The organism is Promicromonospora iranensis (genome assembly GCF_028994805.1).
GTDB lineage: Bacteria > Actinomycetota > Actinomycetes > Actinomycetales > Cellulomonadaceae > Promicromonospora > Promicromonospora iranensis.
On sequence record NZ_JAJQQP010000004.1, the window covers coordinates 227,077 to 284,366 of the forward strand.

The window sequence follows — 57,290 nt, forward strand, 5'->3', positions numbered from 1 at the left end:
GCGGAGCACGCGCTCCCACAGGGTGTCGGTGACCTCGTGGATCGCCGACATGTCGTCCATGATCCCGGCGACGTTGGCCAGCGCGTCCACCCGGTCGCCCGCGGCGAGGACCATGCGCTCGACGTCGGCCTGGTCGGAGATGTCGCCGGCGACGGGGACGACCTCGGCTCCGGCCGGCAGGTCGGTGAGCGTGGCGGCGAGCTCCCCGAGCTTCTCCTCGGAGATGTCCGCGGCGACGACCCGACCGCCCTCGCGGGCGACCCGGGACGCGACGGCACGGCCGATGCCCGAGGCCGCACCCGTGACGATCACGGTCTGGCCCGTGAAGCGGCCGGGAGTGATCTGCTCGACCCAGCCGGTCGGCTGCTCGTCCTCGGCGTCCGCCTGAGCGGCCTCGTCGGGTGCCGCCTCCCGGTAGGCGGCGATCAGGCCGTCGAGCGCCGCGGCCGGGAACTTGCCGCCGGACAGCGCCACCAGCTGCTCCAGCGGCAGGCTGCGGGCGGGGGCGAGCGAGTCGGGGGTCGCGCCGCCCTGGGCGAGGAAGCCGGCGAGGATCTGGCCGCCGACAGGGTGGTCGAGCCACTCGCCGACGGTGGAGTGAACGGTCAGTGCCATGGTGTGCTCCTAGGACGGGGTAGATACCGGACAACACTGTCCGGTATCTAGGATAGGCCCATGACCGGCGTGTTGCGCGATCCCCGACGTGGTGACGTCCCGCGCGTCCCCGCGCGCCGCGAGGGAGCGCCCAACCTCGGTCCGCGGGCCGCGGCGGGCAATCGCGCCGCGCTGCTGGCCGCGGCTCGGGAGGTCTTCGGGTCCGACGGGACCGGCGCACCGCTGAGCGCCGTCGCCAAGCGCGCGGGCGTCGGGCAGGGCAGCCTCTACCGGCACTTCCCGGAACGGGTTGACCTCGTGGTGGCGGTCTTCGAGGAGCAGGTGGTCGCCGTCGAGGAGCTCGCGCAGGCCCCCGGCGTCGGGCTGCCGGAGCTGCTCGGGCTGGTCACGCGGCACGCGGTCGACTCGGTGGGGTTCGTGGACCTGGTCAGGTCGGGCGTGCCGGACGGGCGGCTGTCCGGCCTGGCGGAGCGGGTTGCCGGCGCCCTGGGAACCCGGCTGCCGGACGCGACGGCGAGCGGCGCCGTCCCGCCGGGAACGACGCCGGACGACCTGCTGCTCGCCGTCTCGATGGTGGTCGGCGGGCTGTCCGGGGTGGGTGCGGCCGACCGGACGAGCAGAGCCACGCGGGCCTGGGAGCTGCTGGGGATCGAGGTGCGGATCCCGGACGCGCCGGCCTGATCCGGTCGTGCGCGTCCGCTAGTCGGGCGTGACCGCGCGGCGGACCGCCTCGCGCAGGAACTCCCGTCGGCGCCGGTGCTCCGCCGGTGCCTCGCCGGAGTGTGCCGCGTACACGTTGCTGACCGGTGACCAGGCCATCGACATGGCGATCACCATGGCCATCACGTCAAACGGATCACCGGCAACGACCGTGCCCGCCGCCTGCGCCGACGCGATGGCGGCCAGCTTCTCGGCGTCCTGGCGTTCCGGGTCGGCGACCAGGTGGCCCTCGGGCCTCCGCTCCAGCCGCGACCACGTTGCCAGCCGGACGATGTCGGGGTGCGCCAGGTACTCGTCGTAGAGCCGCACCGCCCAGCCTGGCAGGTCGTCCGCGTCGATCGTCGCGAGGTCGATGATCTGGCGGAACGACGCGGCCAGGACCGCGTCGAACAGCTCGTCCTTGGTGCCGAAGTAGCCGTACAGCTGGGCCTTGTTCGTGCGGGCGGCACTGGTGATGCGCTCGATCCGGGCTCCCGAGAAGCCGTACTGGGCGAACTCGGCGGTCGCGGCCTCCAGGATCCGGTGCCACGTCGCCGCACCGCGAGCGGTGAGGGGCTTCCTGTCTGCCACGTGCCGACCCTACCGCCCGGCTCGACGCTTGCTCTGCCCGGCGGGGATGCCGTACCGTCGAAACAGACCGAACAGTTTGTTTATTTTGAGGAGCGTTCCATGCGCGGCACCATCGGGTACGGGGCAGTGCGCCCCGACGAGGAGCTCTCGCTCCGGACCATCGAGCGCCGAGACCTGCGACCGGACGACATTGCCGTCCGTGTCACCTACTGCGGGGTCTGCTTCAGCGACCTCGTGGCGCTGCGCGGGCTGCCGGCCCACGGTGCGGACCAGCCGCTGGTCCCGGGCCACGAGTTCGTCGGCGAGGTGCTGGCCACGGGCGCCGAGGTCACTCGATTCCAGGTCGGTGACCAGGTGGCGGTCGGCAACATCGTCGACTCGTGCGGAGTCTGCGCGATGTGCAGAGCGGGCCAGGAGAACTTCTGCGCGGAGTTCCCGACGCTCACCTATGGTGGCCGCGACCGGCGCGACGGCACACCGACGCTCGGCGGGTACTCCGGTGAGTACGTGGTCCGGGAGAGCTTTGCCTACCACCGCCCGGACAACCTCGATGCGGCCGCCGTCGCGCCGCTGCTGTGTGCGGGCGTGACGGTCTGGGAGCCACTGCGCCGCTGGGGCGCCGGGCCGGGCATGACCGTCGGTGTGGCCGGCCTCGGTGGCCTCGGGCATCTCGCCGTACGTCTCGCCAAGGCGCTCGGTGCTCGGGTCGTGGTGCTCACGCGGACCACGGAGAAGGCGGCAGACGCCCGGGCGCTCGGGGCGGACGACGTCGTCGTCACGACCGACGAGCAGAGCCTCGCACGCGCGGTGAACAGCATCGACCTGCTGATCGACACCATCTCCGCTCCGCACGACCTCGGTCGGCTGCTGCGCCTCGTCGCGCTCGACGGGACCCTGTGCTCCCTGGGTTACCTGGGCCCGGTCTCGCTCGAGACGATGGACCTGCTCATCGGGCGCAAGAGCCTGGCATCGGCAGGGAGCGGTGGGCGGCCGCGCACGCAGGAGCTCCTCGATTTCTGCGGCGAGCACGGCATCACCGCCGACGTCGAGGTACTGCCGGCCGCGCAGGTCGCCACGGCGATGCGCAGGCTCGACGCGAACGACGTGCGATACCGGTTCGTCCTGGACCTCTCGGATCTCTCGCACCTCTCGGACCTGCCGACGGCCTGAGATCTAGGCGCTCTCCTCGAGCGCGCCGGTACGCCGGAACGCGCTCGGGCTCACGCCGCGGACCCGTTTGAACGCCGCGCTGAAGGCGAACGCGTCGGAGTAGCCCACCACCCGGGCGACCTCGGCGATCGTCGCCGTCTCCCGCTCGGTCAGCAGGTCGGCGGCAAGCGTCATGCGCCAGTGCGTGAGGTAGGTCAGCGGCGGTTCGCCGACCAGGTCGGCGAACCGCTTGGCCAGGGTGGACCGTGACACCCCTGTGCGGCGGGCCAGCGTGGCGACCGACCAGGGGGCCGCCGGCTCGGCGTGCAGCAGGCGCAGGGCGTCACCGACCACCGGGTCCCGCTGGGCGGCGTACCAGGCAGGGGCGTCGCCGCCGGCCCGGTCGAAGTACTCGCGCAGCGTGCAGACCAGCATCCAGTCCAGCAGCCGGTCGAGCACCACCTGCTGGCCCGGGGCGTCGATGGCGACCTCGGTCGCGAGGTGTTCCAGGACGGCGTCGCCGGCGCCCCCCGCGCCCACGCTCAGCACGACCGGCAGGGCGTCGAGCAGCCGGCGGCTGATCTCACCGTCCACGGGATAGGCGCCGACGATCAGCGTCGTCGTGCCGTCGCCGCAGTCGGTCCAGCCGCGCCGGTACCGCGTGCCACCCTCCTCGGGTGTCGTGCAGTGCTCGCCGCACGCGACCGGTTCGGCGGCGGTACCGACCTCGTCGACGAACAGGAACGGGGCGGGGCCCCGCACGACGACGGTCTCGCCGGCCGCGAGCCGTACCGGTGCCCGGCCCTCCGGCACGATCCAGCCGCCCCCACCGAGGGCCGTGCACAGGGTCAGCGGCGCGCCGTCCACGAAGTCCAGCGCCCACGGCGGGGACAGGGTCGAGCTGCCGAACAACGAGCCGTGCGCCCGCATCCCGCGAAAAAGGTCACTGAGCGCGTCCATGCTCAGAGATTAGACGATCACACAGGCAATCTGGCTTCCTGCCTATGGATCCGTCCGGGCCGGTCCCGTTGAATCGCTGTCATGAGCAACGACACCACCCTCGTCCTCGGCGCGACCGGCAAGACCGGCCGACGGGTCGCCGCACGCCTGCGGCTGCACGGCGCGCCCGTGCGCACCGCCTCGCGATCCAGCAGCACCCGGTTCGACTGGGCGGACCCGGACGGCTGGGACCCGGTGCTGCGGGACGTCACCACCGTCTACGTGGTCCCGCCTCCCGTGCCCGGCCCGGTCCACGAGCTCGTGCGGCGTGCCGAGGCCGCGGGCGTGCGACGCCTGGTGCTCCTGTCCGGGCACGGCATCGACACCTGGGGCGACTCCACGTTCGGCCAGGACATGCGCTCGGCCGAGGACGCCGTGCGCGGCTCGGCACTGGAGTGGACGGTGCTGCGGGCGTCGAACTTCAACCAGAACTTCGACGAGGACCTCTTCCACGCCCCGCTGCTCGCCGGCGAGCTGGTCCTCCCGGCCGGGGCGGTCCCGGAGGCGTTCATCGACCTGGAGGACGTCGCCGACGTCGCCGTCGCCGTACTGACCGAACCCGGCCGGCATGCCGGGCGGACCTACGAGCTGACCGGGCCGCGCGCACTGACCTTCGCCGAGGCGACCGAGCTGATCGCCCGGGCGTCCGGACGGCCGATCGCCTACCGGCAGGTGTCTCCGGCCGAGTACGGCGCCGCGCTGGTGGCGGAGGGCTGGGGCGAGGACGACGCCCGCAACGTCGCCGACATGTTCGTGCTGATGGAGCGCGGGCTGATCAGCGAGACGACGGACGGCGTCAGGTCCGTGCTGGGGCGCGAGTCCCGACCCTTCGAGGACTACGTCGTCCGGGCCGCGGCAGCCGGAGCCTGGCGACCCTGACCCCCGTGCCTGACCCCCGTACCTGACCCCCTACCGCCACCACCTGAAAGGCCCCCGATGCCGCACACCGACAGCCTGACCGCCGAGGACCTCGAGTTCCTCGCCCGCCCTCTGCACGGGTTCCTGTCCGTCGCGGGCGGGACGCAGCCACCTCAGCCCCGGCCCCTGTGGTTCGAGGCCACCGCGGAGGGCACCGTCCAGTTCTTCACCGAGCCGGGGTCCCTGAAGATGCGGCGCCTGGCCCGCGACCCGCGCGCCTCGCTGGTCGTCGCCGCACCCGTGGGCGAGCGCGAACGCTGGATCTCCGTCGCGGGCCGCACCACCGTGGAGACCGACGGGGTGTCCGACCTGGCCTCCCGGCTCGCGGCACGTTACTGGGACCTCGACGACCCGGCCCGGGCCAGGAGCCTCGCGGCGATCCTGGGCAGCGAGCTGACCCGCGTCGTCATCCACCCGGAGACGGTGTACCGCTACGGGTACTGATACGGGTGCCGACGTCCGGATAGACTGCGCGTGGCCGTGACTGGCGAGGGTGGGTCACCACCGGGGAGCGGCCGAGCGACCCGTGATGCGCGCCGCCCGCCTGGGTGCCAGGGTTTTCCGCGAAGCTACCTCCGAGGAGAACCGCCATGTCCGGCGCCCCGTCCACACCTGAAGTCCAGCTCACCGACGACTCGCAGCGCCCCGTGCGGCGCGCCCTGCTGAGCGTCTACGACAAGACCGGCCTGATCGAGCTCGCCACGGCGCTCCATGGCGCCGGGGTCGAGCTGGTCTCCACCGGATCCACCGCGTCGCGGATCGCCGACGCCGGCATCCCCGTCACCCCCGTCGAGGACCTCACCGAGTTCCCGGAGTGCCTCGAGGGCCGGGTCAAGACCCTGCACCCGCGGGTGCACGCCGGCATCCTGGCCGACACCCGCAAGCCGGACCACCTGTCCCAGCTCGCGGAGCTCGAGATCCAGCCGTTCGAGCTGGTCGTCGTGAACCTCTACCCGTTCGCGGCCACCGTCGCGTCGGGCGCCGAGCCGGACGCCGTCGTCGAGCAGATCGACATCGGCGGCCCGTCCATGGTCCGCGCCGCGGCGAAGAACCACCCGTCGGTCGCCGTCGTCGTCGACCCGGAGGCCTACTCCGCCGTCGCGGACGCCGTCCGCGCAGGCGGGTTCACCTACGCGCAGCGCAAGGCCCTCGCCGCCGAGGCGTTCGTGCACACCGCGACGTACGACGTCGCCGTTGCCTCGTGGATGAGCAGCGTCGTGTCGCCCACGGACGAGGTGACGGTCGACGGCGAGCCGCAGCGCTCCGGCTTCCCGGCCTGGGTCGGCGGCACCTGGGACCGGTCGGACGTGCTCCGCTACGGCGAGAACCCGCACCAGCGCGCCGCCCTGTACACGCGCGGCGACGGGGCCACGGGCCTGGCCCAGGCCGAGCAGCTGCACGGCAAGGCCATGAGCTACAACAACTACGTCGATGCCGACGCCGCATGGCGGGCCGCCTGGGACCACGAGGGACCCGCCGTGGCGATCATCAAGCACGCCAACCCGTGCGGCATCGCCGTCGGTGCCGACATCGCCGAGGCGCACGCCAGGGCCCACGCGACCGACCCGGTCAGCGCGTACGGCGGCGTGATCGCGGCCAACGGCGTTGTCACGGCGGCCGCGGCCCAGCAGATCGCCCCGGTGTTCACCGAGGTCGTCGTGGCTCCGGGCTTCGAGCCGGAGGCGCTCGAGATCCTGCGGGCCAAGAAGAACATCCGGCTGCTGGTCGTCCCGGAGGCGCCGTCCGCCGCCGTCGAGACCCGGCCGATCTCGGGCGGGCTGCTCATGCAGGCGACCGACCGGTTCCAGGCCGACGGCGACGCTCCGGAGAACTGGACCCTGGCCGCCGGTGAGGCGGCATCACCCGAGGTCCTCGCCGACCTCGCCTTCGCGTGGAAGGCCGTGCGGGCCGCCAAGTCGAACGCGATCCTCCTGGCCAAGGACGGCGCGGCGGTCGGCATCGGCATGGGCCAGGTGAACCGGGTGGACTCGTGCCGGCTCTCGGTCGAGCGCGCCAACACCCTGGCCGACGGCGCCGAGCGGGCGCGGGGGGCCGTCGCGGCGTCGGACGCCTTCTTCCCGTTCGCGGACGGCCTGCAGGTGCTGCTCGACGCCGGCGTGACCGCCGTCGTGCAGCCGGGCGGCTCGATCCGCGACGACGAGGTGATCAAGGCGGCCGAGGCGGCCGGCATCACGATGTACCTCACGGGCACCCGCCACTTCGCCCACTGAGGGCCACCCACCGCCGTCGTCCTCGCGCCGTCCCGCGCCGTCCCGCGCGGTAGCCGCCCCACTTCGAGGCCTAAGTTTCTCCGTTCTGAAACGGTTCAGAACGGAGAAACTTAGACCTCAAAGCGAGTGGCCGAGCGCGGCAGGCAGCGTGCCGAGGACAGCTGGCCGGCCGTGGTCGGCATAGCCTCCAGCGCGCCAGCCGGCCTGGTGCAGCAGCGTGGACAGCGTCATGATCATGCGGGAGCGGAGATCCTTGGCGGTGAAGCGAAGGAGCCTCGAGCCGCCGGCCGACACCAGCGAGTTCTGCCTGTTCCGGTCGCGGTAGACGGCCTGGGGCGCTCTGTGCACCTCGGCCCCGTCGATCTCGACAAGGAGCCAGCTTCCGTCCGGAAGGCGCCAGGCGAGGTCGATCCGGCCGAGGAAGGTGCCGTTCGCGTCCCGGACGACAAGCTGGAGGGTGTCCGGCGGGATCCCGGCATCGAGGCAGGCCAGCCGTGCCACGGACTCGAGCGGCGACTCCGCACGGCCGTCCGCCAGCTGCCACCAGGGATGTGTCGCCTCGACGTCCCGGTGTCCGCGGGCGAGCTCGTGCGCGCGGGCAAGGTCGTCGGCGGTGGCCTTCCGGGTGTGCAGCAGGTCGTCCATCACGGCGACCGCGTCGTCCCGCCGCATCTGTACGACGCCCAGCGCGAGTGCGTGCGTGACGGTCGCGATCCGGAACGTGCCGCCGAACGTCGCCGTGACCGTCGTCCCGATCTTGCGGAAGACGATCCCGTCCCGCGGCGGCCGCCACTTTCCGTCCGGGGCGACCACCTCGGGCCGAAGGGTGCGCGGAAGGCCCTTGGCCTCGTGCAGCGCCAGAGCGCAGACGCCGATCGCCGTCGAGCCCGGGCCGCCCGCGAGGAGACCGAGCCACGCGGGCCGTCGTCGGAGGTGATCCAGGACGTCCGCACGAGACCTCTGCTCGGGAGGAACCAGGTCCGTGTCGAAAACACCCTGCGTGACCCGGGTCAGCCGGCACTGGTGAACCAGCCGGTACCGCCACGATGCGTCCACGCCGATCGCGTCGAGCTGGGCGGCGGAGACCAGTCCTTCCTGCCCGGAGGCGATGACGTCCAGCTGCGCGGGCAGAGGCTTGAGCAGTCGCATGGCCCCATATCAACATGCAACCCATCCCAAAAGCGGTCGACCGCCGCCAACCCTGTGGATAACCGGCGACGCCGTTTGTTTTCGAGGTCTAAGTTTCTCCGCTCTGAATCGCTTCAGAGCGGAGAAACGTAGACCTCGAAAATGGTGGGGGTACGTCGGTCAGACGAGCGCGTCCTTGAGCTTGATCGACGGGTCCAGGGCGCGGTCCAGGTCCAGCGTCAGCGGCACGCCCCGGTTCATCAGCTTGCGCACCTGCCCCACCTCACGGGGCGAGTCGACCAGCAGCACCGCCCGGGCGGTCACGATCCGGTGGCCGTCCGCGGTGCGTCGGGGGTGCCGGTCCAGCGCGTTCTCCAGGTAGAGCGCGGCCCAGCCGCCCGACGCCGCGGGGTCGCCGCGCAGCACCACCTCGTCGAACGGGGACGGCGCGCCGAACAGCGCGAGGTCGTGCCCCAGCTGCTGCGAGAAGACGTACGGCGCGTGCGTGGGTATCGGCGGGAGCCCGAGCCGCGCGCGGACGTGCTCCGGCTCGGCGGCACGCTCGTCGAGACCGAGCAGGGCCCGGACGGTGACGTCGGGGTCGTGCAGGGCCGCCGACCAGTGCCCGCCGGGGACCGGCCCGAACACCGGGTGCTCCCGCGTCGCGATGTCGCCCACCGCCCAGACGCGGCGCAGCGCGTCGAGGTGCAGCCCGCCCGCCGGGTCGGTGGGGGACCGCAGGCCCATGAACCGGCCCGCGCGGTTGACCCGCAGCCCGCCGCTCGCCTCGCGCGGCAAGGAGCCGGCCAGCCAGCCGGACGCCGGCCGCGCGCCGACGGCGGCCAGGACCAGGTCGGCCTCGAGCACCCGCCCGTCGGCCAGCGTCACGCGTGCGCCGTCCTGAGCGTCGTCGTGCAGCCCGGGCAGCACCTGGTCGACGGTGACGCCCGTGACCAGGGTGACCCCGGCGGCGTCGTACCAGGGCGCGAGCAGGTCGCCCACGCGCCGGCCGAGCTGCCGCTCCAGGGGCACCGGGCCCGCCTCGACGACCGTGACCCGTGCGCCGGCGCCCGCGGCGACGCCCGCGACCTCGGCTCCGATCCAGCCGGCACCCACCACCACGAGCCGCATACCCGGGACCAGCGCCGCACGCAGCCGCTCCGCGTCCGCTGCCGTGTGCAGGGTGACTGCGGCGTCCCAGCCCGCCGGTCGCACCGGCTCGCTGCCGAGGGCGAGCACCACGGCGTCGGCCACCACGTCGTCGCCGGACGCGGTCCGCACCACCACGCGCTCCCGGTCCACCTCGAGGCGGACCGCGGGGTCGGCGAGCCGGAGGTCGTCGGTGAGCGCAGTGAGATCGATGCCGAGGTCGTCGGCGAGCCAGACCGGCTCGGTGCGCTTGAGCAGCTCCTTGGACAGCGGCGGGCGGTCGTAGGGCGGCAGGCCCTCCGCGCCGAGCAGCGTCACGCGCCCGTCGAAACCGTGCTTGCGCAACGCCACGGCGGTTTGCGCACCGGCCAGTCCCGCACCCACGATGACGACGCTGCTGAGGACCTGTGCTGAAGGCGTGGGCATGGATCTCACGGTAGCTCGCAGGCCGCCAACCTGGGAACGCGCTGGTATTCAGGTTGCAAGCCGGTCACGGCTCTGCAGAATCGCGACGTTTCGGTTGTACCCTCGTGCCGTGGATCTCAGTGAGACGCGGACTGCCTCCGGCGCAGCGGGCGGCGCTACGACGCTCCTCGAGCCGGTCACCGCCGGAACGGCTACGCTCGAACACACCGGAGAGGCACGTCTGACCACGGCCACCACGACGACCAGCCAGGAGCTCGACCGCAGTGAGACGTTCAGCGGCGAGGCCTCCGACATGACATCCGAGCCGCAACGGAGCAACCTCGCGATCTGGTTGGTGCTGCTCGGTGTCGCCCTGTCGGTGCTGCTCGGCATGACTGCCGGGGCACGCGCGGGGGCGATCGGCATCGGCGTGGTCCTCGTGGTCTGCGCGATCTTCCGCGCCGTGCTGGACAGCCCGGTCGGGCTCGTCATCCGCACGCGGACCGTCGACATCGTGCTGTACGGCGCGACGGCTGTGCTGATCGGCGTCCTCGCCGTGGCGACACCCAGCATCTGACGCCGCCCGTACCCGGGCCGGTACCGGACGTCGGCCGCCGTCCGGGGTGACGGCCGACGTGTCAGTGCTCCGCGCGCTCGAGTCAGCGCTCCGCGCCCTTGAGCGAACCCGTGAGCGGCTTCTCCGACTCGACGACGCACAGGATGCGCCGGTCGCCCTCTCCCCAGCTCTGCTCCGACGGCGCGATCGGCCAGTACAGCAGCTCCGACCTGGCCCACCGCATGCCGACGAACTTGGTGAACTCCGGGTAGCAGTACGCGTCCGCGGCGTCCCACAGTGCTTGCTGCGTGGGCGCCTGCCCGTTCTTCGCGAGGCTGTCCGGTGCCGTCGTCTCGGCGTAGACCTCGCCGCCGTGCGCGGTGGTGCAGGGCACCACCGGTATCCGGTACAGCGTGGTCTGGCCCGACGTCGCTGAGGTGTCGAAGCAGTCGCCCACCGCCAGGTCGGGGATCTCCGCCCCGGCGGTGGCCGTCGTGTCCGACGTCGGGGTCTCCTCGCCGGACGGCTCCGTCTCGTCGCCGGATCCGGGCGGCGGGAGCTGTTGGGGGTCGTTCGCGGGATCCCCCGCGTACGGATCCTCCGCGTACGGATCCTCCGCGTACGGGTCCGAGGCGTAGGGATCGGGGTCGTAGGGATCCCCGGCCGAGGAGGGGTCGCCACTCGGGATCGCCGGCGACGTGGGCGCGGCGATCTCGGCGCCGTCGTCGGGCAGGGTGATGCCGAGCGGGCCCGCCAGGGCCGGCGGGACGAACGACCGGGCCGCGGACACGAACCCCTGCGGGAGCGACGACGCGTAGGTGGGTGCGGCCACCACGCCCACCGCCAGCCCGACGATGCCGACGACGCCGAGGGTGACGGCACCCAGGGCGAAGTCGAGGGCGCGGACGGAGGACTTCTTCGCGCGGCGGGTGTTCCCCGTGCCGTTGGCCTCGGCGGTCCGCATCGAGAGCACGAGCGCGGGGATCGCGAGCGGCCAGAAGAGCAGGAACGCGGCCACCACCCAGCCCAGGCGGGTCGGGTACGGCCCCTCGGGCTGCTCGTCGGGGTCGTCGGGGTCGCCTGCGCTCGTCGGCTGCTCGACGACGGCGGAGGCGGGGTCCGCGGGGTCCGCGGGGTTCGGTCCCTCCGCGTCGTCGGCGTCGTCCGCGCCGTCCGCGCCGTCCGCGCCGTCCGCGTCGTCGGCGGGGGCCGCGTCACCCGTGGGACCTGCGTCCTCGACGGGGTCCGCGGCGTCATCTGCCGCGCCGGATGCCGTGGCTCCTGCGCCGGCCGTCGCCTCGTCTGACTTCTTCTCGCCCGCGTCGCCTGCTACGCCGTCTGCTGTGTCGGCCGTCCCGGGATCCGTAGCCGGTTCCGGCTCGTCACCGGGTGTCTGTCTCGTGTCGGCCATGATCCGGGATCGTAGCGTCGGGAAGCGGCGCCCCGGCACCCAGCGGCTGATCGACGCACGGTCTACGCGAACGTGACACAGCGCCCGCACGACACCGGGGCCGCATCTTCCGGACGGAAGATGCGGCCCCGGCGTGGTGCAGGTGCTGCGGTGGATCAGGCCTTGTCGTCGGCCTTCTTCTCGGGCTCGGGCGTGGCCGTCACGTCGGCCTCGGCCTCGGGCGAGGTCTCCACGGCCACGACCTCGGTCTCCTCGACCACGACGAGCTCCTCCTCGTCGTCCTCGTCGAGGTCGAGCTCGTCGGCCTCCTCGAGCTCGCTCGAGGCGAACGCGCGGTAGAAGAGAGCGGCCAGGGCGGCACCGACGAGCGGGGCGACCCAGAACAGCCAGAGCTGGCCCCACTCGTTCGCGAAGAGCGCGGCAGCGGTGGAGCGGGCCGGGTTCATGCCGGAGTTCGTGATGAACCACGAGATCATGGTCAGCGCCGCGATGGCGCTACCGACGGCGGCCGGGCCGTAACCGATGACCGAGCGGCGCCGGTCGTAGGCGCCCAGGTACACGCCCACGAGCACCGCGGAGATGATGACCTCGACCAGGAGCGCCGGGAACCAGTCGAACTGGGCCCCGCCCTGCGTCTGCAGGTAGAGCGGGGAGTTCTCCCCGAAGCCGTTCACGGCGGAGCCGAAGACGGACGGGATGTTCACGATCTCGGGGTTCTGACCCTTGAGCAGGTCGACGAGCGCCGTGGGGAAGGTCGCGAAGAGCACCCCGGCGGCGAGGATGGCGCCGACGAGCTGCGCACCCCAGTAGACGAACATGTCGCGCACCGAGATGCGGCCACCGAGCCAGGCGCCCAGCGAGATCGCCGGGTTGAAGTGCGCGCCCGAGACGCGACCGACCGCAGCGGCACCCGCGATGTAGGCGAAGGCACCGCCGAGCGCGACGCCGAGCCCGCCGACAGAGTTCAGCGGGCTGTAGACGAGCACTCCCACGATCACGAGCGTCAGCAGGAAGGTGCCGAAGGTCTCGGCGAGCAGGCGGGAGAGCAGGCTCGGAGACCGCTCCTCGACCTCGGTGACGCCGCGGGTCGCGGCGAGGTCCTGGGACATGAAGACAAATCCTTTCAGTGGCACACCCATACGGTGCGCGTCATGGCGGAGTGCGTGCGATGTCGCGCACATCCTGCCATTACCTGGCTGGGCAAAACCTGGATGGACGCAGGTATTTTCTTCACCGTACGTCCGCTGACCTCGACGGTGCCGTCCGAGACCGGAATCGGACGGTTGCGAGCGCGGCGCGCGGATGTCGCGTGGGGGCTGGGCGAGGCGGGCCGGTCGATGCAAGAGTGGGTCCATGACTGAACCCGTGAATGTCACCGTCACCGGAGCCGCTGGCCAGATCGGGTACGCGCTCCTCTTCCGCATAGCCGCGGGCGAGATGCTCGGCGCGGACACGCCAGTACGGCTCCGCCTGCTCGAGATCCCCCAGGCCGTCGCCGCCGCCGAAGGCACGGCGATGGAGCTCGACGACTGCGCCTTCCCGACCCTGGCCGGCGTCGAGATCTTCGACGACCCGGTCAAGGCCTTCGACGGGGTCAACGTGGCGCTCCTCGTCGGCGCCCGCCCGCGCGGTGCGGGCATGGAGCGCGCTGACCTCCTGGAGGCCAACGGCGGCATCTTCGGACCGCAGGGCCGCGCCATCAACGAGGGTGCCGCCTCCGACGTCCGGGTGCTCGTGGTCGGAAACCCCGCGAACACCAACGCGCTGATCGCGGCGACGAACGCGCCGGACGTGCCGGCCACCCGGTTCACCGCGATGACCCGTCTGGACCACAACCGCGCGCTCTCGCAGGTCGCTGCCAAGTCGGGGACCCCCGTCGCGGACATCAAGAAGCTCACGATCTGGGGCAACCACTCCGCCTCGCAGTACCCCGACCTGTTCCACGCGGAGGTCGGCGGCCGCCCCGGCGCCGAGATCGCCGCGGACAGGACCTGGCTCACCGACGACTTCATCCCGACGGTGGCCAAGCGGGGCGCGGCGATCATCCAGGCGCGCGGGGCCTCGTCGGCGGCGTCGGCGGCGAACGCGGCGATCGCGCACGTCCGCGACTGGACGCTCGGCACGCCCGAGGGCGACTGGACGTCGGCAGGCCTGTGGTCCTCGGGCGAGTACGGCGTCCCCGAGGGGCTCGTCTCCTCGTTCCCCGTGACCTCGGACGGCACCGGTGAGTGGAAGGTCGTCGAAGGCCTGGAGATCGACGAGTTCTCCCGCACCCGGATCGACGCGAGCGTCGCCGAGCTGACCGAGGAGCGTGACGCCGTCCGCTCCCTGGGCCTCATCTGAGCCGCACCCTGACGTGTCGGACGCTCGCACCACCGGAGCGTCCGGCACGTCGGGCGTGAGGTGCGTCTCGCGATTCCGGAGGGTGCGGGGGACTCAGGTATCTTGATATCGAGAGATCGGCACATTCCAACACCCGGGGAGTCAGCCATACCCATGTCCAAGATCATCTATACCCACACGGACGAGGCCCCGCTTCTGGCGACCTACTCGTTCCTGCCGATCGTCTCGGCGTACGCGGCAAAGGCCGGTGTGGACGTCGAGACCCGCGACATCTCGCTCGCCGGCCGGATCATCGCGCAGTTCCCCGAGCGGCTCACGGACGAGCAGCGCCAGGCGGACGCGCTCGCCGAGCTCGGTGAGATGGCGCACGACCCGTCCGCGAACATCATCAAGCTGCCCAACATCTCGGCGTCGCTGCCGCAGCTGAAGGCCGCCATCGCCGAGCTCCAGAGCCTCGGCTACGACCTGCCGGACTTCCCGGAGAACGCCCGGACCGACGCCGAGAAGGACGCGCGCGAGCGGTACGGCCGCGTCATGGGCTCCGCCGTCAACCCGGTGCTGCGCCAGGGCAACTCCGACCGCCGCGCGCCGGCGTCGGTCAAGAACTACGCGAAGGCGCACCCGCACCGCATGGGTGCGTGGACGCCCGAGTCGAGGACGAACGTCGCGACCATGGGCCACGACGACTTCTTCTCCAACGAGAAGTCGGTGGTCATGGAGGCCGACGACACCCTGCGCATCGAGCACGTCGCCGCTGACGGCACCGTGACCGTGCTCAAGGAGTCGCTGCCCGTCCTCGCCGGCGAGGTGGTGGACGCCACGTTCATCGACGGCGCCGCGCTGGACGGGTTCCTCCTCGAGTCGATCGAGCGGGCCAAGGCCGAGGGCGTGCTGTTCTCCGTGCACCTCAAGGCGACGATGATGAAGGTCTCCGACCCGATCATCTTCGGCCACGTCGTGCGGGCGTTCTTCAAGCCGGTCTTCGAGAAGTACGGGTCGGACCTCGCGGCGGCGGGGCTGTCGGCCAACGATGGCCTGGCCGGCATCTTCACCGGGCTCCAGGCTCTCCCGAACGGTGCCGAGATCCGCGCCGCGTTCGACGCCGCGCTGGCCGACGGCCCGAAGATGGCCATGGTGAACTCCGACAAGGGCATCACCAACCTGCACGTGCCGTCCGACGTCATCGTCGACGCCTCGATGCCGGCCATGATCCGCATCGGCGGCCACATGTGGGGCCCCGACGGCGAGGAGGCCGACACCCTCGCGGTGATCCCCGACTCGTCCTACGCCGGCATCTACCAGACCGTCATCGATGACTGCCGCGCCAACGGCGCCTTCGACCCGGCCACGATGGGCTCCGTCCCGAACGTGGGCCTCATGGCGCAGGCCGCCGAGGAGTACGGCTCGCACGACAAGACGTTCGAGATCGCCGCCGACGGCACGGTCCGCATCGTCAACGGAGCGGGCGACGTCGTCATGGAGCACGCGGTCCACGCGGGCGACGTCTGGCGCGCCTGCCAGACCAAGGACGCCCCGATCCGCGACTGGATCAAGCTGGCCGTCACCCGGGCTCGCGCCGCGGACACGCCCGCGGTGTTCTGGCTCAACTCGCGCCGTGCGCACGACGCCAACCTGATCAAGAAGATCGAGCAGTACCTGCCGGAGCACGACACCGAGGGCCTCGAGATCCTGATCATGGACCCGGCGGAGGCGACGGCGTACTCGCTGGCGCGCATCCGCCAGGGCCTGGACACGATCTCGGTGACCGGCAACGTGCTGCGCGACTACAACACCGACCTGTTCCCGATCCTCGAGGTCGGCACGTCGGCGAAGATGCTCTCGATCGTGCCGCTGATGAAGGGTGGCGGCCTGTTCGAGACCGGCGCCGGCGGCTCCGCGCCGAAGCACGTGCAGCAGCTCGTCGAGGAGGACTACCTGCGCTGGGACTCGCTCGGTGAGTTCTTCGCGCTGGCCGCGTCCTTCGAGCACCTCGCGAGCAGCGAGGGCAACGCCCGGGCCCAGGTCCTCGCCGACACGCTCGACCGCGCCACCGGGTCGTTCCTCAACGAGGACCGCTCCCCGGGCCGCAAGCTCGGCACCATCGACAACCGTGGCTCGCACTTCTACCTCGCCCTGTACTGGGCGCAGGAGCTGGCCACGCAGGCCGACGACGCCGAGCTCGCCGCGACGTTCAAGCCGTTCGCCGAGGCGCTGGCTGCCGGCGAGGAGGCGATCGTGGCGGAGCTGCTCGCGGTCCAGGGCAAGCCGGCCGACATCGGCGGGTACTACCGTCCGGACGACGCCAAGGCGACCGCGGTGATGCGCCCGAGCAAGACGTTCAACGAGGCGCTCGCGTCCCTCTGACACCCTGCCGAGGTAGTCACCCAGCGCACGCTGGGTGACTACCTCGCTGCACGACTACCTCGCCAGAGGGCTACCTCGCGGGGGTGGGCGTGACGCTCGTCGCTCTGCGGAAAAAGAGGCGGGGAGTGTCGGTGTCTGGACGTAGCCTCAGGAAACGATGATCGACGCTCCGCGCACCCCTGACACCACGCCCTCCGCCGAGGCGTCGCCTCCTCCTGCGCCCGCTCTGACGGCCGACCCGACCCGCCGGCTCGACTGGCGGCGGCTGCGCGGCGCGGCGGCCGTGGTCGCCCTGCTCGCCCTCACCACGGGCGCCGTGGGCCAGGCGCTCGGCACCGTCGCGGCCGGGCAGCTGGCGGCGGACGCGACCCTCGTCGGGCTCGTGCTGCTCGCCGTGTGCGTCGTGGGCGGTGCGTTGTTCGACGGCGCCGGGCAGGTCGTCTGGGCCAGCGTCGTGGACCGGGCCGAGGGCAGGCTGCGGAGCGACCTGCTCAGCGCCGCGCTGCGCCAGCCGCTCGCGACGCTGTCCGAGCAGGCCGTGGGTGAGGTGCTCGACCGGGTCGACGACGACACGCACGCCGTCGGCACCCTGGTGCGCCGTCAGCTCTGGGGCGCCGGCCGCACGGTGGTCGGTGTCGTCCCCATGTGGATCATCGCGGGCGTCACCTGGTGGCCGGCCTGGTTCCTGTTCCCCGTGCTGGGTGGCATCGTCGCCCTGCTCACCCGGCCGCTGCTCGGTGAGATCTCGCGCCGCAAGGTGATCGAGGAGGCGGCGTGGACCGACCACGCCGCGGCCTTCGAGGAGGCCGTGGCCGCCCGCAACGACCTGCGGACCAGCCTGGGCCAGGCGTTCGCCGTGCGGCGGGTCGCGCAGCTCTCGGCGGTGGTGCACAGCAAGTTCAAGGACGTGGTGCGCGTCGAGGAGACGCTGCTGCGGCGTGCCGGTCTGGTGATGTACGCGCTGCTGGCCGGGACCGCCGTGGTCTGTGCGGTCGTCGCCTCCGGCGGCGGGCTGTCGGTGGACCAGCTCGTCACGCTGTTCCTCATCACCGCGATGTTCGTGGGCCAGATGGACAACCTGGTGCACCACCTGCCGGACATCCAGGAGGGCCTCGGCGCGGTGCTGCGCATCCGGCAGATGCTGGCGGTCGAGCCGGAGCCCGACGGCGGGGACGACCTGCCGGACGGGCCGCTCGGGCTCGAGGTGCGGGACCTGACCTTCGCCTATGCCGAGGGCACGTTCGCCCTGCGCGGCGTGGACCTGTCCGTACCCGCCGGGCAGACGATCGCGCTCGTGGGCCGCACGGGCTCGGGCAAGTCGACGCTGGCGGCGCTGATGTCCCGTGCCGTGGAGCCGGAACCCGGTTCGGTCTTCCTGGGCGGCGCCGACGTGCGGGACCTGGACCTGCAGAAGCTGCGCGGCGCGGTGGGTGTCGTCACGCAGCGCACCGAGATCATCGCGGGGACGCTGGCGGAGAACATCGCGCTGTTCGCCGACGTGCCGCGAGCCGACGTCGAGGGTGCGGTGCGCGAGCTCGGCCTGACCGACTGGGTGGCGGGCATGCCGGACGGCCTGGAGACCCTGCTCGGGCCGGGCGGCACCACGCTGTCCGCCGGCGAGGAGCAGCTCGTCGCGTTCGCGCGGCTCCTGGTGCGCGACGTGCAGCTGGTGGTCCTCGACGAGGCGACCGCGCGCATGGACCCGCTCACCGAGGCGCGCGTGGTGGCGGCATCGGACCGGCTGCTCACCGGGCGTACTGGTGTGCTCATCGCGCACCGGCTCGGCACCATCGAGCGAGCGGACCTGGTCGCGGTGCTCGACCACGGTCGTGTGGTGCAGCAGGGTCGGCGCGCCGAGCTCGCTCGTGTGCCCGGTCCGTTCCGGACGCTGCTCGTGGCCGGCGCGAGCGACGGGTCGCTGGACGGGGCCCCGGCCGGTGCCAAGGCCGACGATGCGGTCGACGTCGCGGCCGAGACGCGGGCCCAGGCGGTCGCCACGCCGGACAGGGCAACCGCCGAACCCGACCCGGCCGAGCCCGACCCGGCCGACCTCGACCCGGCGACGGCCGAGCCCGACGCCGTCGGCGGCCGACGCCGGGCCGGGACACCGCCGGACCTGCCCGAGCCGGGCGTCGGCCCGAGCCTCGCGCGCGGCGTGCTGCACGCGCTGTTCATCCGCCCGAAGTGGGGCCTGTTCGGGGCGCTCCTGTTCCTCCTGGCCAGCCTCGTAGCGGCCCAGGGCGCGCTCACCGGGTTCCTCTGGGGTCGCACCGTCGAGCAGGTCGGCACGGGGGAGCTGCCGGTGGACCTGCTGGTCGCCCTCGCCGTGCTGCTCCTGCTGCAGCCGCTGTTCATCTCCCGCGCACTGGGCGTGTACCCGCGCTGGTGGGTCGAGGTGCTGCTGCGGATCCGGATGTCGGTCATGCACGGGCAGACCCGGCAGTACCGGCTCCCGGCCACGCCGCCCGGCGAGGTGGTGGCCCGGTCCATGGACGCCGACCGGTTCGTGCGGTACGCGGACCGCTGGGTCGACTTCGTCAACGGCCTCGCGATCGTCGCGGTCACGGCACTGATCAGCGGCACCTGGACCGCGGGCGCCGTCCTGCTGGCGGTCATGGTGGTGTCGGCGCTGGCCTCGGCCATCGGCCGGCCGATCGCCGGCCGCTCGGCCGCCGGCTCGTCGGCGGCGCGCGCACGGTTCGGCCGCGCCCTGGTCTCGGCCCTCGACTCCGCGCGTACGGTCAAGCTGGCTGCGCGCACCCCCGACGTGCGCAGGCACCTCGGTGAGGTCGACGCGGGCCGCGTGAACGCGGCGATCTTCGAGCACCGGGTGCAGGCGGTGCTCGACTCCGTGCCGCTGGTCACCCTGTACGTGGGCGTCGTCGCCGCGTGGACGTTCTACCTCACCGACCGGTGGGACCTGGCCACGACGCTGCTCGTGGCGAGCGCCGTGATGGGCTTCGCCTGGTTCGGTGTCGTGGCGGGCGCGGTGGTCACCGAGGCGCCCGGCACCCGGGCCTGGCAGGTGGCGACGGCGCGGTTCGCGGGCGGCGCCGACCTCGTGTCGCGGCAGCGGGACGTGGACCTGGTGACGGGCACCGCGCCCGCCCCCGAGCCCACCCGACGCGAGCCCCTGGACCGCCTGCAGCTGCACGACCTGACCGCGGTGCACGACGACGGCACGATCGGCGTCTCGGACGTCGACCTCGAGATCCGACGCGGCGAGCTGGTGCTGCTCCTGGGCCAGGTGGGGTCGGGCAAGTCGTCGCTGCTGTCCGCGCTGGCCGGCCTCATGGAGCACACCGGCGAGGTCCGCTGGAACGGCACACCGGTGACCGATGCCCAGGTGTTCCTGCGCCCGGGCCAGGTCGCCCACGTGGCCCAGGTGCCGCGGGTACTGTCCGGCACGTTCTCGGACAACGTACGCCTCGACCACGCACGCGACATCGTGGGTCCCGTCCAGGGCGCACGGCTGTCGCAAGACATGGAGGAGGCCGGCGGCCCGCACGCGCTCGTGGGGCACCGCGGCGTGCGGCTGTCCGGCGGGCAGGTGCAGCGGCTCGCGCTCGCGCGGGCGCTCGCCGCGGACACGGAGCTGCTCCTGGCCGACGACGTCTCCAGTGCTCTGGACGCCTCGACCGAGATCGAGCTCTGGACCGCCCTGCGCCAGCGGGGCACCACGGTGGTCGGTGCGACATCGAAGCGCGCGGCGCTGGCCCGCGCAGACCGCGTCGTCGTGCTGGTGGACGGCAAGGTGGCCGACGTCGGGCCGTGGTCGGGTCTTGCGCCGCGGTGGAGCCATCTCGCGGGCTGACCCTCAGGCCTGCCAGCGATGAGTTCGCCGCGCGCTCGTGGTCGGACACGGGTAGAACCGCAGCACCGACTCTCAGGGAGACCGTCATGGCAAAGCTCAGCTCCAGCATGTTCATCTCGCTCGACGGCGTCGTCGAGGTGGGCGACGGGGAGTGGCACTTCCCGTACTTCGACGGGCCCATGGGCGACGCCGTCACCCGGACGCACGCGGCGCCGCGCATGCTCTTCGGACGGGTGACGTACGACAGCTTCGCGGGCGCCTGGCCGGAGCGGGAGCTGGCCGGCGAGGACGACGCCCAGATGGCGAAGGACCTGGGTGACAAGCGCAAGTACGTCCTGTCGCGTTCTCCCCGCAAGCTCGCCTGGCGCAACTCCGAACAGCTGACCGGCGACCTCGTCGAGGCGGTGACGGCGCTCAAGCAGGAGGAGGGCGACATCTTCCTGTCGGGGTCGCCGTCGGTCGTGCGCCAGCTCCTGCAGCACGGGCTGCTGGACGAGCTCAACCTGTTCGTGCACCCGGTGCTGGTGGGAAAGGGCAAGCGGCTCCTTCCCGACGGTCCGACGACCCACCTGAAGCTGGTGTCGACCGAGACGTTCCCCAGGGGCGTGCAGCTCATGGTCTTCGAGCCCGTCGAGGGCGCGCCCTCCGAGACCGCCTACGAGGAGGTCCGGGAGCACATCGCCCAGGACTGACCGGGTCAGGCGGGGCGCGCTCGGCTGTCCACCCGCCGTGGCAGCGTGAAGACCAGCAGGAACGCCGCCACGGCGAGCGCGGCGCTGGTGGCCATCGCCATGGTCGCGGCGTGGGCGAAGGCGTCGGCGACCATCTCCGGCGTCGGGCGGCCGGGCGGGAACGACAGGGACCCGAAGAGCACCGAGCCGACGACGGCGATGCCCGCCGCCGACCCGACGCGCTGCATGGTGCCGATCACGCCGGACGCCGCCCCGGCCTGGTCCCGGTCCACCGTGGCGACGATGAACTGGGCGTTCGGGGCGATGAACATGCCGCTGCCGATGCCGCCGACCAGCAGCGGAGCGGCCAGGGTCCAGTGCGTCAGGTCGCCGGTCGGTACCAGCCAGAGCAGGAGCCACAGCGACACGAGCCCGAGGGCGACCATGCCGGTGCCGATCACGAGCACCGTCCGCCCCAGGCGGTGCGCCAGCCGTTCGCTCTGCGACGCGCCGACGATCGACCCGATGGCGAACGGCACCGACACGATCCCGGAGGCCAGCGCGGAGTGGCCCAGGCCGGACTGCCAGAAGATCGAGATCGTGAAGAAGATGCTGGTGAACGCCGCGAAGTACACCAGCGCGAGGATGACGCCGCCGGTGAACGCGGCGTGCGCGAACAGGCGCGGCGGGACGAGGGGGTTGCCGCCCCGTGCTGCGACCCGGCGCTCCCAGAAGGCGAACGCCACGATCAGCAGCAGTCCGGCGACCAGGGACGTCCAGGTCCACCAGGGCCAGCCGGCGTCCTCGCCCTCGATGAGCGGCACCAGCACGGCGAGCAGCGCTGCCGTGACGATCAGCAGCCCCACGACGTCGACCCCGCGCGAGGTCGTGCCGACGACGATCCGGGGCAGGAGCACCACGGCCGCGGCGACCGCGATCACCCCGAACGGCAGGTTGACGAAGAAGATCGAGCGCCAGCCCTCGTCCTCACCGAACGCCTCGATGAGCAGCCCGCCGACGATCGGCCCGAGTGCCGTGGAGAAACCGATGGCCGCGCCCATCACGGCGAACGCCTTGCCTCGGGTACGGCCGGCGAACATCAGCTGGATCAGCGCCGTCACGGCCGGGAAGAAGATGCCGCCGCACAGGCCCTGCACCACGCGGGCGACGATCAGCTCGGTCGAGCCGGACGCGAGCCCGCACCAGAGGCTGGCGAGCGTGAAGCCGGCCAGGCCCACGACGAACACCCACTTGTGGCCCACCCGGTCGCCCACCCGGCCGGCTGGGATCAGGGCGAGGCCGTAGGCGAGCGCGTACCCGGAGATGATCCAGGACAGCGTGCCCTCCGACGCGTCGAGCGACGTGCGGATGGTCGGCAGCGCGACGTTCACGATGGTCGTGTCGAGCAGGGCCATCGAGACCCCGAGGATGAGCACGGCGAGCGCGATCCACGAGCTGCGCGGGGTCGCGTCCGGGCTCGCGGACACGGGGGAGCTGGTCACGGAAGATGCGCCTCTCGGGGGAACGGAACAACCCACCGATCGTAGGTCGCGGAAAACCCTCTTGGTTGTGGGCACGATCTCTGCGCCTACGTGACCGTTCTAGGCGCGACGATCGGGCCCACAACCGACGGACGGCTTCGTAGGGTGGCGGGCATGGAACTGATCTTTCGGGAGGCCGAGCGGGGCGACCTCCAGCGCATCGTCGAGCTCATCGCCGACGACGTCGTGGCCGCCCGCCGCACCGGCAGCTACGGCGAGGCGCACGTCAGGGGCTTCGAGGCCATCGCGGCGAGCCCGGACAACGAGCTCGTGGTGGCGGAGGCCGGCGGCGAGGTGATCGGCGTCATGCAGCTGACGTTCATCCCCGGGATCTCGCGCAACGGGGCCTCCCGGCTGCTGGTCGAGGCCGTCCGCGTGCGCCGCGAGCTGCGGGGGCAGGGCATCGGGCGCCGCCTCATGGAGCATGCCCACGAGCGTGGCCGGGCGCGGGGCTGCGCCCTGGCCCAGCTCACGTCGGACAAGCAGCGGCCCGAGGCACACCGGTTCTACCGGGACCTCGGCTACGAGCAGTCCCACGAGGGCTTCAAGCTCCCGCTCTGACCTCCGCCCGCCACGGCCCGTCCAGCGGGCGGCAGATCTGCTTGCCGGGACGCTTGCTGCAATGTTCTGCAAGCGTTACAGTCGCGATCGGCTCACACTGGGTTCCGGACGACGAAGGGGTCATCCATGTCTCGCACCGCGCGCCTGCGCTCCACACAGCTCGGCGCTGCCGCCGTCGCGGTCACCCTGGTGGCATCGATCGGGCTTGCCGCGTCGACGTCGGCCAGCGCGTCGACGTCGGCCACCGCCAGCACCGGCGTCGGACAGGACCGCACCGCCGCTCTCGTGGGGAGCCTTCAGGACGAGCTCGGCTGCGCGAGCGACTGGGACCCGGCCTGTCCCGCGACCGAGCTGGTCGCCCAGGGCGACGGCACCTTCCAGGCCGAGTTCGAGGTCCCGGCCGGCACCTACGAGTACAAAGTGGCGCTCGACGACGCGTGGGACGAGTCCCACGGCCGCGACGGCGGCCAGGACAACGCGCCCCTCCACCTGGAGGGCACGGCCACACTGCGCGTCACCTACGACGACACGACCCACCGCACCGCCCTGACGCCGCTCACGCTCGCCGGCGACTACGCCGAGCCGGACGCCGCACTGGTGCACGAGCCCGTCCGTCAGCCCGGCAGCGACGAGCGCTTCTACTTCGTGATGACCGACCGGTTCGCCAACGGTGACCCGTCCAACGACGAAGGCGGGTTGACGGGCGACCGGCTCAGCACCGGCTTCGACCCGACCGACAAGGGCTTCTTCCAGGGCGGCGACCTCGCCGGTCTGCGGGAGAACCTCGACTACATCGAAGGCATGGGCACGACGGCGATCTGGCTCACCCCGAGCTTCCTCAACCGGCCGGTCCAGGGCTCGGGCGACGACGTGAGCGCCGGGTACCACGGCTACTGGATCACCGACTTCACGCAGATCGACCCGCACCTGGGCACCAACGCCGAGCTCGAGGCGCTGATCGACGACGCCCACGCGCGCGGCCTCAAGGTCTACTTCGACATCATCACCAACCACACGGCCGACGTCGTCGACTACGCCGAGGGCACCTACGACTACGTGGACCAGGACACGGCCCCGTACACGGACGCCGACGGGAACCCCTTCGACCCGGCCGACCACGCCGGCACCGGCAGCTTCCCCGAGCTCGACCCCGCCACCAGCTTCCCGTACACGCCCGTGATCGACCCGGCCGACCAGGACGTGAAGGTCCCGGCGTGGCTCAACGACCCCACGCTGTACCACAACCGGGGCAACTCGACGTGGGCCGGCGAGTCGGTGACCTACGGCGACTTCAGCGGCCTGGACGACCTCATGACCGAGCACCCAGAGGTGGTCGACGGCTTCGAGGAGATCTACAAGGCGTGGATCGACCTCGGCATCGACGGCTTCCGCATCGACACGGTCAAGCACGTGAACTTCGAGTTCTGGGAGGAGTGGTCGGCCGAGATCGACGAGTACGCCCGAGCCCAGGGCAAGGACGAGTTCTTCACCTTCGGTGAGGTGTACGACGCCGACGCGGCCAAGACCTCCCCGTACGTGCGCCGCACCGACATGAGCTCGGTGCTCGACTTCTCGTTCCAGGCCGCCGCCACGAGCTACGCCAGCGGCAACAGCGCGCGGCGGCTCGCGGACCTGTACGCCTCCGACGACCTGTACACCACGCCGCACAGCAGCGGGGCCGCGCTGCCCACGTTCCTCGGCAACCACGACATGGGCCGCGTCGGCTACATGCTCGCGGGCACCGACGACCCGCTCGAGCGCGACGAGCTGGCCCACGAGCTCATGTACCTCACGCGCGGCCAGCCGGTCGTCTACTACGGCGACGAGCAGGGCTTCGCGGGCACCGGCGGCGACAAGGACGCCCGACAGACCCTGTTCGCCACGCAGGTGGACGAGTACGCGGACCAGCCCCTGGTGACGGGGGAACAGGCCGGGAGCGTCGACCGGTACGGCACCGACGCACCCCTCTACGAGCACATCGCGGCGCTCGCCGACCTGCGCGAGGAGCACCCCGCGCTCGCGGCCGGCGCCCAGATCGAGCGCCACGCCGCCGACGGCGCCGGGGTGTACGCGTTCTCCCGCGTGCACCGCGACGAGCAGGTCGAGCACCTGGTCGCCACGAACAACGCGGGAGCCGAGCGCACCGTCACCCTCGACACGCTCACCCCGGGCGCGACGTTCGCGCCGCTGTACGGCACCGACAACCCGCTGACGGCGGACGGCGACGGCGCGGTCACGCTGACCGTCCCGGCGCGCTCCGCGATCGTGCTGGTCGCCGACCGGACCGTCGGCGCCAACTCCGCGGGCACGGTCACCGTCGTGCCGGGCACGAACGCCCGCCCGGGTGCCGCGGTGTCCGGTGTCGCCCCCGTCGCCGCGGGCATCGACGACGCCTGGGCCGAGACCTCCTTCGCCTGGCGTGCGGTCGGCACCGACGAGTGGCACCACCTCGGCACCGCCGAGGACACGACCCCGCGCGTCTTCCACGACGTGAGCGCCGACGGTGCCGCGCTGCCCGACGGCACCCTGGTCGAGTACCGCGCCGTGAGCCAGGACGGCGACGGCGACCGCGCCGCCGCCAGCTCCTACGCGTCGGTGGGTGTCGACGTCAGCGGCGAGGCCTCCGACGGCACCGATCCCGACATCGACATGGTGGCCGTCGCCGGCTCGCACAACAGCGAGATGGGCTGCGCCGGCGACTGGACCCCGGACTGCGAGGCAGCCCGCCTCAGCCTCACCGACGACGGCACCTACACCGGCACGTTCGAGCTGCCGGCCGGGTCCTACGAGTTCAAGGTGGCGCTGAACGGCTCCTGGGCCGAGAACTACGGGGCCGACGGTGAACGCGACGGCGCCAACATCCCCTACTCCACCGTCGGCGGCCCGGTCACGTTCACCTGGGACCCGGAGACCAAGGTGCCGACCGTGCAGGTCGGCACGCCGGGCACGCCGGGCGAGGGGCAGCAGGCCGCGCACTGGGTGCGCGCGGGCCTGGTCCTGGTGCCTGCCGACGGCTTCGGCGCCGGCGATGGCTGGGCGCTGGAGACGGGCGCGGCGGACGCCCCGACGTCGTACGCACTGACCCCGGGGGCGGTGCCCGCGGACGTGGCCGAGGACTTCCCCCACCTGGCCGGCCACCTCGCCCTGGAGGTCGAGGGCATGGACCGGGCCGCGGCGACGTCGGCCCTCCAGGGGCCGCTGCGCCTCACCCGGCACGACGGCGAGACGCTCACCGCCGCGACGGGCGTGCAGATCCCTGGTGTGCTGGACGACCTGTTCGCCACCGACCGCACGCTCGGCGCGACCTGGCAGGGCCGCAAGCGCGCGTCGTTCGCGCTGTGGGCGCCCACCGCCCGCGCGGTGACGCTGCAGGCCTGGCCGGCCGGCACGTCGCTCGACGCCGAGCCGCGCACCTTCGTGATGAAGAGGCAGCGCGACGGGGCGTGGACGTTCGACGGGGGCAAGAGTCTCGACCGGCGTTCTGGCTGGCAGGGCGCCCGCTACCGGTACGCGGTCGAGGTGTACGTGCCGAGCACCGGCCAGGTCGAGACCAATGTGGTGACCGACCCCTACTCGGTCGGCCTCACGCTCGACTCCACGCACTCGGTGGCGGTCGACCTGTCCGCGAACCAGTGGCGGCCCAAGGTCTGGCGCACCACGCCGGCGCCGGTGGTCGAGCGTGCGGTGGACCAGACCATCTACGAGCTGCACGTGCGCGACTTCTCGATCTCCGACGAGACGGTGCCCGAGCGGCTGCGCGGCACCTACGGCGCGTTCGGCGTGCACGGCTCGGACGGCATGGAGCACCTGCGCTCCCTGGCCGACGCCGGACTCACCACCGTCCACCTGCTGCCGACGTTCGACATCGCCACCATCCCCGAGAACCGTGCTGACCAGGCCACCACGGGCGACCTCTCCGGGTTCGCGCCGGACGGCACCGAGCAGCAGGCGGCCGTCGCGGAGGTCCAGGCGCAGGACGGCTTCAACTGGGGCTACGACCCTTACCACTTCATGGCGCCGGAGGGCTCGTACGCCGTCCGGGCGGAGGGCGGCGAGCGCGTCGCCGAGTTCCGCTCGATGGTCGGCAGCCTGCACCGGTCCGGGCTGCAGGTGGTGCTGGACCAGGTGTTCAACCACACGGCGGCGTCGGGGCAGGACCCGAAGTCCGTGCTGGACCGCGTGGTCCCTGGCTACTACCACCGGCAGAATCCAGCCAGCGGCGCGGTAGAGACCAGCACCTGCTGCCAGAACGTGGCCACGGAGCACGCCATGGCCGAGAAGCTGATGGTGGACTCGGTGGTCACCTGGGCACGTGACTACCGCGTGGACGGGTTCCGGTTCGACCTGATGGGGCATCACTCCCGGGAGAACATGGAGGCGGTCCGGGCGGCTCTCGACGAGCTCACGCTGGAGGAGCACGGCGTCGACGGGGCCAGCGTCTACCTGTACGGCGAGGGCTGGGACTTCGGCGAGGTCGCGGGCAACGCCCGCTTCGAGCAGGCCACGCAGGGTCAGCTCGGCGGCACGGGCATCGGCACGTTCAGCGACCGCCTGCGCGACGCCGTCCACGGCGGCTCGCCGGTCGACGGCGCGTCCCTGTTCAAGCAGGGCTTCGGGACGGGGCTGTTCACCGACCCGAACGGGAAGGCCGCGCGGCTCGGCGACCCGGCGTCGGTCAACGACGGCGGGGACGACGAGGCGGCGGACCTGGCGCACCAGAGCGACCTCGTGAAGCTCGGGCTGGCCGGGAACCTGCGGTCCTACGAGGTCACGACCTCCTCCGGGGAGCGGGTCAGGGGCGACGAGCTGGACTACCGGGGCTCGCCCGCGGGGTACGCCGACTCGCCCGAGGAGGTGGTGACGTACGTCGACGCGCACGACAACGAGACGCTGTTCGACCTGCTCGCGCTCAAGCTGCCCGCGGACACCCCGATGACCGACCGGGTGCGGATGAACACCGTGTCGCTCGCGACCGCCGCGCTGTCGCAGTCGCCGTCGTTCTGGCACGCGGGTACGGACCTGCTGCGCTCCAAGTCGCTGGACCGCAACTCGTACGACTCGGGCGACTGGTTCAACACCATCGACTGGTCCGGCCAGGACAACGGGTTCGGGCGTGGCCTGCCGATGGCGGCGGACAACGAGGACAAGTGGCCGCACCAGAAGCCCTTGCTCGCGGACGCCGCACTCAAGCCGAGCCCCGACGACATCGCGTTCGCCTCGGCGCAGGCGGCCGAGCTGCTGGAGCTGCGGCACTCGACGGACCTGTTCCGGCTCGGCTCCGCCGAGCTGATCCGGCAGAAGGTGACGTTCCCCGGCTCCGGGCCGGACGCCGTCCCCGGCGTCATCACCCTGTCGATCGACGACCTCGCGGGCCCGTCCGACGTCGACCCGCGGCTGGACGGTGTGCTCGTGGTGTTCAACGCGTCGCCGACGTCGGCCACGGTCGAGGTGCCGGAGCTGGCCGGCCGCGACTACGCGCTCTCGCGTGTGCAGGCTGGCGGGTCGGACGCCGTCGTAGGGCGGACCGAGTGGAACGCGGCGAACGGGACTGCCACGGTCCCTGCCAGGACGGTCGCGGTCCTGGTGGAGGTCGAGGGCTGAACGGGGCGGGCTCAGGACCCGTCGCCGAAGACCAGCGCAGCCAGGGCGGTCTCCGCCGCCGTGGTGGTCGCGACGTCGGCGGTGAGGTCGGTGCTCACGAGCATGATCGAGCTGTAGACGCCGTCGATGCATGCCTGCGCCGTGACGGCCTGCGGGTCGTCCTGGTTCGGGGCGTAGTTGATGATCGAGGTCATGTCGGGCTCGTTCATGCTCAGCTCCGTCATGAGGGAGAACACCTCACATGCCGTCGACGTGCCGAGGTCGTCCGACGCGAGCATCTCGGCGGCCTCGTTCAGCTTCCGCTGGTTGTCGGCGCCCAGCTCGCCGGACAGCCGCATCTGGTTGATCAGGCTTGGCAGGGTCTGTGCCCACTCGCCCGCGGGAACCTGTGCGACCTGGACCCCGAGGTCGTTCGTACCCCACTGGCACGCCGGAAGCTGGCCTCCCACCTTCACCGCCTGCTTGGCCTCCAGCGGGGATCCGGCGAGCTCGGCGATCACCTCGGCGTCGACCAGGCTGCACGGGCCGGGCGCCTTCGTCGCGGGGGAGGGCGAGCTGGAGCGGGCGGCGACGTCGTCCGGCGACGCGCTGGGCTCGGAAGGCGTGGCGGGAACCGCCGAGCACGCGGCGAGCAGGCTGACGGCGATGACGAAAAGGACATTCCTGACGGGGCGGAGGCGCACCGGCGAAGTAAAGCAGACGCGCGAAGCCCGCGTTCCACCCCCAAAGGTGACAGCGCTGACAATTGTTCCGGAGAGTCCCTTGACTACCGCTCGTCGGGGGTGAATCGTGTGCCTCAGCTTGTCCGGCAATGTTGCTGGACTTCGCACGACGCAAGGGAGCTTCATGCGCACGGCACGATTCTTCATCGCACCCGTCACGGCAGCGGCGCTCGCCCTCTCGCTCGGTGCCTGCGGCTCGGCCGGGGGTGGCACCGACGATGGCACGATCAAGGTCGCCTACCAGAAGTTCGGCAACTTCACGCAGGCCGACGAGCTGTTCAAGGACGTCAAGGCGGACTTCGAGGAGGCGAACCCGGACATCACCGTCGAGCTCGTACCCATCGAGGCGCAGCAGAACGACTACTTCACGAAGCTCGCCCTCATGAACCGCTCGCCCAGCACCGCGCCCGACGTCATGTACGAGGACACGTACATGATCAAGTCGGACGTCGAGGCCGGGTACCTCGCACCGCTGGACGACTACCTCGCCGAGTGGGACGAGTGGGACCAGTTCGTCGACAGCGCCAAGGAGGCCGGCGCGGGCGACGACGGCAAGACCTACGGCGTCTCCATGGGTACCGACACCCGCGGTCTCTGGTTCAACAAGGACGTGCTCGCCACGGCGGGCCTGCCTGAGGACTGGGCGCCGACGTCCTGGGACGAGCTGCTGGAGGCGGCCCGGGCGATCAAGGAGTCCGACCCGGACGTGATCCCGTTCAACATCTACTCCGGCAAGCCCCAGGGCGAGGCGGCAGTGATGCAGGGCTTCGAGATGCTGCTGTACGGGACCGGCGACACCCTCTACGAGGACGGCAAGTGGGTGCTCGGCTCGCAGGGCTTCGTCGAGTCGCTCGAGTTCCTCGAGACGGTGTTCAGCGAGGGCCTCGCGCCCACGCCGCAGCAGGCACTCGACACCAACATCGGTAACACCGTGCAGGCTGAGTGGCTGCCCCAGGGCAAGGTCGGCATCGCGCTCGACGGCTCCTGGGTGGCGGGCAACTGGCTCGAGTCCGGCGTCGCGCCGTGGCCCGAGTGGTCCGAGAAGATGGGCACGGCGCCCATGCCCACGCAGGACGGCCAGGAGCCGGGCGCCGTGAGCATGTCGGGCGGCTGGACCCTCGCGATGGGGGCCGGCTCGAAGAACCCCGACGCCGCGTTCGAGTTCATCTCGATGGCCCTGAACCGCGAGAACTCCCTCTGGTTCGACGTCGCGAACAGCCAGATCGCGGTGCGCACCGACGTCGCGGAGGACCCGGAGTACACCAAGTCCAACCCGACCACCGAGTTCTTCACCGACCTGGTCGACGTGACCCACTTCCGGCCCGCCACCTCGGACTACCCGAAGGTCTCCAACGAGATCATGGTCGCGATGGAGTCCGTGATGACCGGACAGCAGACGCCGGAGGAGGCAGCCGCCGTCTACGACGAGGCAGTGGTCGGCATCGTCGGCGAAGAGAACACGACCCAGGGCTGACCCATGGCTCTCACGTCCCGCGGCGCGGCGCGGGTGGTCCCACTCGCGCCCGCCGTCGTTCTCCTTGCGCTCTTCATGCTGGGCCCCGTGGTGTGGTCGTTCTACGGCTCGTTCACGAACGCCTCGCTCACCGGGCCCGCGGCCCTCAACCCGGAGTGGATCGGGCTCGACAACTACACGGCCCTGATCGGCGACCCGGACTTCCCGAAGTCGCTCTGGCTCACCATCGTGTTCGTGTTCCTCTCCGCGGTGGTGGGGCAGAACGTGATGGGCATCATGCTGGCAGGGCTGCTGCGCTCAGCGGTCAAGCCGGTGCGGTCCATCGCGTCGACCGTCGTCGTCGCCGCGTGGGTGCTCCCCGAGATCGTCGCCGCCTTCGCCGCGTACGCGTTCTTCCACTCCGAGGGCACGCTCAACACCATGCTCGGCGGCATCGGGATCACCGGGCCCGACTGGCTCTACTCCACCCCGATGCTCGCGGTGATCATCGCCAACATCTGGCGCGGCACGGCCTTCTCCATGATGGTCTACTCGGCGGCGCTCGCCGAGGTGCCGCCGGAGCTCACCGAGGCCGCGCAGCTCGACGGCGCGAACGGGCTGCAGCGCCTGGCCTGGGTGACCCTGCCCGTCATCCGGCGCAGCATCTCGACCAACCTCATGCTCACCACGCTGCAGACGCTCTCGGTCTTCACCCTGATCTACGTGATGACCGGTGGTGGTCCGGGTACGGACAGCTCGACGCTGCCGATCCTGGCGTACCAGGAGGCGTTCAAGTTCGCGCAGGTCGGCTATGGCACGGCCATCGCGACGGTGATGATCATCGTGGGCGCGGTCTTCTCCGTGATCTACATCCGCGCGCTCCGACCGGAGGTGGACTGATGACCGGCCAGATGACGGCGCCCGCCGCGAAGACACGACCTGGCGTGGTCGTCGGTCAGATGGCCGGACCGCGCGTCACGGCGACCAAGCTGGCGGCGAACCTGGTGCTGCTCGTGATCGCCCTGCTGTTCGTGCTGCCGATGGCGTGGGTGCTCGTCGCGTCGTTCGACGCGGGCGCGACACTGTCGTTCGGCCTGCCCGAGGCCGTCACGACCGCCAACTTCTCGGCGATCATGACGCCGGAGCTGACGTGGCTGCCGTTGTGGAACGCGTTCGTGCTGTCGGCAGGTTCGGGGGCCATCACCGTGGTCGTCGCGGTGCTCGCGGCCTACCCGTTGTCGCGGTACCGCATGCGGTTCGGCAAGTACTTCCTGTACTCGGTGCTGTTCGGGACGTGCCTGCCGATCACCGCGATCATGGTCCCGGTGTACGCGCTGTTCGTGCAGCTGAACCTGCTGGACTCGCTGCCGGGGACCATCTTCTTCATGGCCGCCACCTCGCTGCCCATGGCGATCTGGATGACCAAGAACTTCATGGACTCGGTGCCGATCTCCCTGGAGGAGGCGGCGTGGACCGAAGGGGCGTCGGCCATGCAGGCGCTGCGGCGCGTGGTGCTGCCGCTCATGCGGCCGGGCATCGCCGTGGTGTTCATCTTCGTGTTCGTGCAGGCGTGGGGGAACTTCTTCGTCCCGTTCGTGCTGCTGCTCTCCCCGGAGAAGCAGCCGGCTGCCGTGAGCATCTTCGCGTTCTTCGGGCAGTACGGGTCGGTCGCTTACGGCCAGCTCGCGGCCTACTCGCTGCTCTACGCGGCACCGGTCCTGGGCCTGTACGTCCTGGTCACGAGAATCTCGGGCTCGGCCTTCGCCCTGGCAGGCGCGGTCAAGGGCTGACCGCCTCTGGGGCGCGGCCGGGTGGTCGGCAATCTGTCAGGTAGTCGGTAGTCCGAACTGCCGACTACCTGACAGATTGCCGACCACCACCCGCCGCGGCGAGGCAACTCAGCGGAAGACGACCGTGCGGCGGCCGTCCAGCAGCACCCGGCGCTCCGCGTGCCAGCGGACGGCGCGGGCGAGCGTGCGCCGCTCGACGTCCTCGCCGATGCCCACGAGGTCCTCGACCGTGCGGGAGTGGTCCACGCGCTCGACGTCCTGCTCGATGATCGGGCCCTCGTCGAGGTCACCCGTCACGTAGTGGGACGTGGCACCGATGATCTTCACGCCGCGGTCGTGGGCCTGGCGGTACGGCCCGGCGCCCTTGAACGACGGCAGGAACGAGTGATGGATGTTGATGATCTGCCCGCTGAGGTCGCGGCACAGCTCGTCCGACAGGATCTGCATGTAGCGCGCGAGCACCACGACCTCGACGTCCAGCTCCTCGACCAGACCGCGGAGGGCCGCCTCCGCCTCCGCCTTGGTGTCCTTGGTGACGGGGACGTGGTGGAACGGCTTGCCGTAGAACGTGGCGATGTCCTCGAGGTCGCGATGGTTGCCGACCACGCCCACCACCTCGATCGGCATGCGCTGCGACCGCTCGCGGTACAACAGGTCGACGAGGCAGTGCGCGGCCTTCGAGACCATGACGAGCGTGCGGATGCGTCGGCCCACGACGTCGAGCGTCCACGTCATGTCGAACTGGCCGGCCATCTGCGACATCGCCGCCGTCAGCTCGTCGCGGGACACCGTGGACTCGACCTGCACGCGCATGAAGAACAGGCCCGACGTCGGGTCCCCGAACTGCTGCGACTCCGTGATGTTGCCGCCGTGCTCCGCGAGCATGCCCGCGACCGCGTGCACGATTCCCGGCTGGTCCGGGCAGGACAGCGTGAGGATCCAGTGGGTGGCCGCGGTCGCGTCGTTCATGGGGGGAGGCTAACCCGCCGCGGCCGCCGCGGCTGGGCCGTCCGCGGTGAGCTGCTTGCGCATGACCCACCGCCGCCGGCCTCCGCTGACACCGCCGGTCTCGACGGCGCGTTCGAAGCCCGCCGCCTCGAACATGCGCACGGTCCCGACGTAGCCGCTGATCTGGTCGACCCGGTCAGGGCCGACGTCGGCCGGGTAGCCCTCGATCACCTCGGCGCCGTGCGCCCGGGCATGCTCCACCGCTCCGGCGAGGAGATGATGCATGAGCCCGCGCTTGCGGTACCCGGCGCGGACGACGAAGCACACCGCTGCCCACGCGTCCCGGTCGTCGACGAACGGGATGGTGCGGCTGTTCATGAGCCGGCGGTACGTGGAACGGGGTGCGACCGAGCACCAGCCCGCCACGACGTCGTCCACATAGACCAGTACACCGGGGCCGGGGTCGGTCTCGCAGAGGTTGCGCATGTGGTCGGGCCGCTCCTCGGGGGGCACCCGGCTGTCGCGGTACGCCATGCACCAGCAGCCCTTGCCGCCGGGCTTCTTGACCCCCACCACCTCGTAGAAGTCGTCGTACCGGCCGACGGCGGGCCGCACCTCGATGCGCTCACCGGCGACCGCCGGCTGCTGGGCTCCTCGGTTCCCCATGACTGCAACCTACGCGGCACCACTGACACCGCCGTCCGGCACGCGATCCCCGTCGACCGGGGCACGCCACCTCTGACACCATGGGCCCATGAGCAACCCCACCACGACGATCGCGCTGGTCGAGGACGACCATGCGGGCGAGCTTCTCACGCTGCGGCGCGCCGCGTTCGTGACCGAGGCCCAGCTGTACGACGACCCGCACATCCCGCCGCTCACGCAGACGCTCGCCGAGCTGCGGGAGGACCTGGCACGGGACGACGTCGTCACGATCGGGGCGTGGGAAGGGCACCGGATGATCGGCTCGGTGCGCGTCGAGATCGAGGACGAGAAGGCGACGCTCGGCCGGCTCGCGGTGGCCCCGGACAAGCAGGCCCGCGGCATCGGCACCGAGATGCTCTTCGCGGTGCTCCCGTACCTGCCGGAGCAGACCAAGGAGATCTGGGTCTTCACCGGCAAGGACTCCAAACAGAACCTCGCGCTGTACACCAAGCACGGCTACGAGGAGCAGTACGAGAAGGCCGCCGGTGACCTGACGTACACCTACCTGCGCCGGGTGCTCGGTGCGGCGGGCGCGCGGCCGGTGTCGCAGGACCAGTAGCTCAGTAGCCCCAGGCGTGGAAGGACTCGATCTCCATCCACGCGTCGAACCGGGGGCTCTCGCGGTCCGGGTACGGGTTGCCCCCGTAGTGGATCGAGAGCCGGTCGATGCCGGCCAGGCCCTCGTCCGGCGTGATCGTCACGCGGCCCTGGATGCTGATGTGGCGGTACCAGCTGTCGCCGTCGAGCACCGTGAGGGAGACGCGCGGGTCCGCGCGCAGGTGCTCGAGGCGCTTGCGGGTGCCGTCAAGGTTCAGCAGCACCCGGCCGTCGTCGTACAGGTACCAGGTCGCGACGGACACGGGTGCGCCGTCGGGCCGGACGGTCGCCATGACGGCGGGGTTGGGCTGCGCGAGGACGCGCGCGATGTGCTCGGGGACCGGGGGCGTGGCCACTGTGTGCTCCTTCGACGTCGGACGGTCCGAGCAGCCAATCAGGTATCGAGGCTCAGGCCAAGCGCATCGAGCGACCGGAGCAGCATGTCGCGCCGCCCGCCCTGGTGGTCCGCCCGGTCCAGGGCCGTGCGGACGGCATGGATCCCTGCCGCCGCCACCGGCTCCGGCGGGAACGGCACCGGCGCCCGTCGCACCGTCCGGAGCGCGGTGCGCTCGGTGCCTGGCGAGCCGTCCAGGACGTCGAACCGGTCGAGCATCACCTGCGCGGCGAAGTGGCTGCCGGCGACGCCGAGCCCTGCGAGACCGGCCGCGTGCTGGATACGGCCGCCCGCCGTCCGGCCGAACCAGACGCCGGGCCGGGTGGGCATGTCGATCGCACCCGACCACCGGTGCGTCAGCCGGAGGCCCTCCAGCTGCGGGAACGTCGTCAGCAGGTGCTCGGCCAGCCGCCGGAACGTCTCGGGCCGGTCCTCGTGCGCCCTGCTCACCCGGCCGCCGCGCGGGTAGCCGGCGTCGTACCCGCCGAAGACGATCCGGTCGTCCGCGGTCAGGCGGTAGCGGTGGGACCGGTTCGCCAGGTCGGTGAGACCTTGCCGCCCGCGCCAGCCGACGGCGCCCAGCAGGTCGGCGGGCAGCGGCTCCGTGGCGACCGCAGAGACGTAGAGGGGCACCGTGTGCCTGCGGTAGTGCGGCAGCAGGGGCGGGAAGGCGCTGGTCCCGAGCAGCACACGTGCGGCCCGCACGGTCGCCTCCCCGGTGCGGGAGAGCGTGTGCAGGACGGCGTCGTCGTGCGCGCGGCCGGGAGGGGTCAGCCCGGTCACCCGGGTCTGCTCGAAGATCTCCACACCGAGCTCGCTCGCGGCCCGCGCCAGCTCGGTGGCCAGCCGCGCGGGATGCACCAGTGCGGCGGCGTCGGGCCGGACGAGGCCCGCCTCATAGGTAGGGCTCGCGATCTCGGCCCGGACCTTCGCCCGGTCGAGGAACGTGTGCGGGAGGCCCTCGCGCGCGGCCCGGGCGGCGGCGTCGAGCAGCCAGTCGATCTGGTGCGGCTCGGTCGCGAGGTCGACTACGCCCGTGCGTTCCCACTGGCAGTCCAGGCCCAGGGTGTCCACCGCCGTCCCGATGGCCGCCAGGTTCTCCTGGCCGAGGCGGGCCAGGAGGCCGGGATCGTCGGGGCGGCCCGGCACGTCCGGCGGGCGGCCGCCCTCGTGTCCGTGCGCGAGCCGCGCACCGCAGAACCCGCCGTTCCGGCCGGACGCCGCCCACCCCACCGACCTGGCCTCGACCAGCACCACCCGCGCACCGGGATGACGCTGCTTCGCGCGGAGCGCCGACCACAGCCCCGTGTAGCCGCCGCCGACCACCGCGATGTCGGCCCGGGTCGAGGCCGACAGTGCGGGGTAGGTGGCGCGCTCACCCAGGTCGTCCAGCCAGAACACCGCGTGCCGCGTCCCGCCCAGGGCGTGGTCGACGACCGACCTGGCCGGGACGTTGCGCTCAAAGACGGTCTGCAGGAGACGAGCCATGCCGCGAACCTAGCCAAAGCGTGGTGACTGCCGGTTTCGCCAGGATGAGCGGCAGATGACAGTGCAGGTCAGGCACCGAGGCAGATCGTCTCGTAGCCGCGCTGGGCGTCGAAGCCGAGCTCGATCTCGTCCTTGGTCCCCTCGGGGCACTCGTTGCCGCCGACCGTGAGGCCGGCGACCTCGCGCGCGCCGTCGGACGAGCACACCACCTCGCGGCCGTCCTTGTCCACGCAGTCGCCGATCAGGAGCTGGCCGCCGCCCATCCCGGGGTCTCCCGGATGGTCGTCGGACAGGTTGCGTGCGCAGACCACCTGGGTGTCCCCGCCGGCGTTCCCGTCCTTCTGGAAGACGACGTCGGTCCCGCTCGGGCAGTGCGCCTGGCCCACCGACACCGCGTCCTGGATCTCGAGGACCGTGACGGTGGCCGCGGCGTCGTCGCAGGGCAGCGGACGGTAGCTGTCCGCGGCACCTCCGGTGTCCGCGGCCGCCGCGTCCGGCCCGGCGCACGAGTCGACCGCCCAGATCGCCGTGTTCTCCTCGGTACCGTCCGGCCCGAAGAAGTAGATGCCGACGGCGACGATGACACCCGCGGCGACGAGGAACGCGACGACCGCCCAGATCCAGTCCCGCCTGCCGGATCTTCTGCGACCGCCGTCGCCGCCGCCGGTCCCGGCGGGGTCCGCGGACCGGTCGGGAGCCGACGGCACCTGGCCCGACCCGGGGCGCGCGGGGAACTGACCGGACCGGGCCGGGGTTGCGGGGAACGGGCCGGGCTGGAACTGCCCCGACTGCGGTCGGCCACCGTTCCGCGGTGGTTCGTTCGGCGTCCGGCGGGGCTGGCCACCGGTCCACGGTCGGCCGTTCTGGCGGTGCTGGTCTGGCTGGTGTTCCGGAACAGCTGCGTCCGGTGACACGGGGGAGGGCATGGTCGGCACCATAGCGACGTCCGGGTGAATCGCAAAAGGGTCTCAGGTACTTTCGTTGCAATCTCGCGCCTCATGGTCCGGGACTGGTGCACAGGGCCGGCGTCGGACGGGTACGCGGTGCCGGGCGTCGGCCACGGGTGTCCTGCCGCCGCTGCTACGATCTTCGGGTCGCGACTGGCGTCAGGTGGATCACCACCGGGGAGCGACGAGTCATGCCGACGAGGGGTCGTTCGCCTGGGCCCCGGGTCACCTCGTGAAAGGTGTGCGCCCGGGCAGACATGTCGCGGCGCGTGCGCTTTCCACCGCCGTCCGACAATCCCCGTCCCGCATGAATCGAGGAGCTATGAGCGCATCGACTCCCGACCCGCTCTCCACCCCGCTCGCTGAGCTCGACCCCGAGATCGCCGCCGTCCTGGACGGAGAGCTGGCCCGCCAGCGCGACACTCTCGAGATGATCGCGTCCGAGAACTTCGTGCCGCGTGCCGTCCTGGAGGCCCAGGGCTCGGTCCTGACGAACAAGTACGCCGAGGGCTACCCCGGCCGCCGCTACTACGGCGGCTGCGAGCAGGTCGACATCGCGGAGAACCTCGCGATCGCCCGCGCCAAGGACCTGTTCGGCGCCGAGCACGTGAACGTCCAGCCGCACTCCGGTGCCCAGGCCAACGCGGCTGTGCTGCATGCCCTGATCAACGCCGGTGACAAGATCCTCGGCCTCGAGCTGGCCCACGGTGGCCACCTCACGCACGGCATGAAGATCAACTTCAGCGGCAAGCTGTACGACGTCGGCGCCTACGGCGTGGACCCGCAGTCCTACCGCATCGAGATGGACGAGGTCCGCAAGAAGGCGCTGGAGCACCGGCCCGACGTCATCATCGCCGGCTGGTCCGCCTACCCGCGCCAGCTCGACTTCGCGGCGTTCCGCGAGGTCGCCGATGAGGTCGGCGCCAAGCTGTGGGTGGACATGGCGCACTTCGCCGGCCTCGTCGCGGCAGGGCTGCACCCGTCGCCCGTGCCGTACGCCGACGTCGTCTCCTCGACCGTGCACAAGACGATCGGCGGACCGCGCTCCGGCTTCATCCTCTCCAAGGAGGAGTACGCCAAGAAGATCAACTCCGCCGTGTTCCCCGGCCAGCAGGGCGGACCGCTCATGCACGTGATCGCCGCCAAGGCGGTCTCGTTCAAGGTCGCGGCGACCGAGTCGTTCAAGGACCGCCAGGAGCGCACGCTGCGTGGCGCCTCCATCATCGCGGAGCGGCTGTCGCAGCCCGACGTCGCGGCGGCCGGCGCGTCCGTGCTGACCGGCGGCACCGACGTGCACCTGGTGCTCGTGGACCTGCGGAACTCGGACCTCGACGGCCAGCAGGCCGAAGACCTCCTGCACGCGGCCGGGATCACCGTGAACCGCAACGCCGTCCCGTTCGACCCGCGCCCGCCGCGCGTCACCTCGGGCCTGCGGATCGGTACGCCGGCGCTCGCCACGCGCGGGTTCGACGATGCCGAGTTCACCGAGGTCGCCGACATCATCGCGACGGCCCTCAAGGACGGCGCCGCCACGGACGTGGACGCCCTCTCGACGCGGGTAGCCAAGCTGACGGCCCAGTTCCCCCTGTACCCGGGTCTCTGACAATTCCGTTGAGTGCTGGGTATTTGTCGAGCTGAACGCGCTCGGACCACAAATACCCAGCACTCATCGAGGGAGGTACGCATGAGTGCACAGATTCTCGACGGGAAAGCTACCGCCGCGTCGATCAAGGCGGAGCTGAAGGAGCGCGTCACGGCGCTCCGTGAGCGTGGTGTGGTGCCCGGGCTGGGCACCCTCCTGGTCGGCGACGACCCGGGCTCGCAGTGGTACGTGGCGGGCAAGCACCGCGACTGCGCCGAGGTCGGCATCGCGTCGATCCGGGAGGACCTCCCGGCCGACGCCACGCAGGAGGACATCGAGGCCGCGGTGAGTCGCCTGAACGAGGACCCGGCGTGCACCGGGTACATCGTCCAGCTGCCGCTGCCGAAGGGCATCGACACCAACCGGGTGCTCGAGCTCGTCGACCCCGACAAGGACGCCGACGGCCTGCACCCCACCAACCTGGGGCGGCTGGTGCTGCGGGTCAACGAGGAGATCACCTCCTCGCTCCCGTGCACCCCGCGCGGCATCATCGAGCTCGTGGAGCGGCACGGCATCAAGCTCGCGGGCAAGGAGATCGTGGTGCTCGGCCGCGGCGTCACCGTCGGTCGCCCGATCGGCCTCCTGCTCACGCGGCGCGCCGTGAACGCCACGGTCACCCTGACGCACACCGGCACGCAGGACCTCGCCGGCCTGGTCAGGCGGGCCGACGTCGTCGTGGCCGCCGCGGGCGTCAAGGGCATCGTCTCCGGTGACATGGTGAAGCCGGGCGCCGTGCTGATCGACGTCGGCGTCTCGCGCGAGACCGACCCGGAGACGGGCAAGTCGCGCGTGGTGGGCGACGTGTCGCCCGAAGCCGCGGAGATCGCGGGCTGGGTGTCGCCCAACCCGGGCGGCGTCGGTCCGATGACGCGGGCGATGCTGCTGGCGAACGTGGTGGAGTCGGCGGAGCGGGCGCTCGACGTTCCGGCTGCCTAGCGCAGGCCGCCGAACGTAGGAGTAGTCGCCGCATGGATCCGCATCAAGCGACCGAGCCTACGTTCGGCGGACAGGGCGACTGCTCCTACGTTCGCCAGTGCATCGAGCGGTGCACGCGACGGCCGAATTCCGCCAGATCCGCACGCCTGCCGGCGTGCAGGCTGGTGGCATGCACAGGACGATCGACCTCAAGGTCATGTACTTCGGCACGCCGGTCGTGCTCATCTCGACGCGGAACCCCGACGGGTCGGCGAACATCGCGCCCATGTCGTCCGCGTGGTGGCTGGGCGACCACTGCGTGCTGGGCCTGGGCGACTCCGCCCAGACAGCCGCGAACCTGCACCGCGAACGCGAGTGCGTGCTGAACCTGGTCCCGTCCGACATGGTCGAGGTCGTGGACCGGCTGGCGCTCACCACGGGGAAGCCCGAGCTGTCGCCGCGCAAGGCGGCGATGGGGTACGAGTTCGTCCGGGACAAGTTCGGCCGGGCCGGCCTCACGGAGCAGACGTCCGACCTGGTGGAGGCGCCGCGTGTGGCCGAGTGCCCGGTGCAGCTCGAGTGCGCACTGGTCCAGGAGACACCGCTCGGCCTGCCGGGCGCCGGGGCGGCGGTCTTCCAGGTCCACGTGCTGCGCAGCCATGTCGCCGAGGAGCTGGTGATCCCCGGGACGCAGCACGTGGACCCGGTGGGCTGGGACCCGCTGATCATGAAGTTCTGCGATTTCTTCGGCGGCGGCTCGGTGGTCAGCCCGTCCCGCCTGGCCGAGGCCTGGGAGATGCCGCACTCCCCGGTGGTCACGCACTGACACGTGGGACGCCGCGATGCTCCGGCCGATGAGTTTCCGGAGGGCGCGGGGTCGATCCAGATGACGGGGCCGACGACGGTCCCCACCGACTCAGGAGGACACGATGGCTACCGTTCGAGCACATCTCTGGTTCGCGGACAACAACGCCGGTGAGGCCGCCGCGTTCTACGCCGAGCACATCCCCGGCTCGTCGGTGGACAGCGTCGTGAAGGCGCCGGAGAACGCGCCGGGTGCCGAGGCGGGCACCGATTTCGTCGTGCAGTTCACGGTGGCCGGCGTGCCGGTCACCGGGCTGAACGCCGGTCCGCACGTCAGGCTGAACGAGGCGTTCTCGTTCTACCTGTCCGTGCAGGGCCAGGAGGAGGTCGACCACTACTGGGACCTCCTGACCGCCGACGGCGGCGAGCCCGGCGCGTGCGGCTGGTGCAAGGACAGGTTCGGCGTCTCGTGGCAGGTCATCCCCCAAGAGCTCGAGCGGCTCTCCGGTACCTACTCGACCCCTGCCGAGATCGCCACGATGAACGCGATGCTCACGATGGGCAAGATCGACGTCGCGGCGCTGCAGGCGGCTCACGACGGGGCGTGATCGCACGGGTCGTCGGTGACTGTCAGGGGCGGCCGTTACGCTTTCTCAGTGCCTCTGATCGTCGCCGCCGCCAATGTCAACGGGATCCGCGCCGCCGTCCGCCGCGGCATGGACTCCTGGATCGCCACCCGCACGCCGGACGTGCTGCTGCTGCAGGAGGTGCGTGCTCCCGACGAGGTGGCCCGCGAGCTGCTCGACGGCTGGCACGTCGCGCACGCCGAGTGCGAGGTCAAGGGGCGCGCCGGGGTCCTCGTGGCCTCCCGCCTGCCGATCGGCGAGGTGCGGACGGGCCTGGCGGCCTACGGGGCCGACGTCGAGGCCGGCGCCGACACCGGCCGCTGGATCGAGGCCGACGTCGCCCTGCCCGGCGGCGGGACGTTCACCGCCGTCTCGGCCTACCTGCACTCCGGGTCGACCAATCCGGGCCAGGAGCACACGATGGTGGCCAAGTACGCCTACCTGGAGAAGGTCACGGCGCGCCTGGCGGAGCTCTCGACGGCGTCGGTACCGGCCGTGGTGGCGGGCGACCTCAACATCGCCCATCAGAACGCGGACATCAAGAACTGGAAGGGCAACCTGAAGAGCGCCGGCTTCCTGCCGGAGGAGCGGGCCTACGTGACCCGCTGGCTCGACGAGCACGGGTGGGCCGACCTCGGGCGGATGCACGGCGGCGACGGGCCCGGCCCGTACACCTGGTGGTCGTGGCGCGGCAAGGCGTACGAGAACGACTCCGGCTGGCGCATCGACTACCAGCTCGCCAACCAGGCGCTGGCGGCCGCGTGCCGCAAGATCGAGGTCGACCGTGCGCCGACCTACGCCGAGCGCTGGAGCGACCACGCACCGGTCGTGGCCACGTACGAGCTCTGACCGGCACCGCCTGCCGAGGGGCGGTCCCGCCGGGGATGGGCTGCGGCACGACGTGCCAGGCAAGCCTGCCCTATCTCTCTAGAGACGAAACCTGGCCAGCGCCCTGTGCTGCCCGGTAAGGTCCGGCAACCGACGGACCGCGTCATCGACGGGGCGGGCCGCACCATCGAAGGGACAACGCTGTGGGAATCATCGGCTGGATCCTCATCGGCTTGATCATGGGCGCCATCGCGCGCTCCATCCTGCCCGGCAAGGCCAGGGGCGGCTGGCTCATCACACTGGTCATCGGGGTGCTCGGGGCCCTGCTGGGCGGATGGCTCGGCGGAGAGCTCTTCGGCGTCCGGACCAACGAGTCCTTCTTCTCCCTGACCACGTGGTTGTGGGCCTTCATCGGATCACTGCTCGTGCTGGCCATCTGGGGTGCGGTCACGGGCAGGAAGCGCTGACCCGCGCCGATCCGCCGCTGGTCGAGCGGGTCGGGACCCAGGTCTCGACCCGCTCGACCAGCGATGGGCCGACCAGCGACAGGACCGACCCACGGGAAGGTCAGTACCGGATCGCGTCGATCACCTTGACGCGCACCGCGTAGATCGCTGGGATCAGGCCGGCCAGAGCCCCGATGCCGACGGCGCAGGCCATGCCGACCAGCGCGGCGTCGAACGGGAAGCCCGGCAGGTCGTCGATCGGACGGCCGAAGATGCGGTCGATGGGGATGTTCTTGATGACCGCCACGGCGATCACCACACCGACCACGCCGGCCACGGTCGTCGCGACCACCGACTCCATGAGGACGCCGAAGAAGACTCGGCCGCTCGTGGCCCCGAAGGACCGGCGGATGCCGATCTCGCGGATGCGGTAGCGCACGGTGACCAGCGCGATGTTGAGCAGGCCGAGCCCACCCAGCAGCAGCGCGAACCCGCCGACGCCGAGCACGAGGTACTGCAGCACCCGGTCGATCACGAAGGCCTCGGCCGGCGGCTTCTGGACGTCGAAGGGCACGCCGACCGCGGCCAGGTCCCGCGGCAGCACCTCGGCGAACTGGTCCGCGAGCTCCGGTGGCACCCAGAACTGGTACCCCTCGGCGCTGACGCTGTCGGGGAACCACCGCACGGCCTGGTCGAACAGCATGATCGCGCGCGGCCCCTCGCCGTTCCACATCACCGGCACCTCGCCGATCACGGTGGCGGCGACCGGCGTCTCGCCGTCGATCACCACCGACGGGTGCGTCGACGCGGCGGCGCCCTCGGTGAACGCGTCCAGGAAGGCCTGGTTGACGACCAGCACGGGGGCCAGCCGCTCGCCGTCGGACTCGGTGAACCACCGTCCGTCCTCCACGCCCTGGCGGGTGATGGCCCCGTGGTCGGCGTCGACCGCCGACCATTCGACGTACTCGCCGACGTCCCGGCCACGAATGTTCAGGCCGAGGTACGCGCGCACGGAGTGGTAGGAGATCTGGTGCCGGTCGGCGACGCTGTCGACGACCGCGTCCACCTCGAGCGCCGACATCGTCGTGCTGCTGCCCGCGGACCAGGCCTCGAGGGTCGTGTCCCGGCCGGACATGCGCTCGGTCTCCTCCTGCATGGCCTGACCGAACATGGTCACGGCTGCCGTGATGCCCGTGATCGCGGTGACCGCGCACGCGACGCCGACGAGCGCGAGCAGCACCCGCACCCGGTGGATCCGGAGCTCGTCCCATGCCTCGATGATCGCCCCGACGACGCCGGTCATGCGGTCAGCCCGGCGGTCTCGACGACGGCGGCGCTCCGGGCGATCGTCGCGTTCTCGGCCACGGCGACGGGTGCGTCGAGATGGATCGGGACCAGGACGCCGTCGGTCAGGCGGAACTGGCGGTCGGCGCGCGCGGCGATCGCCAGGTCGTGCGTGATGGTGACGAGGGCGGACCCGGTCTCGTTCGCCGCATCGTCCAGGAGGGTCATGATGGCTTGGCCGGTCTCGACGTCGAGGGCCCCGGTGGGCTCGTCGGCGAGGATGACGCGCGGTCCGCGTACGAGCGCACGGGCGATGGCCACCCGCTGCTGCTCGCCGCCGGAGAGCTTCTCCGGGCGGGTGTCGAGCCGTTCGCCGAGGCCCACCCGCTCCAGCGACTGCGTCGCGAGCCTCGTCCGGTTCCAGAACTGCTTGCCGCGCGCGTACAGCAGGGGCGCTGCGACGTTCTCCAGGGCCGTACGGCCCTGCAGCAGGTTGAACTGCTGGAACACGAAGCCGAAGTCGTCGCCCCGGCGGCGGGCCAGGGCCCGGCTGCGCAGGCGGCCGACCGGCTCACCCTCCAGGAGGTACTCGCCGGAGGTGGGCGAGTCGAGCAGGCCGAGGATGTTCAGCAGCGTGGACTTGCCGGTGCCGGAGCGCCCGACGATGGCCACGTGCTCGCCCGGGCCGACCGTCAGGTCCACTCCGCGGAGGATCTCGAGGGTGCTGCCGTTCGGCAGCTCGACGTGTCGCGTGACGGCCCGCAGGTCGACGAGGGGGACGACGGTCATCCGAAGCACTCCTTCTCGAACGCCTGCATCGTGGCCATGTCGCCTTCCATCGACGCCTGGTCGTACGCGGTCGTGTCTTCGCAGTCGACGCCGCCCTCGGTACCGTCGACGAGGGGGGTGAACTCGAGGATCTGCTCGCCGGCCCGCAGTCCCTCGGTGATCTCGACCTGCAGACCGTCGGTCAGGCCCAGTGCGACGTCGCGCTCCTCGGGCTCCGCCCCCTCCTTGGCGACGGTCCAGACCTTGCCGGTCTGGGAGGTGCCGAGGACCGCGCTGATGGGGACCACCACGACGCCCTTCGCGTTGCCGTTGGTGATCTCGATCTCGCCACCGAGGCCAGGGAACGCCTTGATCTTGCGCGGGATGGCGCAGCGGACGGCGCCGGTGGCGTCCGTGGGCGCCTCCGCCATCGACTCCTCGCCCGTGACGCCGGCGCCGCCGGGCGCCTCGCCGATGGTGAGCCCGGTGCAGGTGAACGGTGCCGGCCCGCCCTTGAGCGTCACCTTGGCCTTGCCCGTGGCGCCGACGAGCCGGTACTGCTGGTCGGCCGTCAGCGTGCCGGAGACGGACAGGGTGCCGGGGGAGACGGTGCCGATGGTCTCGCCCACGGTGACCGCCTGGTCCTTGAGCACCGTGATGTCGACGGTGCCGGACGCCGGCGCGAGGGCCGAGGTCCAGGTGACCTCGGGCTCCTGCTCGGTGACCGTCTCCTCGCCGGTCTCCTCGTCGACCTCGACGACGGGCTCGACGATCTTCTCGCTCTTGATCCACAGGACGCGGGTGTCCTTGCCGACCTTCGCCCCGTCGACCTCGATCTCGGCGATGACGCCGTCGGCGGTGGCCTTGATCTCGACGGGCGGGTCGGACACCACGGACGCCGGGACCGTTACCGCGTTGGTCACGGAACCCTTCGCGACGGGGATCACCGACTCGGTGATCTCACCCGTGGGCTGGAGCGCGTCCGGCGGGTCGAGCTCGGCGCCCCTGAGCGCCAGCGCGACGAGCGCTGCGGCGATCACCGCCCAGATGATGATCCGAGCGGTGGGGAAGACGTACTGGCGGACGGCACCCATGGGGCTCCTCGCGGCGGTGCGTGACGGACATCGATCTGCGAACTGGCAGCCCGGCGGACATTAGCGCAGGTCCGCAGCGGGACGGGATGAAAGTACGGGGTGAATCCAAGTCTTTGCGCGCAGGTGATGGCTCCTGGGCGCGCTGCTGCGCGGCACACACTACTCTGTTATCCGCGGTAGCGGGCGGACATGCGTCGGCGAGCCACCTCGCCGGCCGAGCCTGCCGGGTCTCGACAGGCTCGGCCAGCGGGGGTGGTCAGGCCGCCGGAGCGGAGGGCGGCGCCAGCAGGAACGCCGGGGCCGTGAGGTCGGCGTCGGCGAAGGCGTCGGCGACCGCCTGGGCGACCGTGTCGACGTCGGACCGGCGGACCAGCGCGATGGCGCTGCCGCCGAACCCGCCACCGGTCATGCGCGCGCCGAGCGCGCCCGCCGCCATCGCCGTGTCGACGACGAGGTCGAGCTCACGGCAGGAGACCTCGTAGTCGTCACGCAGCGAGGCGTGCGAGGCCAGCATGAACGGGCCGACGTCGGCCGCGCGGCCCTCCCGGACGAGGTCGGCGAACCGCGCGGTGCGGTCGATCTCCGACACCACGTGCCGCACCCGGCGCCGCAGCACGCCGTCGGCGTCGTGCGGCTCGAGCTCGGCCAGCGCGCGGTCGATGCCCATGCCGCCGAGGGTCGGGGCGATATCACGCAGCGACTCCAGCCCGAGCAGCTGCGCGGCCTGCTCGCACGCCGCGCGCCGCGCACCGTACTCGCCGTCCACGTGCGAGTGCTCGGCCCGGGTGTCGACGACCAGGAGCGTCAGACCGGCCGTGGCCAGGTCGAACGGCACCGGCACGCCGGACTCCAGCGGCTTGAGCCCCGGCCGGAAGTCGAGCAGCAGGGCGTAGCCCTCGCGGCAGCGCAGCGACGCCGACTGGTCGAGACCGCCGGTCGGTGCCCCGGCGATCTCGTTCTCCGCGAGCCGGGTGGCGTCGACCAGCGTGGCGCGCCCGGCGTCGGACTCCGCGAGCCCGAGGCTTGCCACCGCGTCGAGCGCCACCGCCACCGCGGCCTCCAGCGCGGCCGACGAGCTCAGCCCGGCCCCGAACGGCACGCACGAGTCGACGGCGGCGTCGAAGCCGCCGATCTTGTGCCCCGCCTCGGCCAGGGCCCAGGCGACGCCTGCGACGTAGGCGCCCCAGCCACGCACCGCACCGGGTGCGACGTCGGACAGGCGCGTCTCCCACATGCCCTCTGCCTGTGCGGACACCAGGCGGACCTGGTCGTCCTCACGCGGTCGCAGCGCGATGTAGGTGCGGTGCGGCAGCGCTGTGGGCAGGCAGAGCCCGGCGTTGTAGTCGGTGTGCTCGCCGATGAGGTTGACCCGGCCCGGGGCGGACCAGACGCCCTCCGGGGAGCCGTCGAACGAACGGGTGAAGAGCTCGTCGACCCGGCGCGCGCCTTCCTCGGCGGTCCAGGCCTCGAGCCACTGCGGTTCAGTCATAGGAAACATTGTCCCTCGCCGTCAGGGAGAAGTGGTCCGCAGCACCCGGACCGCGCCCGCCGGGACGTCCGCGTCGCCCGCGAGGGCGTCGCCCGTGAGCAGGTCGGTGGCGGGGGCGGACAGGGGCAGCTTCGCGTCACCGTCCGTGTGGTTGATGGCCACCGTGTACGTGGCGCCCTCCCCGGTGCGGCGCACCACCTCCAGTCCCTCCACCGTGCCCGACGGTGTCAGGCCGGCGCTCGCGTACACGTCGGCCATGACGGTGGCCAGCGCGTCGACGTCCAGGTTCGTCGACACGTACCAGCCGGTCCCCGCACCGTGCCGGTGGCGCGTGATCGCCGGCCCGCCCGGCTTGGGGCCGTCGGCGTAGGAGCCCACGGGCTCGGCGCCGTCGAGCACGAGGTCGTCGGCCCAGACCGTGCCGGTGAGCTGCGTGACGTCGGTGCTCGCGGCACCGGCCCCCGCCGCCCCCGCCCGGTAGGTGACGGTCAGCGCGTCGCCGTCGCGCAGCGGCAGGAACTCCTCGACCCACACGCCGAGCGCGGCGCGGAGCGGAGCCATGAAACCGCCCGGGTGCACCGCGTCGTGCTCGTCGACGATGCCGCTGAAGTAGCTGACCAGCAGCGTCCCGCCGGCCTCGACATAGGCGGTGAGGTTCGCGGCGGCCTCGGCCGTGAGCAGGTACGACGCCGGTGCGACGACCAGCTTGTAGCCCGACAGGTCCTGGCTCGGCCGGACGAGGTCCACGGTGTGGCCGTCCCGCCAGAGGCGGTCGTAGTAGGTGTCGACACGCTCGCGGTGGCGGGCGCCCTGGCTCGGCCGGAACTCGAGGTCCTGCGCCCAGAACGACTCGTAGTCCCACAGCAGGGCCACGTCCGCGTGCACACGGGAGCCCTGGAGCTCCGTCAGGCGGCCCAGGTCGGCCCCCAGCGTGGTCACCTCCTGCCACAGGCGCGAACCGGTGCCCGCGTGCGGCAGCATCGCCGAGTGGAACTTCTCCGCGCCGGAGCGCGAGGCGCGCCACTGGAAGAACATGATCGCGTCCGCGCCACGGCCCAGGTGCGCGAACGAGTTACGGGCCATCTCCCCGGGGCGCTTGGCGACGTTGCGGGGCTGCCAGTTCACCGCCGACGTCGAGTGCTCGAGCAGCAGCCACGGCTTGCCGCCCGCCACCGACCGGGTCAGGTCGGCGGCCAGCGCGAGCCCCACGTAGCCGCGCGGGTCGGCGGCCTGCAGGTAGTGGTCGTTCGAGACGAGGTCGACCTCCTTGGCCCAGGCGAACAGGTCGGTGGCCGGGCAGCTGGCCGCCATGAAGTTGGTGGTGACCGGTGCGTCGGAGTACTCGCGGACGGCGTCGCGCTCGGCGACGAAGCAGGCGCGCAGGGCGGCGTCGGAGAACCGCGCGAAGTCGAGCTGCTGGGCCGGGTTGACCGCCTCCGGCGCCACGGCCGGGACCTGGATGTGCTCCCAGTCCTCGTAGTGCTGGCCCCAGAAGGCGGTGCCCCAGGCGGCGTTCAGGCTGTCGAGCGAGTCGTACCGCTCGCGCAGCCACTCGCGGAACGCCCGCTGAGCGTGGACCGAGTAGTCGAGCGCGACCGGCGCGCCGTACTCGTTGTGCACGTGCCAGCCCACCACGGCCGGGTGCCTGCCGTACCGCCGGGCGAGCTCGGTCGTGATGCGCAGTGCGGCCGACCGGTACGCCGGAGCGGTCGGCGCCATGAGCCCGCGCCCGCCGGGTCCCATCGGCGTGCCGTTCCGGTCGACCACCCGGGCGTCCGGGTGGGCCGCGTACAGCCAGGCGGGCGGGGCCGCCGTCGGCGTCGCGAGGAGGATCCGGACCCCGCCCTCGTGGAGCAGCCCGATCACACGGTCCAGCCAGGCGAAGTCGAACTCGCCCTCGCGCGGCTCCAGCAGTGCCCAGCTGAAGATGCCGAGGCTGACGAGGTTCACGCCCGCCTCGTTCATCAGCCGGACGTCCTCCGCCCAGATCTCCTCGGGCCACTGCTCGGGGTTGTAGTCGCCGCCGTAGCCGATCTGCTCGACGCCGGTCAGCCACCCGTCGTACTGCGGTCCGGGAACGAAGCGGGAGGTCTCAGGCATGGAAGGTCCTTTCACGAAAATGTATCTGTGCCGACACAGCTGGGTCAGCGGGGCGGGACTACGTGGACCGTCGCCGTGACGGGGCCGTGCTGGGTGGTCCCGTCGACGGTGAACGTACCGGGTTCGGCGGTCGCGCCGTCGGGCACGTCCTGCCAGGTGACACGGGTGCCGTCGACGTCCCCGTCCGCGGGGGACAGGACATCGACCGTCCGGGGGAGCCGGACACGGCCGTCCACCGCGGTGACGACCCGCACGGAGTCCTCCAGGACGGCGCGCACGTCGCTGTCGCGGTAGACATCGAGTGATGCGTTGGCCTCCGGGAAGGTGCCCGCGCTGGTCTCCACCCAGGTGAACATGGAGTCCCAGCTCGCGGGCTCCCACGTGAGCACCCCCTGCACCCGGTTGCCGGGCACGTCGTTGGCGATCTGGAAGACCCGCTGGATCGCGTCGGCCTGGCCCTGCACGGTCACCGGGAACGGCGAGTTGGGGAGCGGTGTCGGGTCGCCGGGCGGCGAGCTCGCCGCCGGATAGGAGGTCTCGGCGATGTCGAGCGCGTACTCGGGGAACGCGTCGGCGATGGTGTGCAGGTTGTGCTCCAGCGCCTCGGGGCTGCCGTGCCACTCCGGGTAGTAGGACAGGGCGAGCACGTCGGGAGCGGCGTCGGCCGCTTCGAGCCGCGTGAGCAGCTGCGTCCAGAACTCCATCGTCTTGGAGAGGCGTCCCTTGTCGACGATCGCGTGGATCTCGACCTCCGACTCCGGGGACGCCTCGCGCACGGCGCGGATGCCGGACGCCATCAGGGTGCCGAACCGGTCCCACTGCTCGGTGTAGAGCTGCTGCTCGGCGGGGTCCTCGCTCTGCCAGTACTTCCAGAGCAGGCCGCCGCCCGGCTGCGACTGGTAGACGTCGGCCTCGTCGGTGAAGTAGGGCGGCGCGGTGGTGCCGATGATCTCGGCCTCGCTGCCGTACAGGAAGCCGTTGATCACCTCGTTGCCCACCGCCACCTTGGCGGGGGTGGCGCCCTGCTCCACCAGCTCGGTCAGGTAGTCCGCGGTGGAGTCGTGGACCTCTTGGTTCAGCTCGTCGAAGGGCAGCTCCGCCCAGGCACGCGGCTTGGGCTGCTTGCTCGGGTCGGCCCAGCTGTCCGCGTAGTGGAAGTCGATGCCGAGGCTCATGTCGCGGTCGACGATCTCGCGGGCCACGGTGAGCGAACGCTCCGGTCCCTGGTAGGCCGGTTCGGTCTCGACGCCGGTGGCCTCGCTGCGCGGGTCGTTCCAGATGCGCAGGCGCAGGTGCTCCATCCCGCGGTCCCTGACGACGTCGAGCAGGTGCGGGCCCGGGTCTGGCGCGCCCGCCAGGGCCGCCTCGGCGTCCAGGTAGTACGGCTGGTCACGCTCCTGATCGGCGTAGGACAGGTCGGCGCCGAGCTTCAGGTCGTCACGCAGGTAGTTGTAGGCATGCAGCTCGGCGACGCCGTTCGTGCCCGGACGTGCGGCAGGGAAGCGGACGCGCAGGTATTGGATGCCCTCCCGGTCGACCAGCGCGGTGGTGCCGGCCGCGCCGCTGCGGCCGTCCCTGTGGTCGGCGAGGGACGCCCAGCGCCTGCCGTCGGCGGAGGCCTCGACGACGTAGCGTGCGGGCGTCGCGTCCGCGAGCACCACCTCGACCTTGCGCAGTCCGTCGTACGCGCCGCCGAGGTCGACGGTGAGGGCCTGGTCCGGCTTGCCGTGGCGGCTGCCCGACGTCGGCGCGGCCGGCCGCCAGGCGGTGCCCTCGTCACCGTCGAGCGCCAGGCCGGCGTCGGCATCGTTGCTGGTGGCACGGGCTGTGACCCAGTCCTTGCCGGCCAGGTCGGTCTCGACGGGCTCGATCACCGCCTCGCCGTAGCCCGCCGCTGACGGTCCGAGCGCGAGTCCGGCCGTCGTCAGCGCGACGACCAGTGCGGTGCCGCCCGCAAGGGCGCGCCTGCGATGCGTGCTGTGCGTCATGAGGACTTCCTTGTCCATGTCGGGAGCGTTCGTCCGGGTGCCGGGACAACGCCATGTCCTCTCCGCCGGGCGGGGAATGTGCTTCCCGGCATCGAGGCAGGACATTGTGCCCGCTGGATTGTATCGATTTACTGGCTGTTCTGGACAGGGCGGCGGGACCGGCTGTCGTCCTCGGCGGGAGACGTCGGAGCGGCCGGGAGATCGGTCCGGTGGTGCGGTGGGCTGGGCTGGGGCGGCTGGGGCGGCTGGGGTGCTGGGGTGCTGGGGTGCTGTGCGGCTGTGAGATCGGTCGGTTGGTGCGGTGCGCCCCGCGAGATCGGTCCTTTGGTGCGGCGCGGCCGCGAGATCGGTCCGTTGCTTTGAGATCGGTCGGTTGAACGACCGATCTCAAAGCAACCGACCGATCTCAGTAGTGCCGCTCGTGCAAGGGACCGATCTCGCCAGTGCGCCTGGTGCAGGGGACCGATCTCGGCAGTACCGCTGGTGCAAGGGACCGATCTCAGTGGGGGCTGCCGATACAGGGGACCGATCTCGGTGGTGCCGCTGATGCGGGGGACCGATCTCGGCGGAGCCATCGCAACCGACCGGTCCCGCCAGCGCCGCTGAGCCACCCATCCGCTCTCGAGCACGTGGCCCAGCGACCGCAGGGTGAGGGCAACGGTGCAGACGGGCCCGCCCGGCCACCCAGCCCGGCCACCCCGCCCGCCCAGCCCCGCTACGCCACCCGGAGATTCGCCGCCAGCAGATTCTCATGGCCCTCGCCGCGTCCATGCGGTTCGGTGGGGACCATGCGAATCCTGGTACTCGGTGGAACGGTCTTCCTGTCCCGCGCGGTCGCGGCGGCGGTGGTGTCCCGCGGGCACGACGTCACGTGCGCGGCGCGCGGTGTGAGCGGCACGGTGCCCGACGGCGCCACGCTCGTCCCCTGGGACCGCGCCGACGTGGTGCCGGCGGAGCTCGTCGGCGCCACGTTCGACGCCGTCGTCGACGTCTCGCGCATCCCGTCCCACGTGCGCCGCGCGGTCGAGGCGTTCCCGGACGCCCACTGGACGTTCGTGTCCACCATCAACGTCTACGCGGACACGGCCACGCCGGGCGGCACACCCGCGACGCTGCCCCTGCTGGACCCGGTGGAGACCGACGAGGACCCGGACTCCGGCCCGGAGACGTACGGCGCCATGAAGGTGGCCTGCGAGAACCTGGTCCGCTCCGGTGCCGCGGCGGCTCTCGTGATCCGGCCGGGGCTGATCGTCGGCCCGGGCGACCCGAGCGGGCGGTTCGCCTACTGGCCGTCCCGGTTCGCGCAGGCAGCACGGGACGGCCTGCCGGTGCTGGTCCCGGAGCCGACGGACACCCCGGTCCAGCTCGTCGACGTCCGCGACCTCGCGGAGTGGGTCGTGACGGCTGCGGAGGCGGGGACCACGGGAGACTTCGACGCCGTCTGCCCGCCCCTGCCCCGGTCGGAGCTGCTCGCCCAGGTGGCCGACGGCGCCGGGGCGAACCCGGAGCTCGTCCCGCTGGCCCCCGAGGTGCTCGCCGAGCACGAGGTGGTCCCGTGGTCAGGGCCCCGGTCGATCCCCTTCTGGGCCGCCGACCTGGTCGATGCCGGCTTCATGGCGCACGACGTCACGTCGTCGCTGGAAGCGGGCCTGACGATCCGGCCGCTCGCCGAGACCACCCGGGACACGCTCGCGTGGCTCGACGCGACGCCCGACGCGAAGATCACGGGCCTGACCCGAACCGAGGAGCAGCAGGTCCTGGCAGCCGCCCGAGCCTGAGCGCCTTGGTGGTGAGCGCGACCGTTGCGCCTCGACCGGGCAGGTGGTCGCAACGGTCGCGCTCACCACCCAAGGGGGCGTCAGGTTGTGCGGTCCTCCTTCAGGAAGTCCGCGCAGCGCTCGCCGATCATCATCACCGTGATGTTCGGATTGACCGTCGTGATCTCCGGCATGACCGACGCGTCCGCGACGCGCAGCCCTGTGACGCCCTTGACCCGCAGCCGCGGGTCCAGCGGCGAGCTGTCGTCGTCCACGGCGCCCATCCGGACCGAACCGGTCGGGTGGTAGACCGTGTTGTGGGTGCGCGTGATGTAGTCCGCGATCTCCTCGTCGGTCCGGACGTCCGGCCCCGGGTACAGCTCCGGCCCGGCCCACTCGGCCATCGCGGGCTGGGCCACGATCTTCCGGGCGAGCTTGATGCCCTCGACCATGACCTTCATGTCGTGCGGGTCGGTGAAGTAGCGGGGGTCCACCATCGGCTTGTCGCGGAAGTCGCGCGACCGCAGCCGGACGGTGCCGCGAGAGCGCGCGTGCGTCACGTTCGGCGTGAGGCAGAACCCGTTCTCCGTGGTCGGGTAGCCCTGCCGTGCCGTATGCATGTCGAACGGCACGGAGCCGTAGTGCATCATCAGGTCCGGCCGGTCCAGGCCGGGCTCGGTGGCCGCGAAGATGCCGATCTCCCACCACTGCGTGGACGAGGTGGGCATCGGCTGCTTCGCCTCCCACTGGATCACCCCTTCGGGGTGGTCCTGCATGTGCGACCCGACGCCGGGCGCGTCCACCAGGACGTCGATCCCGATCTCCGCGAGGTGCTCCGCCGGGCCGATGCCGGACAGCATGAGCAGCTTGGGCGAGTCGATGGCACCCGTGGACAGGACCACCTCCTGCCGCGCCGTGAACGTGCGGTGGTGGATCAGGTCCGGGCCCAGCACCTCGACACCGGTGCACCGGGTGCCGTCGAAGGTCAGCCGCTTGGCGCGGTGCTCCGTGAAGATCGTCAGGTTCGGCCGGTCGAGGATCGGGTGCAGGTAGCTCACCGACGACGACGAGCGGACGCCGTCCTCCCGGGCGTTGATCTGGAAGAAGCTCGCGCCGGTCACGACCGTCGTGCCGTCGTTGAACTGCACCCGGGAGATGCCCGCCTGCTCGCACGCGTCCAGTACCGCCACCCCGCACGGGTCTGCCGGCGGGATCTGCCGGATCCGCACCGGGCCGTCGTGGCCGTGGTGCACGCCGGGCTGGTCGTTGTTCTCGAGCTTCGTGTAGTACGGGCGGGACTCCTGCGCCCGCCAGCCGGTCGCGCCCAGGGCCTCCCACTGGTCGAGGTCCTCGGCCGGGGCCCAGAACGCGATGCAGGAGTTGTGCGAGGAGCAGCCGCCGAGCACCTTGGCGCGCGCCTGGCGCATGAACGAGTTGCCTGCTGCCTGCGGCTCGATCTGGTAGTCCCAGTCGTAGCCCGACTCCAGCAGCCCCATCCAGCGGTCGAGCCGCAGGATCGCGTCGTCGCCGACGTCGGACGGTCCCGCCTCCAGCAGGGCCACCGAGACCTCCGGGTCCTCGCTGAGCCGGGCCGCGACGGCGGCACCGGCGGAACCGCCGCCGACCACCACGTAGTCGAAGGCCCGCTCGCCGGTCTGCGCGGTGGCCTGCTTCGTCGGTCGCTTCGCGGGCAGCTCAGTCATCGGTGCCTCCGAACCACCCGGTCACCGCCGGGCGCAGGTTCTGGTAGATGTGCTTGGACTCCTGGTACTCGGCCAGGCCGGCCAGGCCGAGCTCCCGGCCGAACCCGGACTGCCCGTAGCCGCCCCACTCCGCCTGCGGCAGGTAGGGGTGGTAGTCGTTGATCCAGATCGTGCCGTGCCGCAGCTGGTTCGCGACCCGCTGTGCCTTGCCCGCGTCCTGCGACCAGACAGCGCCGGCCAGGCCGTAGAACGTGTCGTTGGCGATCTCGACGGCCTCGTCCTCGGTGCTGAACGTCTCCACGGTGACGACGGGGCCGAACGCCTCCTCGACCACGGCGGAGCTGCCGCGCCGGACGTCGTCGAGCACCGTGGGCAGGTAGTAGAAGCCTGCCTCCAGCTCGCCGGTGCCCCACTCGCCGCCGCACCGCACGACGGCGCCCTCCTCGACCGCCTTCTCCACGTACGCCGTGACCTTGTCGCGGTGCGCGGCGGAGATCAGCGGACCCGTCTCGGCCGACTCGTCCCACGGGCCGCCCAGCCGGATCTGCTGGGCCCGGCGCACCAGCTCGTCGACGAAGCGGTCGTGGATCGACTCCTCGACCAGCAGCCGCGCCCCGGCTGAGCACACCTGTCCCGAGTGGACGAACGCCCCGTTGAGCGCGTTGTCGACGGCGGCGTCGAAGTCGGCGTCCGCGAAGATGACGTTCGGGTTCTTGCCACCCAGCTCCAGGGCCACCTTCTTGACGGTGGCCGCCGCGCTCGCGGCGATGACACGGCCCGTGGCGAGGCCGCCGGTGAAGGACACCATGTCGACGTCCGGGTGGCTCGACAGCGGTGCGCCCGCCTCTGGCCCGGCGCCGAGCACCAGGTTGGCGACGCCCGCCGGGACGCCGGCGTCGGTCAGGACCTCCATCAGGAGGACCGCGGTGTGCGGGGTGAGCTCGCTCGGCTTGAGCACGAAGGTGTTGCCGGCGGCGAGGCAGGGCGCCACCTTCCACACGGCCTGCAGCAGCGGGTAGTTCCACGGCGAGATGAGGCCGCAGACCCCCACGGGTTCGTGCACGACGCGGCTGAGCACGTCGGAGCTGCCGGCGTCGACCACCCGGCCGGCGTCGACCCCTGCCAGCTTGGCGTACCAGCGGAAGCAGGCGATGCAGTCGTCCATGTCGATGCGGCTCTCGACCAGGCGCTTGCCCGTGTCCCGGGACTCGGCGAGGGCGAAGTCCTCCGCCCGCTCGGTGAGCAGGTCGGCCACGCGGTGCAGCAGCTCGCCGCGCTCGGGCGCGGTGGTGGCGCGCCACGGGCCGGTGTCGAACGCGCGCCGCGCCGCCGCGATGGCCCGCTCGGTGTCGGCGGCGGTCGCCTCCGACACCTCCGCGACGAGCGAGCCGTCCGCCGGACAGCGGATCTCGCGGGTCCCGCCCGCGACCGCTGCCTCCCAGGCGCCGTCGATGTACAGGGTCGTCGGTGTGCTCATGGTGGTGCTCCCGTAGGGATGTGCGGGCCTGCGGTGGTCAGCTGTCGATCTGCTCGGTGTCGTGGGTCGGCGAGGTGCTCGCGTGCAGGAACAGGAGGTGCCGTTCGTACTGGTCCAGGACGTCGGCGATGAGCTGTTCCTTGGCGTAGTCGGTGACGTCGTAGCCCTGGGTGCCCTCCGCGAGCAGCACCTCGACCCGGAAGTAGGTGTCGTCCTGGTCCGAGGTGTTCATGCGGAACGTCGGCGTGGGGTGCGCCTGCGGCCACAGCGTGTAGGTGAACGGGGCCTCCTCGCCGTGCTCCACGGTGAGCGTGATGGCCGGGAGCCCGCTGTCACCCACGGGGGCCTCGGTGCAGGACGTCCTGATGTCCTGCTCCTCCAGCGCGGCGGAGACCTCGGTGAGGGCCGGGCGCACCGTCTTGTCGATGAACCGCAGCACGTGGCGCCGGTCGGGGAAGCTGACCAGCCGCATGAGCCGCTGCCGCCAGCCCGGTGCGCCCGTGGTGCCCGCGTGGCCGATGCGGCCCGACAGGCTGGACGGCAGGGCGGTCCGCAGGGTGTCGAACTTCTGCCCCTCGG

46 protein-coding genes and 2 riboswitches (2 of these 48 only partly in view) are annotated in these 57,290 nt (G+C 71.7%); of the genes, 23 read left to right on the forward strand and 23 right to left on the reverse strand.

Annotated features, from left to right (window positions below):
- Window positions 1-615, reverse strand: partial view of an SDR family NAD(P)-dependent oxidoreductase gene (locus LUM46_RS08180; RefSeq protein ID WP_274993291.1) — the 5' portion only. The gene continues 417 nt to the left of window position 1, outside the view; only the first 615 of its 1,032 coding nucleotides appear in the window; it begins with the start codon at window positions 613-615; its stop codon lies beyond the left edge, outside the window.
- Window positions 616-675: 60 nt separating this feature from the next.
- Between LUM46_RS08180 and LUM46_RS08185 the strand changes: the two genes are divergently transcribed.
- A complete protein-coding gene (locus LUM46_RS08185) occupies window positions 676-1,296 on the forward strand; it encodes a helix-turn-helix domain-containing protein (RefSeq protein WP_274993293.1) in 621 nt (206 codons plus the stop codon).
- A gap of 18 nt (window positions 1,297-1,314) precedes the next feature.
- On the opposite strand, the gene LUM46_RS08190 is transcribed toward LUM46_RS08185, so the two are convergent.
- On the reverse strand, window positions 1,315-1,905 hold the full coding sequence (locus LUM46_RS08190) for a TetR/AcrR family transcriptional regulator (protein WP_274993295.1): 591 nt from the start codon (window positions 1,903-1,905) through the stop codon (window positions 1,315-1,317).
- A gap of 99 nt (window positions 1,906-2,004) precedes the next feature.
- On the opposite strand from LUM46_RS08190, the gene LUM46_RS08195 reads away from it, so the two are divergent.
- Window positions 2,005-3,075, forward strand: coding sequence for an NAD(P)-dependent alcohol dehydrogenase (locus tag LUM46_RS08195; protein ID WP_274993296.1), 1,071 nt, complete (start codon window positions 2,005-2,007; stop codon window positions 3,073-3,075).
- A gap of 3 nt (window positions 3,076-3,078) precedes the next feature.
- Here the strand turns inward: LUM46_RS08195 and LUM46_RS08200 are convergent, their stop codons facing one another.
- Complete coding sequence (locus tag LUM46_RS08200) at window positions 3,079-4,014, reverse strand: AraC family transcriptional regulator (protein WP_274993298.1); 936 nt, start codon at window positions 4,012-4,014, stop codon at window positions 3,079-3,081.
- 81 nt (window positions 4,015-4,095) lie between these two features.
- Here LUM46_RS08200 and LUM46_RS08205 point away from each other — a divergent pair, with 81 nt between their 5' ends.
- From LUM46_RS08205 to purH, 3 genes are all read left to right on the forward strand, one after another.
- Window positions 4,096-4,932: an NAD(P)H-binding protein gene (locus LUM46_RS08205; protein WP_274993299.1), complete on the forward strand. Its 837-nt coding sequence runs from the start codon at window positions 4,096-4,098 to the stop codon at window positions 4,930-4,932.
- A gap of 57 nt (window positions 4,933-4,989) precedes the next feature.
- Complete coding sequence (locus LUM46_RS08210) at window positions 4,990-5,415, forward strand: pyridoxamine 5'-phosphate oxidase family protein (protein ID WP_274993301.1); 426 nt, start codon at window positions 4,990-4,992, stop codon at window positions 5,413-5,415.
- 26 nt (window positions 5,416-5,441) lie between these two features.
- Window positions 5,442-5,528: riboswitch (ZMP/ZTP riboswitch) on the forward strand.
- Window positions 5,529-5,561: 33 nt separating this feature from the next.
- Entirely contained in the window at window positions 5,562-7,202 is a 1,641-nt protein-coding gene (purH, locus tag LUM46_RS08215) for a bifunctional phosphoribosylaminoimidazolecarboxamide formyltransferase/IMP cyclohydrolase (RefSeq protein WP_274993303.1), read from the forward strand.
- A 117-nt stretch (window positions 7,203-7,319) separates the two neighbouring features.
- Here purH and LUM46_RS08220 read toward each other — a convergent pair whose 3' ends face one another.
- Window positions 7,320-8,351: a hypothetical protein gene (locus LUM46_RS08220; protein ID WP_274993304.1), complete on the reverse strand. Its 1,032-nt coding sequence runs from the start codon at window positions 8,349-8,351 to the stop codon at window positions 7,320-7,322.
- A 159-nt stretch (window positions 8,352-8,510) separates the two neighbouring features.
- Complete coding sequence (locus LUM46_RS08225) at window positions 8,511-9,905, reverse strand: NAD(P)/FAD-dependent oxidoreductase (RefSeq protein ID WP_274993306.1); 1,395 nt, start codon at window positions 9,903-9,905, stop codon at window positions 8,511-8,513.
- Window positions 9,906-10,014: 109 nt separating this feature from the next.
- Between LUM46_RS08225 and LUM46_RS08230 the strand changes: the two genes are divergently transcribed.
- A complete protein-coding gene (locus LUM46_RS08230; protein ID WP_274993307.1) occupies window positions 10,015-10,461 on the forward strand; it encodes a DUF3017 domain-containing protein in 447 nt (148 codons plus the stop codon).
- A gap of 82 nt (window positions 10,462-10,543) precedes the next feature.
- Here LUM46_RS08230 and LUM46_RS08235 read toward each other — a convergent pair whose 3' ends face one another.
- Together LUM46_RS08235 and LUM46_RS08240 are read right to left on the reverse strand one after the other, a co-directional pair.
- On the reverse strand, window positions 10,544-11,851 hold the full coding sequence (locus LUM46_RS08235) for a septum formation family protein (protein WP_274993308.1): 1,308 nt from the start codon (window positions 11,849-11,851) through the stop codon (window positions 10,544-10,546).
- Between the two features lie 155 nt (window positions 11,852-12,006).
- On the reverse strand, window positions 12,007-12,960 hold the full coding sequence (locus tag LUM46_RS08240; protein WP_274993309.1) for an MIP/aquaporin family protein: 954 nt from the start codon (window positions 12,958-12,960) through the stop codon (window positions 12,007-12,009).
- Window positions 12,961-13,204: 244 nt separating this feature from the next.
- Between LUM46_RS08240 and LUM46_RS08245 the strand changes: the two genes are divergently transcribed.
- The 4 genes from LUM46_RS08245 (at window position 13,205) to LUM46_RS08260 (ending at window position 21,064) form a co-directional block, all read left to right on the forward strand.
- Complete coding sequence (locus tag LUM46_RS08245; protein ID WP_274993310.1) at window positions 13,205-14,194, forward strand: malate dehydrogenase; 990 nt, start codon at window positions 13,205-13,207, stop codon at window positions 14,192-14,194.
- 153 nt (window positions 14,195-14,347) lie between these two features.
- Window positions 14,348-16,558, forward strand: coding sequence for an NADP-dependent isocitrate dehydrogenase (locus LUM46_RS08250; RefSeq protein ID WP_274993311.1), 2,211 nt, complete (start codon window positions 14,348-14,350; stop codon window positions 16,556-16,558).
- 157 nt (window positions 16,559-16,715) lie between these two features.
- Window positions 16,716-20,372, forward strand: coding sequence for an ATP-binding cassette domain-containing protein (locus LUM46_RS08255; protein WP_274993312.1), 3,657 nt, complete (start codon window positions 16,716-16,718; stop codon window positions 20,370-20,372).
- An 86-nt stretch (window positions 20,373-20,458) separates the two neighbouring features.
- Window positions 20,459-21,064: a dihydrofolate reductase family protein gene (locus tag LUM46_RS08260; RefSeq protein ID WP_274993313.1), complete on the forward strand. Its 606-nt coding sequence runs from the start codon at window positions 20,459-20,461 to the stop codon at window positions 21,062-21,064.
- Between the two features lie 5 nt (window positions 21,065-21,069).
- On the opposite strand, the gene LUM46_RS08265 is transcribed toward LUM46_RS08260, so the two are convergent.
- Window positions 21,070-22,545, reverse strand: a complete 1,476-nt coding sequence (locus LUM46_RS08265) for an MFS transporter (RefSeq protein ID WP_274993314.1) — start codon at window positions 22,543-22,545, stop codon at window positions 21,070-21,072.
- A gap of 153 nt (window positions 22,546-22,698) precedes the next feature.
- On the opposite strand from LUM46_RS08265, the gene LUM46_RS08270 reads away from it, so the two are divergent.
- Window positions 22,699-23,145, forward strand: a complete 447-nt coding sequence (locus tag LUM46_RS08270; RefSeq protein WP_274993315.1) for a GNAT family N-acetyltransferase — start codon at window positions 22,699-22,701, stop codon at window positions 23,143-23,145.
- 126 nt (window positions 23,146-23,271) lie between these two features.
- Window positions 23,272-28,746: a pullulanase-type alpha-1,6-glucosidase gene (pulA, locus tag LUM46_RS08275; protein WP_274993316.1), complete on the forward strand. Its 5,475-nt coding sequence runs from the start codon at window positions 23,272-23,274 to the stop codon at window positions 28,744-28,746.
- An 11-nt stretch (window positions 28,747-28,757) separates the two neighbouring features.
- Here the strand turns inward: pulA and LUM46_RS08280 are convergent, their stop codons facing one another.
- A complete protein-coding gene (locus tag LUM46_RS08280; protein WP_274993317.1) occupies window positions 28,758-29,429 on the reverse strand; it encodes a DUF3558 domain-containing protein in 672 nt (223 codons plus the stop codon).
- Window positions 29,430-29,592: 163 nt separating this feature from the next.
- Between LUM46_RS08280 and LUM46_RS08285 the strand changes: the two genes are divergently transcribed.
- From LUM46_RS08285 to LUM46_RS08295, 3 genes are read left to right on the forward strand one after another with little or no spacing between them, the layout of a single operon-like run.
- Window positions 29,593-30,942 (forward strand): extracellular solute-binding protein, encoded by a 1,350-nt coding sequence (locus LUM46_RS08285; protein WP_274993318.1) that lies wholly within the window; start codon window positions 29,593-29,595, stop codon window positions 30,940-30,942.
- Window positions 30,943-30,945: 3 nt separating this feature from the next.
- Window positions 30,946-31,821, forward strand: a complete 876-nt coding sequence (locus tag LUM46_RS08290; RefSeq protein ID WP_274993319.1) for a carbohydrate ABC transporter permease — start codon at window positions 30,946-30,948, stop codon at window positions 31,819-31,821.
- A complete protein-coding gene (locus LUM46_RS08295; RefSeq protein ID WP_374726944.1) occupies window positions 31,821-32,711 on the forward strand; it encodes a carbohydrate ABC transporter permease in 891 nt (296 codons plus the stop codon). The genes LUM46_RS08290 and LUM46_RS08295 overlap by 1 nt, the downstream gene beginning before the upstream one ends.
- 108 nt (window positions 32,712-32,819) lie before the next feature.
- Here LUM46_RS08295 and purU read toward each other — a convergent pair whose 3' ends face one another.
- Both purU and LUM46_RS08305 read right to left on the reverse strand, forming a co-directional pair.
- Window positions 32,820-33,680, reverse strand: a complete 861-nt coding sequence (gene purU, locus LUM46_RS08300; RefSeq protein WP_274993320.1) for a formyltetrahydrofolate deformylase — start codon at window positions 33,678-33,680, stop codon at window positions 32,820-32,822.
- 9 nt (window positions 33,681-33,689) lie between these two features.
- Entirely contained in the window at window positions 33,690-34,325 is a 636-nt protein-coding gene (locus LUM46_RS08305; RefSeq protein WP_274993321.1) for a GNAT family N-acetyltransferase, read from the reverse strand.
- 88 nt (window positions 34,326-34,413) lie between these two features.
- On the opposite strand from LUM46_RS08305, the gene LUM46_RS08310 reads away from it, so the two are divergent.
- On the forward strand, window positions 34,414-34,923 hold the full coding sequence (locus tag LUM46_RS08310; protein ID WP_274993322.1) for a GNAT family N-acetyltransferase: 510 nt from the start codon (window positions 34,414-34,416) through the stop codon (window positions 34,921-34,923).
- Between the two features lies 1 nt (window position 34,924).
- Here the strand turns inward: LUM46_RS08310 and LUM46_RS08315 are convergent, their stop codons facing one another.
- From LUM46_RS08315 to LUM46_RS08325, 3 genes are all read right to left on the reverse strand, one after another.
- Window positions 34,925-35,317, reverse strand: coding sequence for a PPOX class F420-dependent oxidoreductase (locus LUM46_RS08315; RefSeq protein WP_274993323.1), 393 nt, complete (start codon window positions 35,315-35,317; stop codon window positions 34,925-34,927).
- A 38-nt stretch (window positions 35,318-35,355) separates the two neighbouring features.
- Window positions 35,356-36,843, reverse strand: a complete 1,488-nt coding sequence (locus LUM46_RS08320; protein ID WP_274993324.1) for an NAD(P)/FAD-dependent oxidoreductase — start codon at window positions 36,841-36,843, stop codon at window positions 35,356-35,358.
- A 68-nt stretch (window positions 36,844-36,911) separates the two neighbouring features.
- Window positions 36,912-37,769: a hypothetical protein gene (locus tag LUM46_RS08325; protein ID WP_274993325.1), complete on the reverse strand. Its 858-nt coding sequence runs from the start codon at window positions 37,767-37,769 to the stop codon at window positions 36,912-36,914.
- Window positions 37,770-37,929: 160 nt separating this feature from the next.
- Window positions 37,930-38,016, forward strand: a riboswitch (ZMP/ZTP riboswitch).
- A gap of 96 nt (window positions 38,017-38,112) precedes the next feature.
- On the opposite strand from LUM46_RS08325, the gene glyA reads away from it, so the two are divergent.
- The 6 genes from glyA to LUM46_RS08355 all read left to right on the forward strand — a co-directional run bounded on the left by glyA (window position 38,113) and on the right by LUM46_RS08355 (window position 43,072).
- Window positions 38,113-39,393 (forward strand): serine hydroxymethyltransferase, encoded by a 1,281-nt coding sequence (gene glyA / locus LUM46_RS08330; protein ID WP_274993326.1) that lies wholly within the window; start codon window positions 38,113-38,115, stop codon window positions 39,391-39,393.
- A gap of 81 nt (window positions 39,394-39,474) precedes the next feature.
- Window positions 39,475-40,368, forward strand: coding sequence for a bifunctional methylenetetrahydrofolate dehydrogenase/methenyltetrahydrofolate cyclohydrolase (locus tag LUM46_RS08335; protein ID WP_274993327.1), 894 nt, complete (start codon window positions 39,475-39,477; stop codon window positions 40,366-40,368).
- 169 nt (window positions 40,369-40,537) lie between these two features.
- Entirely contained in the window at window positions 40,538-41,173 is a 636-nt protein-coding gene (locus LUM46_RS08340) for a flavin reductase family protein (protein ID WP_274993328.1), read from the forward strand.
- Window positions 41,174-41,276: 103 nt separating this feature from the next.
- Complete coding sequence (locus LUM46_RS08345; RefSeq protein ID WP_274993329.1) at window positions 41,277-41,759, forward strand: VOC family protein; 483 nt, start codon at window positions 41,277-41,279, stop codon at window positions 41,757-41,759.
- Window positions 41,760-41,807: 48 nt separating this feature from the next.
- Window positions 41,808-42,626, forward strand: coding sequence for an exodeoxyribonuclease III (locus LUM46_RS08350; RefSeq protein WP_274993330.1), 819 nt, complete (start codon window positions 41,808-41,810; stop codon window positions 42,624-42,626).
- Between the two features lie 182 nt (window positions 42,627-42,808).
- On the forward strand, window positions 42,809-43,072 hold the full coding sequence (locus LUM46_RS08355) for a GlsB/YeaQ/YmgE family stress response membrane protein (protein WP_274993331.1): 264 nt from the start codon (window positions 42,809-42,811) through the stop codon (window positions 43,070-43,072).
- 100 nt (window positions 43,073-43,172) lie between these two features.
- Here LUM46_RS08355 and LUM46_RS08360 read toward each other — a convergent pair whose 3' ends face one another.
- The 6 genes from LUM46_RS08360 to LUM46_RS08385 all read right to left on the reverse strand — a co-directional run bounded on the left by LUM46_RS08360 (window position 43,173) and on the right by LUM46_RS08385 (window position 51,792).
- Complete coding sequence (locus LUM46_RS08360) at window positions 43,173-44,354, reverse strand: ABC transporter permease (protein WP_274993332.1); 1,182 nt, start codon at window positions 44,352-44,354, stop codon at window positions 43,173-43,175.
- Window positions 44,351-45,124: an ABC transporter ATP-binding protein gene (locus LUM46_RS08365; protein ID WP_274993333.1), complete on the reverse strand. Its 774-nt coding sequence runs from the start codon at window positions 45,122-45,124 to the stop codon at window positions 44,351-44,353. The genes LUM46_RS08360 and LUM46_RS08365 overlap by 4 nt, the downstream gene beginning before the upstream one ends.
- Window positions 45,121-46,197 carry a permuted SH3 domain-containing protein gene (locus LUM46_RS08370; protein ID WP_274993334.1) on the reverse strand — a complete coding sequence of 359 codons (1,077 nt, stop codon included), beginning with the start codon at window positions 46,195-46,197 and terminating at the stop codon, window positions 45,121-45,123. Before LUM46_RS08370 ends, LUM46_RS08365 begins: the two co-directional genes overlap by 4 nt.
- A 256-nt stretch (window positions 46,198-46,453) precedes the next feature.
- The gene (galK, locus tag LUM46_RS08375) at window positions 46,454-47,686 is read right to left on the reverse strand and encodes a galactokinase (RefSeq protein ID WP_274993335.1); all 1,233 of its coding nucleotides are present in this window, start codon (window positions 47,684-47,686) and stop codon (window positions 46,454-46,456) included.
- A 21-nt stretch (window positions 47,687-47,707) separates the two neighbouring features.
- Window positions 47,708-49,786 (reverse strand): beta-galactosidase, encoded by a 2,079-nt coding sequence (locus LUM46_RS08380; RefSeq protein WP_274993336.1) that lies wholly within the window; start codon window positions 49,784-49,786, stop codon window positions 47,708-47,710.
- Between the two features lie 44 nt (window positions 49,787-49,830).
- Window positions 49,831-51,792 (reverse strand): glycosyl hydrolase 53 family protein, encoded by a 1,962-nt coding sequence (locus tag LUM46_RS08385; protein ID WP_274993337.1) that lies wholly within the window; start codon window positions 51,790-51,792, stop codon window positions 49,831-49,833.
- A gap of 770 nt (window positions 51,793-52,562) precedes the next feature.
- Here LUM46_RS08385 and LUM46_RS08390 point away from each other — a divergent pair.
- Window positions 52,563-53,552, forward strand: a complete 990-nt coding sequence (locus LUM46_RS08390) for an NAD-dependent epimerase/dehydratase family protein (protein ID WP_274993338.1) — start codon at window positions 52,563-52,565, stop codon at window positions 53,550-53,552.
- 80 nt (window positions 53,553-53,632) lie between these two features.
- On the opposite strand, the gene LUM46_RS08395 is transcribed toward LUM46_RS08390, so the two are convergent.
- The 3 genes in view from LUM46_RS08395 to betT are tightly spaced (at most 37 nt apart) and all read right to left on the reverse strand, a layout consistent with a single transcriptional unit that may run on beyond the window.
- On the reverse strand, window positions 53,633-55,234 hold the full coding sequence (locus LUM46_RS08395; protein ID WP_274993339.1) for a GMC family oxidoreductase: 1,602 nt from the start codon (window positions 55,232-55,234) through the stop codon (window positions 53,633-53,635).
- Window positions 55,227-56,711, reverse strand: coding sequence for an aldehyde dehydrogenase family protein (locus tag LUM46_RS08400; RefSeq protein WP_274993340.1), 1,485 nt, complete (start codon window positions 56,709-56,711; stop codon window positions 55,227-55,229). Before LUM46_RS08400 ends, LUM46_RS08395 begins: the two co-directional genes overlap by 8 nt.
- Before the next feature lie 37 nt (window positions 56,712-56,748).
- On the reverse strand, window positions 56,749-57,290 hold the 3' portion of the coding sequence (gene betT / locus LUM46_RS08405; RefSeq protein WP_274993341.1) for a choline BCCT transporter BetT. The gene runs 1,552 nt beyond the window's last position; only the last 542 of its 2,094 coding nucleotides appear in the window; its start codon lies off the right edge, out of view; the stop codon is at window positions 56,749-56,751.

What these genes read in the sequence shown, in the direction of transcription:
- LUM46_RS08240 (WP_274993309.1), bottom strand. Translation starts at nt 12,960, where the DNA reads ATGTCCCAGGACCTCGCCGCGACCCGCGGCGTCACCGAGGTCGAGGAG.
- LUM46_RS08235 (WP_274993308.1), bottom strand. Translation starts at nt 11,851, where the DNA reads ATGGCCGACACGAGACAGACACCCGGTGACGAGCCGGAACCGGCTACG.
- LUM46_RS08400 (WP_274993340.1), bottom strand. Translation starts at nt 56,711, where the DNA reads ATGAGCACACCGACGACCCTGTACATCGACGGCGCCTGGGAGGCAGCG.
- LUM46_RS08260 (WP_274993313.1), top strand. Translation starts at nt 20,459, where the DNA reads ATGGCAAAGCTCAGCTCCAGCATGTTCATCTCGCTCGACGGCGTCGTC.
- galK (WP_274993335.1), bottom strand. Translation starts at nt 47,686, where the DNA reads ATGACTGAACCGCAGTGGCTCGAGGCCTGGACCGCCGAGGAAGGCGCG.
- LUM46_RS08380 (WP_274993336.1), bottom strand. Translation starts at nt 49,786, where the DNA reads ATGCCTGAGACCTCCCGCTTCGTTCCCGGACCGCAGTACGACGGGTGG.
- purU (WP_274993320.1), bottom strand. Translation starts at nt 33,680, where the DNA reads ATGAACGACGCGACCGCGGCCACCCACTGGATCCTCACGCTGTCCTGC.
- LUM46_RS08335 (WP_274993327.1), top strand. Translation starts at nt 39,475, where the DNA reads ATGAGTGCACAGATTCTCGACGGGAAAGCTACCGCCGCGTCGATCAAG.
- LUM46_RS08205 (WP_274993299.1), top strand. Translation starts at nt 4,096, where the DNA reads ATGAGCAACGACACCACCCTCGTCCTCGGCGCGACCGGCAAGACCGGC.
- LUM46_RS08365 (WP_274993333.1), bottom strand. Translation starts at nt 45,124, where the DNA reads ATGACCGTCGTCCCCCTCGTCGACCTGCGGGCCGTCACGCGACACGTC.
- LUM46_RS08295 (WP_374726944.1), top strand. Translation starts at nt 31,821, where the DNA reads ATGACCGGCCAGATGACGGCGCCCGCCGCGAAGACACGACCTGGCGTG.
- purH (WP_274993303.1), top strand. Translation starts at nt 5,562, where the DNA reads ATGTCCGGCGCCCCGTCCACACCTGAAGTCCAGCTCACCGACGACTCG.
- LUM46_RS08225 (WP_274993306.1), bottom strand. Translation starts at nt 9,905, where the DNA reads ATGCCCACGCCTTCAGCACAGGTCCTCAGCAGCGTCGTCATCGTGGGT.
- LUM46_RS08200 (WP_274993298.1), bottom strand. Translation starts at nt 4,014, where the DNA reads ATGGACGCGCTCAGTGACCTTTTTCGCGGGATGCGGGCGCACGGCTCG.
- LUM46_RS08185 (WP_274993293.1), top strand. Translation starts at nt 676, where the DNA reads ATGACCGGCGTGTTGCGCGATCCCCGACGTGGTGACGTCCCGCGCGTC.
- LUM46_RS08390 (WP_274993338.1), top strand. Translation starts at nt 52,563, where the DNA reads ATGCGAATCCTGGTACTCGGTGGAACGGTCTTCCTGTCCCGCGCGGTC.
- LUM46_RS08360 (WP_274993332.1), bottom strand. Translation starts at nt 44,354, where the DNA reads ATGACCGGCGTCGTCGGGGCGATCATCGAGGCATGGGACGAGCTCCGG.
- LUM46_RS08320 (WP_274993324.1), bottom strand. Translation starts at nt 36,843, where the DNA reads ATGGCTCGTCTCCTGCAGACCGTCTTTGAGCGCAACGTCCCGGCCAGG.
- LUM46_RS08285 (WP_274993318.1), top strand. Translation starts at nt 29,593, where the DNA reads ATGCGCACGGCACGATTCTTCATCGCACCCGTCACGGCAGCGGCGCTC.
- LUM46_RS08210 (WP_274993301.1), top strand. Translation starts at nt 4,990, where the DNA reads ATGCCGCACACCGACAGCCTGACCGCCGAGGACCTCGAGTTCCTCGCC.
- LUM46_RS08325 (WP_274993325.1), bottom strand. Translation starts at nt 37,769, where the DNA reads ATGCCCTCCCCCGTGTCACCGGACGCAGCTGTTCCGGAACACCAGCCA.
- LUM46_RS08220 (WP_274993304.1), bottom strand. Translation starts at nt 8,351, where the DNA reads ATGCGACTGCTCAAGCCTCTGCCCGCGCAGCTGGACGTCATCGCCTCC.
- LUM46_RS08290 (WP_274993319.1), top strand. Translation starts at nt 30,946, where the DNA reads ATGGCTCTCACGTCCCGCGGCGCGGCGCGGGTGGTCCCACTCGCGCCC.
- LUM46_RS08250 (WP_274993311.1), top strand. Translation starts at nt 14,348, where the DNA reads ATGTCCAAGATCATCTATACCCACACGGACGAGGCCCCGCTTCTGGCG.
- pulA (WP_274993316.1), top strand. Translation starts at nt 23,272, where the DNA reads ATGTCTCGCACCGCGCGCCTGCGCTCCACACAGCTCGGCGCTGCCGCC.
- LUM46_RS08255 (WP_274993312.1), top strand. Translation starts at nt 16,716, where the DNA reads ATGATCGACGCTCCGCGCACCCCTGACACCACGCCCTCCGCCGAGGCG.
- LUM46_RS08310 (WP_274993322.1), top strand. Translation starts at nt 34,414, where the DNA reads ATGAGCAACCCCACCACGACGATCGCGCTGGTCGAGGACGACCATGCG.
- LUM46_RS08270 (WP_274993315.1), top strand. Translation starts at nt 22,699, where the DNA reads ATGGAACTGATCTTTCGGGAGGCCGAGCGGGGCGACCTCCAGCGCATC.
- glyA (WP_274993326.1), top strand. Translation starts at nt 38,113, where the DNA reads ATGAGCGCATCGACTCCCGACCCGCTCTCCACCCCGCTCGCTGAGCTC.
- LUM46_RS08345 (WP_274993329.1), top strand. Translation starts at nt 41,277, where the DNA reads ATGGCTACCGTTCGAGCACATCTCTGGTTCGCGGACAACAACGCCGGT.
- LUM46_RS08385 (WP_274993337.1), bottom strand. Translation starts at nt 51,792, where the DNA reads ATGGACAAGGAAGTCCTCATGACGCACAGCACGCATCGCAGGCGCGCC.
- LUM46_RS08340 (WP_274993328.1), top strand. Translation starts at nt 40,538, where the DNA reads ATGCACAGGACGATCGACCTCAAGGTCATGTACTTCGGCACGCCGGTC.
- LUM46_RS08395 (WP_274993339.1), bottom strand. Translation starts at nt 55,234, where the DNA reads ATGACTGAGCTGCCCGCGAAGCGACCGACGAAGCAGGCCACCGCGCAG.
- LUM46_RS08245 (WP_274993310.1), top strand. Translation starts at nt 13,205, where the DNA reads ATGACTGAACCCGTGAATGTCACCGTCACCGGAGCCGCTGGCCAGATC.
- LUM46_RS08305 (WP_274993321.1), bottom strand. Translation starts at nt 34,325, where the DNA reads ATGGGGAACCGAGGAGCCCAGCAGCCGGCGGTCGCCGGTGAGCGCATC.
- LUM46_RS08370 (WP_274993334.1), bottom strand. Translation starts at nt 46,197, where the DNA reads ATGGGTGCCGTCCGCCAGTACGTCTTCCCCACCGCTCGGATCATCATC.
- LUM46_RS08195 (WP_274993296.1), top strand. Translation starts at nt 2,005, where the DNA reads ATGCGCGGCACCATCGGGTACGGGGCAGTGCGCCCCGACGAGGAGCTC.